Source organism: Flavobacterium sp. GSP6 (assembly GCF_003984855.1).
In the GTDB taxonomy this organism is placed as follows: Bacteria; Bacteroidota; Bacteroidia; order Flavobacteriales; family Flavobacteriaceae; genus Flavobacterium.
Genome location: NZ_RYDO01000014.1, coordinates 1 through 57671, shown reverse-complemented (window position 1 = coordinate 57671; position 57671 = coordinate 1). Strand labels below are relative to the sequence as shown.

Annotated in this window: 50 protein-coding genes, 1 other RNA gene and 2 pseudogenes (1 of these 53 running past the window's edge); 24 read left to right on the top strand and 29 right to left on the bottom strand. The window is 34.1% G+C overall.

Annotated elements, in window-relative coordinates:
- Both EKM03_RS12810 and EKM03_RS12805 read right to left on the bottom strand, forming a co-directional pair.
- Positions 1–321, bottom strand: the start of a protein-coding gene (locus tag EKM03_RS12810; RefSeq protein ID WP_126740540.1) for a TatD family hydrolase. 345 nt of this gene lie to the left of the window's left edge; the window shows 321 of its 666 coding nt (coding positions 1–321); the start codon lies at positions 319–321; the stop codon falls past the left edge of the window.
- Positions 321–923: a DUF1684 domain-containing protein gene (locus tag EKM03_RS12805; RefSeq protein ID WP_126576166.1), complete on the bottom strand. Its 603-nt coding sequence runs from the start codon at positions 921–923 to the stop codon at positions 321–323. Before EKM03_RS12805 ends, EKM03_RS12810 begins: the two co-directional genes overlap by 1 nt.
- A 94-nt stretch (positions 924–1017) precedes the next feature.
- Here EKM03_RS12805 and EKM03_RS12800 point away from each other — a divergent pair, with 94 nt between their 5' ends.
- The 4 genes from EKM03_RS12800 to EKM03_RS12785 all read left to right on the top strand — a co-directional run bounded on the left by EKM03_RS12800 (position 1018) and on the right by EKM03_RS12785 (position 4804).
- Entirely contained in the window at positions 1018–2235 is a 1218-nt protein-coding gene (locus EKM03_RS12800; RefSeq protein WP_126553389.1) for an MFS transporter, read from the top strand.
- A gap of 283 nt (positions 2236–2518) precedes the next feature.
- On the top strand, positions 2519–2887 hold the full coding sequence (locus EKM03_RS12795; RefSeq protein ID WP_126459340.1) for a BlaI/MecI/CopY family transcriptional regulator: 369 nt from the start codon (positions 2519–2521) through the stop codon (positions 2885–2887).
- 23 nt (positions 2888–2910) lie between these two features.
- The gene (locus EKM03_RS12790) at positions 2911–4584 is read left to right on the top strand and encodes a M56 family metallopeptidase (protein ID WP_126740539.1); all 1674 of its coding nucleotides are present in this window, start codon (positions 2911–2913) and stop codon (positions 4582–4584) included.
- A gap of 79 nt (positions 4585–4663) precedes the next feature.
- Positions 4664–4804 (top strand): SsrA-binding protein, encoded by a 141-nt coding sequence (locus tag EKM03_RS12785; protein WP_091170625.1) that lies wholly within the window; start codon positions 4664–4666, stop codon positions 4802–4804.
- Here the strand turns inward: EKM03_RS12785 and EKM03_RS12780 are convergent.
- Together EKM03_RS12780 and EKM03_RS12775 are read right to left on the bottom strand one after the other, a co-directional pair.
- Positions 4801–4980: pseudogene (locus EKM03_RS12780) on the bottom strand (adenine phosphoribosyltransferase); the annotation flags it as partial. The gene EKM03_RS12785 and the pseudogene EKM03_RS12780 sit on opposite strands and share 4 nt — an antisense overlap.
- A 91-nt stretch (positions 4981–5071) precedes the next feature.
- Positions 5072–6055, bottom strand: coding sequence for a phytanoyl-CoA dioxygenase family protein (locus EKM03_RS12775; protein ID WP_126740538.1), 984 nt, complete (start codon positions 6053–6055; stop codon positions 5072–5074).
- Positions 6056–6210: 155 nt separating this feature from the next.
- Between EKM03_RS12775 and EKM03_RS12770 the strand changes: the two genes are divergently transcribed.
- The gene (locus EKM03_RS12770) at positions 6211–7047 is read left to right on the top strand and encodes an AraC family transcriptional regulator (protein WP_126459331.1); all 837 of its coding nucleotides are present in this window, start codon (positions 6211–6213) and stop codon (positions 7045–7047) included.
- 44 nt (positions 7048–7091) lie between these two features.
- Here EKM03_RS12770 and EKM03_RS12765 read toward each other — a convergent pair whose 3' ends face one another.
- The 19 genes from EKM03_RS12765 to EKM03_RS12675 all read right to left on the bottom strand — a co-directional run bounded on the left by EKM03_RS12765 (position 7092) and on the right by EKM03_RS12675 (position 27066).
- On the bottom strand, positions 7092–8747 hold the full coding sequence (locus tag EKM03_RS12765) for a M1 family metallopeptidase (protein WP_126563700.1): 1656 nt from the start codon (positions 8745–8747) through the stop codon (positions 7092–7094).
- 59 nt (positions 8748–8806) lie between these two features.
- Complete coding sequence (locus EKM03_RS12760) at positions 8807–9853, bottom strand: alkaline phosphatase D family protein (protein WP_126563699.1); 1047 nt, start codon at positions 9851–9853, stop codon at positions 8807–8809.
- Between the two features lie 146 nt (positions 9854–9999).
- The gene (locus EKM03_RS12755) at positions 10000–11214 is read right to left on the bottom strand and encodes an acetyl-CoA carboxylase biotin carboxylase subunit family protein (RefSeq protein ID WP_126740537.1); all 1215 of its coding nucleotides are present in this window, start codon (positions 11212–11214) and stop codon (positions 10000–10002) included.
- 3 nt (positions 11215–11217) lie between these two features.
- The gene (locus tag EKM03_RS12750; protein ID WP_126740536.1) at positions 11218–12651 is read right to left on the bottom strand and encodes a M17 family metallopeptidase; all 1434 of its coding nucleotides are present in this window, start codon (positions 12649–12651) and stop codon (positions 11218–11220) included.
- Positions 12652–12746: 95 nt separating this feature from the next.
- Entirely contained in the window at positions 12747–13892 is a 1146-nt protein-coding gene (locus tag EKM03_RS12745; protein ID WP_233584091.1) for an alpha/beta hydrolase, read from the bottom strand.
- A 121-nt stretch (positions 13893–14013) separates the two neighbouring features.
- Positions 14014–14619, bottom strand: a complete 606-nt coding sequence (gene hisIE, locus EKM03_RS12740; protein WP_126553401.1) for a bifunctional phosphoribosyl-AMP cyclohydrolase/phosphoribosyl-ATP diphosphatase HisIE — start codon at positions 14617–14619, stop codon at positions 14014–14016.
- Positions 14620–14702: 83 nt separating this feature from the next.
- Complete coding sequence (gene hisF / locus EKM03_RS12735) at positions 14703–15458, bottom strand: imidazole glycerol phosphate synthase subunit HisF (protein WP_126553403.1); 756 nt, start codon at positions 15456–15458, stop codon at positions 14703–14705.
- 98 nt (positions 15459–15556) lie between these two features.
- The gene (locus EKM03_RS12730) at positions 15557–16339 is read right to left on the bottom strand and encodes a HisA/HisF-related TIM barrel protein (protein WP_126553405.1); all 783 of its coding nucleotides are present in this window, start codon (positions 16337–16339) and stop codon (positions 15557–15559) included.
- Positions 16340–16438: 99 nt separating this feature from the next.
- Complete coding sequence (hisH, locus tag EKM03_RS12725; protein WP_126459307.1) at positions 16439–17026, bottom strand: imidazole glycerol phosphate synthase subunit HisH; 588 nt, start codon at positions 17024–17026, stop codon at positions 16439–16441.
- An 89-nt stretch (positions 17027–17115) separates the two neighbouring features.
- A complete protein-coding gene (gene hisB / locus EKM03_RS12720; RefSeq protein WP_126740535.1) occupies positions 17116–18252 on the bottom strand; it encodes a bifunctional histidinol-phosphatase/imidazoleglycerol-phosphate dehydratase HisB in 1137 nt (378 codons plus the stop codon).
- 24 nt (positions 18253–18276) lie between these two features.
- The gene (gene hisC / locus EKM03_RS12715) at positions 18277–19326 is read right to left on the bottom strand and encodes a histidinol-phosphate transaminase (RefSeq protein ID WP_126576158.1); all 1050 of its coding nucleotides are present in this window, start codon (positions 19324–19326) and stop codon (positions 18277–18279) included.
- On the bottom strand, positions 19316–20608 hold the full coding sequence (gene hisD, locus EKM03_RS12710; RefSeq protein WP_126740534.1) for a histidinol dehydrogenase: 1293 nt from the start codon (positions 20606–20608) through the stop codon (positions 19316–19318). Before hisD ends, hisC begins: the two co-directional genes overlap by 11 nt.
- A gap of 73 nt (positions 20609–20681) precedes the next feature.
- Positions 20682–21539, bottom strand: coding sequence for an ATP phosphoribosyltransferase (gene hisG, locus EKM03_RS12705; protein WP_126553413.1), 858 nt, complete (start codon positions 21537–21539; stop codon positions 20682–20684).
- 652 nt (positions 21540–22191) lie between these two features.
- Positions 22192–23634 (bottom strand): DUF3570 domain-containing protein, encoded by a 1443-nt coding sequence (locus EKM03_RS12700; protein ID WP_126740533.1) that lies wholly within the window; start codon positions 23632–23634, stop codon positions 22192–22194.
- A gap of 43 nt (positions 23635–23677) precedes the next feature.
- On the bottom strand, positions 23678–23890 hold the full coding sequence (locus EKM03_RS12695; RefSeq protein WP_126451655.1) for a DUF4266 domain-containing protein: 213 nt from the start codon (positions 23888–23890) through the stop codon (positions 23678–23680).
- Between the two features lie 15 nt (positions 23891–23905).
- A complete protein-coding gene (locus EKM03_RS12690; protein ID WP_126563691.1) occupies positions 23906–24889 on the bottom strand; it encodes an FAD:protein FMN transferase in 984 nt (327 codons plus the stop codon).
- Complete coding sequence (locus EKM03_RS12685; protein WP_126514963.1) at positions 24889–25323, bottom strand: thioredoxin family protein; 435 nt, start codon at positions 25321–25323, stop codon at positions 24889–24891. The genes EKM03_RS12690 and EKM03_RS12685 overlap by 1 nt, the downstream gene beginning before the upstream one ends.
- Before the next feature lie 250 nt (positions 25324–25573).
- On the bottom strand, positions 25574–26017 hold the full coding sequence (locus EKM03_RS12680) for a ubiquinol-cytochrome c reductase iron-sulfur subunit (RefSeq protein WP_126740532.1): 444 nt from the start codon (positions 26015–26017) through the stop codon (positions 25574–25576).
- Between the two features lie 368 nt (positions 26018–26385).
- Positions 26386–27066, bottom strand: a complete 681-nt coding sequence (locus EKM03_RS12675; protein WP_126740530.1) for a GNAT family N-acetyltransferase — start codon at positions 27064–27066, stop codon at positions 26386–26388.
- A gap of 440 nt (positions 27067–27506) precedes the next feature.
- Between EKM03_RS12675 and EKM03_RS12670 the strand changes: the two genes are divergently transcribed.
- The 12 genes from EKM03_RS12670 (at position 27507) to EKM03_RS12615 (ending at position 41427) form a co-directional block, all read left to right on the top strand.
- Positions 27507–28394, top strand: coding sequence for a helix-turn-helix transcriptional regulator (locus tag EKM03_RS12670; protein WP_126576154.1), 888 nt, complete (start codon positions 27507–27509; stop codon positions 28392–28394).
- 282 nt (positions 28395–28676) lie between these two features.
- Positions 28677–29243 (top strand): 6-phospho-3-hexuloisomerase, encoded by a 567-nt coding sequence (gene hxlB, locus EKM03_RS12665; RefSeq protein ID WP_126740528.1) that lies wholly within the window; start codon positions 28677–28679, stop codon positions 29241–29243.
- Between the two features lie 41 nt (positions 29244–29284).
- Positions 29285–29926 (top strand): 3-hexulose-6-phosphate synthase, encoded by a 642-nt coding sequence (hxlA, locus tag EKM03_RS12660; RefSeq protein WP_126459269.1) that lies wholly within the window; start codon positions 29285–29287, stop codon positions 29924–29926.
- 77 nt (positions 29927–30003) lie between these two features.
- Complete coding sequence (gene gndA, locus EKM03_RS12655; RefSeq protein WP_126740526.1) at positions 30004–31410, top strand: NADP-dependent phosphogluconate dehydrogenase; 1407 nt, start codon at positions 30004–30006, stop codon at positions 31408–31410.
- Positions 31411–31427: 17 nt separating this feature from the next.
- The gene (gene zwf, locus EKM03_RS12650; protein WP_126740524.1) at positions 31428–33038 is read left to right on the top strand and encodes a glucose-6-phosphate dehydrogenase; all 1611 of its coding nucleotides are present in this window, start codon (positions 31428–31430) and stop codon (positions 33036–33038) included.
- Complete coding sequence (gene pgl, locus EKM03_RS12645; RefSeq protein WP_126740521.1) at positions 33022–33741, top strand: 6-phosphogluconolactonase; 720 nt, start codon at positions 33022–33024, stop codon at positions 33739–33741. The genes zwf and pgl overlap by 17 nt, the downstream gene beginning before the upstream one ends.
- A gap of 1037 nt (positions 33742–34778) precedes the next feature.
- Entirely contained in the window at positions 34779–35540 is a 762-nt protein-coding gene (locus EKM03_RS12640; protein WP_126553428.1) for a LytTR family DNA-binding domain-containing protein, read from the top strand.
- An 84-nt stretch (positions 35541–35624) separates the two neighbouring features.
- Positions 35625–36035 (top strand): response regulator, encoded by a 411-nt coding sequence (locus EKM03_RS12635; RefSeq protein WP_126459254.1) that lies wholly within the window; start codon positions 35625–35627, stop codon positions 36033–36035.
- Positions 36036–36515: 480 nt separating this feature from the next.
- Positions 36516–37055 (top strand): DUF4402 domain-containing protein, encoded by a 540-nt coding sequence (locus tag EKM03_RS12630; RefSeq protein ID WP_126553430.1) that lies wholly within the window; start codon positions 36516–36518, stop codon positions 37053–37055.
- Between the two features lie 104 nt (positions 37056–37159).
- Complete coding sequence (locus tag EKM03_RS12625) at positions 37160–38026, top strand: molecular chaperone (RefSeq protein WP_126563684.1); 867 nt, start codon at positions 37160–37162, stop codon at positions 38024–38026.
- A 302-nt stretch (positions 38027–38328) separates the two neighbouring features.
- Positions 38329–38805 (top strand): hypothetical protein, encoded by a 477-nt coding sequence (locus tag EKM03_RS12620; protein WP_126561507.1) that lies wholly within the window; start codon positions 38329–38331, stop codon positions 38803–38805.
- Positions 38806–38925: 120 nt separating this feature from the next.
- Complete coding sequence (locus EKM03_RS12615) at positions 38926–41427, top strand: hypothetical protein (RefSeq protein WP_126740519.1); 2502 nt, start codon at positions 38926–38928, stop codon at positions 41425–41427.
- Between the two features lie 186 nt (positions 41428–41613).
- Here EKM03_RS12615 and EKM03_RS12610 read toward each other — a convergent pair whose 3' ends face one another.
- Complete coding sequence (locus tag EKM03_RS12610) at positions 41614–43035, bottom strand: ATP-dependent RecD-like DNA helicase (protein WP_126459238.1); 1422 nt, start codon at positions 43033–43035, stop codon at positions 41614–41616.
- A gap of 167 nt (positions 43036–43202) precedes the next feature.
- On the opposite strand from EKM03_RS12610, the gene EKM03_RS12605 reads away from it, so the two are divergent.
- Both EKM03_RS12605 and EKM03_RS12600 read left to right on the top strand, forming a co-directional pair.
- Positions 43203–44009, top strand: coding sequence for a DUF3822 family protein (locus tag EKM03_RS12605; protein ID WP_126576147.1), 807 nt, complete (start codon positions 43203–43205; stop codon positions 44007–44009).
- Positions 44006–44599 carry an RsmD family RNA methyltransferase gene (locus EKM03_RS12600; protein WP_126451673.1) on the top strand — a complete coding sequence of 198 codons (594 nt, stop codon included), beginning with the start codon at positions 44006–44008 and terminating at the stop codon, positions 44597–44599. Before EKM03_RS12605 ends, EKM03_RS12600 begins: the two co-directional genes overlap by 4 nt.
- A gap of 14 nt (positions 44600–44613) precedes the next feature.
- On the opposite strand, the gene EKM03_RS12595 is transcribed toward EKM03_RS12600, so the two are convergent.
- Positions 44614–45531 carry a ketopantoate reductase family protein gene (locus EKM03_RS12595; protein ID WP_126459232.1) on the bottom strand — a complete coding sequence of 306 codons (918 nt, stop codon included), beginning with the start codon at positions 45529–45531 and terminating at the stop codon, positions 44614–44616.
- 125 nt (positions 45532–45656) lie between these two features.
- An RNA gene (rnpB, locus tag EKM03_RS12590) (RNase P RNA component class A) lies at positions 45657–45974 on the bottom strand.
- Positions 45975–46095: 121 nt separating this feature from the next.
- Between rnpB and EKM03_RS12585 the strand changes: the two genes are divergently transcribed.
- The 3 genes from EKM03_RS12585 to EKM03_RS12575 all read left to right on the top strand — a co-directional run bounded on the left by EKM03_RS12585 (position 46096) and on the right by EKM03_RS12575 (position 48338).
- Positions 46096–46404: a hypothetical protein gene (locus EKM03_RS12585; protein ID WP_126459229.1), complete on the top strand. Its 309-nt coding sequence runs from the start codon at positions 46096–46098 to the stop codon at positions 46402–46404.
- A 168-nt stretch (positions 46405–46572) separates the two neighbouring features.
- Positions 46573–47658 (top strand): DNA polymerase III subunit gamma/tau, encoded by a 1086-nt coding sequence (gene dnaX, locus EKM03_RS12580; RefSeq protein WP_126451676.1) that lies wholly within the window; start codon positions 46573–46575, stop codon positions 47656–47658.
- 305 nt (positions 47659–47963) lie between these two features.
- Positions 47964–48338 (top strand): DNA polymerase III, encoded by a 375-nt coding sequence (locus tag EKM03_RS12575; protein WP_231507343.1) that lies wholly within the window; start codon positions 47964–47966, stop codon positions 48336–48338.
- A 23-nt stretch (positions 48339–48361) separates the two neighbouring features.
- Here EKM03_RS12575 and EKM03_RS12570 read toward each other — a convergent pair whose 3' ends face one another.
- From EKM03_RS12570 to EKM03_RS12560, 3 genes are all read right to left on the bottom strand, one after another.
- On the bottom strand, positions 48362–49252 hold the full coding sequence (locus EKM03_RS12570) for a Ppx/GppA phosphatase family protein (RefSeq protein ID WP_126553444.1): 891 nt from the start codon (positions 49250–49252) through the stop codon (positions 48362–48364).
- A gap of 81 nt (positions 49253–49333) precedes the next feature.
- Positions 49334–51409 carry a polyphosphate kinase 1 gene (gene ppk1 / locus EKM03_RS12565; protein WP_126459224.1) on the bottom strand — a complete coding sequence of 692 codons (2076 nt, stop codon included), beginning with the start codon at positions 51407–51409 and terminating at the stop codon, positions 49334–49336.
- Positions 51406–51891 (bottom strand): histidine phosphatase family protein, encoded by a 486-nt coding sequence (locus EKM03_RS12560; RefSeq protein ID WP_126576145.1) that lies wholly within the window; start codon positions 51889–51891, stop codon positions 51406–51408. The genes ppk1 and EKM03_RS12560 overlap by 4 nt, the downstream gene beginning before the upstream one ends.
- A 729-nt stretch (positions 51892–52620) precedes the next feature.
- Here EKM03_RS12560 and EKM03_RS12555 point away from each other — a divergent pair.
- Together EKM03_RS12555 and EKM03_RS12550 are read left to right on the top strand one after the other, a co-directional pair.
- On the top strand, positions 52621–52986 hold the full coding sequence (locus tag EKM03_RS12555; RefSeq protein WP_126459218.1) for a hypothetical protein: 366 nt from the start codon (positions 52621–52623) through the stop codon (positions 52984–52986).
- 95 nt (positions 52987–53081) lie between these two features.
- Positions 53082–57671 (top strand): annotated as a pseudogene (locus EKM03_RS12550) (hypothetical protein); the annotation flags it as partial.

Below are 57671 nucleotides of genomic sequence, written 5' to 3'. Positions count from 1 at the left end.
GACACAGTGTATTACCACTGGTTTTTGATAGTGCTGCGCCAAAAGCAATTGCTTTTCGAAAACCAACTGTTGCAATTCCATTGAAACTTCGATGCGTTTGTCCAACCCACATTCGCCCACAGCGAGACAATTTGCTTCTTGTAATTTACTTTCGATAATTGCCAAGTCAGCTTCTATTTGCTCTTCAATAATAAACCACGGATGAATCCCGATGGAATAATACGGAATTGTTGCATCAAATTCCTGTGGATATTGATTCACTAATTCCAACACATTTGGTTGATTCGTATCTTTATGTGTATGCAGATTAAAGAAATCCATTAGTTGTGAAATTTTTTAACTCCCGCTTTTATCTCGATATTCAAATCATTTTCCAATGGTACTATTGGACAGGAATATGTAAAATTATACGCGCAATACGGATTGTATGACGTGTTAAAGTCAATCACAATAGCATCTCCTTTTGGGATTTTCAAATCAATGTATTTCCCGCCAATGTAACTTTCGTTTCCTGAAGTCAGATCTGAAAACGGTAAAAATAAATAGTCTTTATATTCCTCTTTTTTTGAGAGCTCCATATTCTTGTACACATTCAGTTTCAAATCCCGACCGTCAATTGTAAAAGAAAGCTCCCCATATTTTACATACAATGGTTTCCTGTCCGTTGACGTTTTCATTTCAAAAGGCTTCTCTTTTTTTGTTCTTACTAACTTAGCGACCACATAAAAAGTTTCGTTTGCAGGATAAAAATCAAGTGTTTTGAATTCCGCTAAATCTTTCGGAGTCAACGGACTTGTCTTTGCATCGGCATATTCTGAATTTAATTCCTTTTGAAATTTGGCTACAGCCGAAACGTCAAATTTATATTGGCCAAAGCCTAAATTCAATTGAACCAAAAGAAATAAAGTAAATAGCGTTCTCATGTTCTTATTTTTATGCAAAAATAGTTTAAAAGTTACTAGGACACAAAGGCGCATCGGTACAAAGTTTTCTACCTTTGCAAAATATAACAAATACATGTTTCAAACTGCTTTTCAACGCTACATTAATAATTTCAAAGGCTTTACCAGAGAAATTTGGATTCTAACGCTCGTCACTTTTATAAATCGCGCCGGTACGATGGTTTTGCCTTTTTTATCTAAGTATTTAAAAGAAGATTTGAATTTATCCTACGCACAAGTGGGATGGATTATGGTTGCTTTTGGTTTTGGTTCTATGCTGGGATCTTGGCTTGGTGGCAAATTATCCGATAAAATAGGCTTTTATAAAATCATGGTTTTCAGTTTATTCACCAGCGGAATCCTTTTGTTTTTTGTACAATACATTCGGACCTTCTGGGGATTGTGCATTGGAATGTTTGTCATAATGACCGTTGCTGATATGTTTCGTCCCGCCATGTTTGTCTCCTTGGCGACTTATGCTAAACCTGAAAATCGTACCAGAGCACTGACTTTAGTTCGGTTAGCGGTAAATTTAGGCTTCACAGCTGGACCCGCTTTAGGTGGTTTAATCATTATGAATTTAGGTTACAGCGGATTATTCTGGGTGGATGGAAGTTCGTGTATTGTATCTATTTTAATTTTCACCCTACTGGTAAAAGAACGCAAAAAACCTATCGATTTAGCCTCCGCCAATATCGAAACTGAGATACCAGCCTCTGTTTTCAAAGACAGAATATTCTGGATCTTCCTTTTTGTTTGTTTCATAACAGCCATGCTTTTCTTTCAACTTTTCACCACTTTACCCTTATATCATAATGAAAAATTTGGATTAACCGAGTTTCAAAGTGGACTTTTATTGTCTTTAAACGGACTGTTAATTTTCTTTCTGGAAATGCCAATTGTAAGTTTCACTCAAAGAAAAGGCATCAGTATACTCAAAATTATTCTTTGGGGCGCACTGCTAATGTCATTGAGTTTTTATGTTTTACTCATCAATATGTGGGCTGGAATACTAATTGTTAGTATTCTTTTTATCACTTTTGGTGAAATGTTCATCTTCCCTTTCTCCAATTCATTTGCGTTGAGCCGGGCTCCAAAAGGGCATGAAGGCCGCTACATGGCTTTGTTTACCATGAGCTTCAGCTTAGCACACATTGCGAGTTCTAAAACTGGACTAGAAATCATAGCCGCTTTTGGCTACCAAGCTAACTGGTTTGTCATGGGAAGTTTAGGTATTTTAGCAGTGGTAGGTTGTATCTGGCTGCAAAAACTCGTTCAAAAAGAACACAATTAATTCCATTATCATTCTTTGGGCGTGACCCTATAAAAAAAAGGGGCTTATCAACAAAATCGTTATTAGCCCCTTTTCTTTATAGCGTCGGGTTATACGCGCTACTTCGGTAGCTAGCTTCTACCCCTCACGCAGTCTCCTTATGATGATAACATTTTTGATTAAAAGGATAATTAATTTCCAAAAAACTGCAAAAACACGTTAAAACTAAAAAAATAGTTAAAAAACTACATTTATAGTTTGATAACTAAAAAAATAGTTGTATGTTTGGTTTAAATAAAAAATTATGCAAAAATTAACCAACAAAGAAGAGGAAATCATGCACATTTTATGGAAGCTCAAAAAAGCATTCGTAAAAGAAGTCCTTGCAGAAATCACAGAAGATCAACCCCATTATAACACACTTTCAACCATTGTGCGCAATCTGGAAGAAAAAGGATTTGTGTCACACAATGCCTTTGGAAACACACACCAATACTTTCCTATTATAAGTTTAGAAGATTATAGAAAACGATTCATGAATACTGCTATTGATAATTATTTCAACAGCTCATATAAAAATATGGTATCGCATTTTGCCAAAGAAGAGAAAATATCTGCAGCTGAATTACGGGAAATTTTGGCTATGATTGAAAGTCATAAAGAGGAAATATAAACTTTAGATTAACAATATTAATTATGGAAGTATTTTATATTTATCTCATCAAATCCAGCGGATTAATTGCCTTGTTTTATTTGGCGTATCATTTTATGTTGCGAAAAGAAACCTTTTTCACAAGCAATCGTTGGTTTTTGTTATTGGGATTATTCACTTCCATTCTTTTGCCGTTAGTTGTTTTTACTAAAACAATATGGGTAGAACCTACTCCTATAAATTATGATTGGTCATCATTGCCCATAAGTACAATTATTGATGAAGACCACACGCAAGAATATATTTTTCTGGCATTAGCAGTGCTGTACTGCATTGGCACATTATGCCTTTTCACTAAATTTGGTTTTGAATTTTACAGTTTACAAAAAATAGTAAAAGGAAAAACCATAAAACGTCAAGCGAATTTTAAATTTATAGACTTAAAAGACAACCTCGCTCCTTTCTCTTTTTTTAATACTATCGTTTACAATTCGTCCTTGTACAGCAGCTCTGAACTAGAAAACATTTTAGAACACGAAAAAGTTCATAGTGAGCAAAATCATACTGTTGATGTATTAATTTCAAGATTGTTTTGTATTGTGTTTTGGTTTAATCCATTCATTTGGTTTTATAAAAAAGCAATTATCCAAAACTTGGAATTCATTGCTGACAGCGAAGCCACGAAAAAGATATCCGACAAAAAAGCGTATCAGTTGACGCTTTTAAAAATAACAACACATGAGAATTGTGTTGCCATTACCAATCATTTTTATCAATCATTAATCAAAAAACGAATCGTTATGTTAAACAAAAATCAATCAAAAAAATCGAATTCCTGGAAGTACGCAGTCGTTATTCCTGCTTTAGTTGCATTTGTGATGCTTTTCCAAGTAAATGTGATAGCTCAGGAGAAAAAAATTAAGATAGATGAAATTATCGAAATGTCAAAATTTAATACTGACAAATCAACTACAGATATTGAAATTAGAGAAAATTGTGAAATTGTTCAAAAAACACATAATGTTACTTTAATATTCTCAAATATCAAAAGGAATTCGTTAGGAGAAATTGTAAATATTAGTGCTTCTTATGATGATCACAAAGGGAATAAAGAAGAATATACACAGGAAGGAAACACTCCTATTAATCGATTTGTATTTTTTTATAAGAAAGATAAATTGAATAATGTCAATATTGGTTTTTTCAATGCTGATCTAAAGAAAAAAGCTAAAAAAATAGATATAGTTACTGACACAGCTAAAAGAAGAGCGTCTATACTGACTATAAAAACAGAAGAAATATTGAAAAATGATAGTCCTGAAAAACCAATTATTTTTATCAATGGCAAAAAAACAAACCTCGTAATGGAAGTTATAAACAAAATGGATCAAAATTCAATTGAAACTATGACTGTTTTAAAAGGATCAGCTGCCGAAGAAAAATATGGAGATGAAGGAAAAAATGGAGCTATTGAGATAACAACCAAAAACTTGAAAAGAGAATTGAAAAACCCAATTATATTCATCAATGGTAAAAGAACAAATACCACTCTGGATGATTTAAACAAAACAGATCAAAATTTAATTGAAAGTATGACTGTTTTAAAAAAGATAAATGCTGAAGAGAAATATGGTAATGGTGGGGAAAATGGTGCAATTGAAATTATCACTAAAGGAAATGTAGATTTATTAAAATCCTCCAATAAAAAATCAAAATAGAATTAAACATTTAAAAACCCAGAAAGACGGTCCAGATCAAGACCGTCTTTTTTTATATCTTTACATTAAACAAAATGATATGTATAAAATCCTAGCCCAAATTAACAAAGTTATTTTACCTAGTTTCACCAAACAGCGATTGGATTTGGCTAAAGCCAAAAAATGGCAAATGGCGATTATTGGTTTTAGATATTACGTAACCACACGTGCGCTGGATTAATACGTAATTGCGGCAAAAATTTCATTTCCTTTGATTTTTGCCCTTCCATTCAAGAAAGCTAATTCCATTAGGAAATTGCATTGTACAATTTCTCTATCCAATCTTTTGACCAATTCGCAAACTACTTTTGCCGTTCCTTCGGTGGCCAAAACATCATCGTGAATCAGAATTCGGTCTTCTGAAATTGGAAATTATGTCAGCCAATAATAAAATTATTTATAGCAAGAGACTTTTTAAATTACGATAAAAACATAGTCTACTTTATTGTTACCACTTCTCTGCTCCCAATAATTTTTTTCCCAATTCACTAAGCGCTGCCGTTTTATATTTGGTTTGTTCCCATTTACGGGGATCTCCAGGAAAGGCATATCCTTCAGGTGCAATTCTGTCTTTCCAGGAATTCACTCTCCATTGACGTAGTTCTTCATTTTCTTCTTCCGATGGCATCATAGAAATATATTGTGCCATTCTCACTTTATCTTTTGTAATATTGGGGCGAATGCCATGCGGTTGTAAACTGTTAAAAATCAATAAATCTCCCGCTTCCATTTTTACTTTAACAAATTTGCCTTCAAATTCGGAGGTATCCGGTTGAAATCGATTTCTATCTTCCGGTTGTGTCAGTTTCCAAGTATCATAATTTCGATATAAATCAGGAATACATTGAAATCCTCCCATATTTTCATCCATTTGGTCTGCCAAAGCGAGAACTCCTTGTACGTTTTGAGGTTTTGTTTCAGGATCATAATCCCAATGTATGAATCCTTTGAAATCAAAATCCGGACGGACTGGTAAATTTAGATTTGCTCGGTCAATGGTTACCCATAATTTTTCAGTTCCCCAAATATCTACAAATGCATCGTATACTTTTTTCATTTGTCGATTATCCCATTGGTATTGATGATTGTACACTTCAACCATACCGCTATTGGTAAGTTCTTTCATTTGCATTTCGGCTCTTGGTGGCGCATACCAAGTTTCTGGGTCATTTTGATTTTTCTCTTCAAATTCCCACAGGAAATCGGCCATTTTTTTAGCGTTTTCTTTCGGAACAGCATTTTTTATTACAATATACCCGTTTTCAATCCAAAACTTCCAATCGGCTTCAGTAAGCAAACGCAGAGGTTTACCATTAGAGCGATCATTTAATTTTGTTGTGCTGGATTTTGCTGTCGATGGATTTCCCGGAATATCTTTGTGGGCATTGTTATGTGCCATTGTGGGAACCATTGATTGCTTATTCTTTTCCATAGTTATCTATTTCGTGTTATTACTATTCCAAAATTAGAAAAAGTGAACCTTAATTACTTTCACAAAATGTACTGCTATTTGTACAATATTGATTTATTTTAGTAACTTTAGACAAGTATATGTATTATATTGAACAATTATAGCAGTAACGAGGTATGAAAATAGTTTTTGAGGATATAAAAAGATTAGCCGGTAGTTCCTTTAGAATATTGGTCAATCCAAAATTGAATAATTTTTATTATTGGCATTTTCATCCTGAATTTGAATTGACTTTCATTGTAGCACCAAATGGAACACGACGCGTAGGTGACCATATTGGGGATTTTGAAGGAAGTGATTTGGTTTTTATAGGTTCTAATATTCCGCATTTGAATTTTGATTATGGAATTAAAACCGAATATGAAAAAGTAGTTTTACAGATAAAAGAAGATTTTTTCAAAAATGACTTTATCACCACTCCTGAACTAGCTTTCATTAATCAATTATTTGAGAACTCTAAAAAGGTGGTTTGTTTTCATGGAGCTGTAAAAGATGAAATTGGCAAAAGGCTTCAAAAAATTCATCTTTTATCACATTTTGAACAATTTATAGAAGTACTGTCCATATTTCAGATTTTAGCAACAGCAAATGAAAAGACACTATTACACGATAAACCATTTGAGAATCTGTACAATAACAAAGAACAAGTGCGATTAAAAGTAGTATATAAATTTATAGAAGAAAACTACCAAAGGGCTGTTTCTATTGAAGAAATCTCTCGTTTGACTCATTTATCCAAAGCCGCTTTTTGTCGTTATTTTAAAAAAATGACCCGATTGACTTTTACTGAATTTTTAAATCAGTATCGAATAGAACAAGCTAAAATACTTTTAAAAACTGATAAAAATGCAACAGAAACGTGCTTTGAGTGTGGTTTTGAAAGTCTGTCATATTTTAATAGAATTTTCAAAAAAGTAGTGGGTGAAAATCCGATACAGTTTAAGAAAAGATAAAAAAAGGTATGTTTCCTAAATTTCAGAAACATACCTTTTGTAATTTATTCCGTAATATTAAAACTGGCTACATAAAAGTTTTTATCTATTTCCAATTTTGAATTTTCAGTATTTACAGAAACACGTTGCCATTCTGTCTCTGGTTGTAGCAATTCTTCATTGCCATTCAGCGTTACTTTAACAGGCATGTTAAAACCTGACACACAATTTGTCCAGCGATATCCTAATTGATTATCCTTGAAAAAATATTCTACTGTAGGAATTCTGGTATCTCTTAAATACTGATTAAAAAAGGTAGCTAAATCGATTCCAACTTGCTGACTTAAATAATCTTCAATTTGTTTAGTCGATACCGTTTGATGGTAAAAAGTACTGTTCAAACCTCTTAATATTTTTCTCCATTTTTCATCATCATTTACAATTTGGCGTAAAGTATGTAGCATATTCCCTCCTTTTGGATACATATCACCAGATCCTTCTTTGTTTACACCATAGTTTCCTATAATCGGCTTATCATTGTTTATTCCCTTTCTGGTCCCTCGGATATATTCAAATCCAGCTTCTTTCCCATAATAATATTCTACAAAAAGGCTTTCAGAATAGTTTGTAAAACTCTCATGAATCCACATATCAGCAATATCTTTGTACGTAATATTATTGGCGAACCATTCATGTCCGGATTCATGGATAATGATAAAATCAAATTTTAATCCCCAACCCGTTCCGCTTAAATCCCTTCCTAAATAACCATTTTGAAATTTATTTCCGTAGGTCACTGAACTTTGATGTTCCATTCCTAAATACGGAGCTTCAACTAACTTGTAACTGTCTTCATAAAAAGGATATGGTCCAAACCAGTGCTCAAAAGCTTTCAACATCTTTGGAACATCCTGAAATTGTTTTTTGGCTTTCGCCAAATTGTCTCTCAAAACATAATAGGTACAGTCTAAATCGCCTTTTTCTCCCTTATATTTTTCTGAAAACGAAACATAATCTCCTATATTTATGTTTACACCATAATTATTGATAGGATTTGAGACATACCAATTATAGGTTTTGGTTCCGTCCTTTAATTGCTTAACACTGATCAGACGACCGTTAGATACATTTGTCAAATTTTCAGGAACATTTACACTGATCAGCATATTTTCCACTTCGTCATACATGTGGTCTTTGTTTGGCCACCAAACACTCGCACCCAATCCCTGACAAGAAGAAGCAATAAAAGAATTCCCATTAGCATCTTTTTTCCAAGTAATTCCTCCATCCCATGGCGGATTTACAGCAACTTTAGGTTTGCCTCCGTAAAAAACAGTCAACTTTTTTATGGCTCCTTTTGTTTGAGATGCAATCAATTCAATAAAAAATGCATTTCCTTCTCTTCTATATTTTAAAGCTACTCCATCCTGAATGACTTTATAAATTTCCATAGGATTTTGCAAATCAATTTGCATACTATTGTATTCCTGAACGACTTGATATTTTATTGTATTGGAACCTGAAATAGTACTGTCAGCAGGATTTACTTTAATATCAAGATGGTACTGTTTTACATCCCACCACGCTCTTTCTTTGGTGATGCTGCCGCGCAAAGTATCTTGTCTGGTAAATATTTCCTCTTTTTTTTCCAAAAGTCCTTGCGCATTTACACCATTAAAAATAAGGAAAGAGATCAAAATAAGACTGAATTGTTTTTGCATGGTGAATTTACTTTAGACAAAAATAAACTTTAAAACTCTATAATTAAACTTCCTGGAATTTATTTTCCAGGATAGATTTGGACATATTCTTGCAACAGCGTATTTTCTTTTCCACGAATTTCCATGATCACCTTATTGTTTTCAAAATCAAACTTCAGCAACCCAAAATTAATATCTTTGATCACTTCTCCTTTTACATAAGGATTTTCTTCGCCAGAAAAAGAAGCATAGGTATGGGTTAGTCCACTCGAAGTAAAATCGACTAAAGGATACGACAATCCGCGAACTTTTTTGGAAGAAAAAGTAGCAATATGGCGGTCACCAGAAATTATAAAGGTACCTTTTGCTTTCGTTGAAACAATCAATTGCTCTAGTTTTTCAATTTCATGGGGAAAATTTCCCCAAGCTTCAAAACCGTGTTTATTTGATAAAAATTGAATGCTGCTGACAATAACATTAAATTGTGCCTCAGAAGTTTGAAGTTCATTTTCCAACCATTTCCATTGTGCATTTCCTAACACCGTTCCTTCACCTGCTGTATTAGGTTGAAAACGTTTTTTTAAATCGGTGGCTTTAGTCAGTGCCGTTCTAAAAAAGCGAGAGTCCAATACAATGACTTTTATTTTATTTTCATTTACCTCAATAGTTTTAGCAGTATAAACTCCGTCTCTTTTTCGCTCAGAAGCGTTCTTTGAAGTGCCTAAAAAATCCAATAATAACTGTTGGCTTTTTCTTTTAAAGGGATATTCTTCCCCAGCGTCATTTGCTCCATAATCGTGATCATCCCAAGTTCCTAAAACTATTTTATCTTTAATAAAAGTTAGATAATCCGCGTCTTGTTTTTGAATTTCATAATTATTTTTAAGAAACTGCATATCTTCTGTATCCGAGTACACATTATCACCTCCCCAAATCCAAACGGAAGGATGATTTTTGTCTATCGCTGGCCAAAGTTCATTTTTAATCTTTTGATTGTCGCAGGAACCAAAAGCAATCGTAAAGTAAGTGTTTTGAGTAGGTTTATTAGTTTCAAGTACCTGTTGTGTATTCTGAATTTTACAACTAATAAGGGCAAAAAAGCTAAAAATAAAAAGTATTTTTTTCATGTGAAGGTATTATAAAATCTATTTAATTTAAAAAAATTTGTTGCTAAGGTATACTAATATGCTCAATTGAACTTTAAGTAAAGTTTAATAAAAAAGCGACTATCCAATTAAAATAGTCGCTTTTTTATTAGATTAAAACACAAAAACTAATGCAGGTGGGTTACTTTGCTTTGTTCTACTACAGCAGTAAAATCATTGGCTAAACGTTTGCCATACTCCTCTAGCAATTCTAAAATTCTTTCTTGATTATCTGATTTGACAATAAGTCCTGCATGATATTCTAAGGGTATTCTAAAGCAAACTTCCGGATCTGAAAACGAAGATAAATTAGGATGCTGGAATTTTGTTAAAGTCAAAACGATTCCGGCATATCCTTTTTTTACTTTTGGTAAACTGTACTTCGTTCCTTTGACCAAAGCGTCTTCAATTGCCGCCCACTCTTTCCATAAATTAATATTCGAAGCTTCAGCAACCATTTCGGCCAAATGCGCTCCTCCTACTCGTGAAGAAGTTTCCAAGAAATAAATCTGTCCATCTTCATTACTTTTGATGAACTCTGTATGAGCGGCTCCATGTTTCAACCCAAAACCTTTCATCACTTGTTCATTTATTTTTTTTATCGCGATATCATCCTCTGATTTGTATTTACTATTTGCCGAACGGAAAACGCCGCCACCTTGAGATATTTCCATTGGTGTAGCTAAATATCTAGAAGTCAAACTGAAGATTACTTTGCTATCCGAAATCAAACTGTCACAATGATACACATCACCAGGTTTGAATTGTTCCAATAGATATTTGAATCTGTTATTCCCCATTTCATTAATATGGATCCACAAACGCTCTTTGTCCTCTATTTTTATAATTCCTGTTGCAGAAGCTTCGGAACGTGGTTTCAAAACCCATGGAGCAGGAATAGCATTTGCAAAAGTATTGATGTCATGGTCATTAAACAAAGAACAAAAAGCAGGAATAGAAATTCCACAACTTTTGGCTCTCATTCGCATCGCTAATTTATCTCTAAAATAACGTCCCGTAGTTTGTCCCATCCCATCAATACGGAGGTTTTCCCTTAGATACGTGGCTTTTTCTACATCATAATCGTCTAACGCAACAATGGCATCTACTTTAGTAGTTTTCATAAAATTACCAACACCTAATAACAGATGTTCTAAATTCCAATCGACATCTTGGCCTTTCATATAAAAAATCTCATCAATATGTTGGTGTGGCCATGGCTTGTCTCTGAGTTTTTCGCTTGTCACTAAATAGACTTTGTTGCCTAATTTTTTTAAATTAATTAAAAAATCGGCACCTTTGAAATAATTTGAAATACAAAGAAAGGTTTTAGCGTTTTCCATAGGTTATAAATTTTCTATGAATTTAGTTAATAAATGAACACCATACGCTGTTGCATGCTTACTTTTAGCAAATTCATCCTCACCAAATGCCACTCCAGCTACATCAAGATGCGCCCAAGCGTTGTGTTCTTGGGTGAAATATTCTAAAAATTTGGCGGCACTTATGGCTCCGGCAACTGGTTTTCCGCTATAATTTTTCACATCGGCAATATCACTTTCTATGTCTGATTTATAAACATCCCAAAGCGGTAAAGGCCACAAACGCTCTCCTATTGCATCTCCGTTTTCTTGCAATTTCTTAGCCATTTCTGCATTGTTGGTAAACAAAGCACCACATTCATACCCAAAAGTACCCACGCTGCTTCCAGTAAGTGTGGCGATATCCACAATATATTCCGGTTTGAAATTTTTAATCAAATACGATAATCCATCGGCTAAAATGAGTCTGCCTTCTGCATCAGTATCAATTATTTCTATTGAATGTCCACTGTAACTGTGAATTACATCACTAGGTAAAAAGGACTTGCTGTCAACCGAGTTTTCGGCACAAGGAACAATAGCAGTTACTTTGACTGGCAATTGTAAATCGGCTATAAGTTGCATCGCCCCAAATACTGCCGCACCACCAGCCATATCACACTTCATGTGGACCATTCCTGCCGTTTTTATATTTAATCCACCAGTATCAAAGGTGATTCCTTTCCCCACCAATCCAACATGTTTTAGGTGTTTTACTTCAACAACAGGAGTATACATCATAATGATAAATTGAGGTTCATTCTCGCTTCCTTTTCCTACGGCTAAAAAAGCGCCAAGACCTGCAATTTTAGAAGCTTCATAACCGAGAACTTCTACGTCAAACCCATATTTCTGCCCAGTCTCTTTAGCCCAATTCGACAAGTATTTTGGATTAATTGTATTCGGAGGCAAATCGACTAAATCATAGGTTGCTAGTTGCGCTTTGGCAATTTTAATTCCTTTTTTGGCTGTAGCCAAATGCTCTTTTTCAGATAATAAACTCAAGCTAAAATCTGGTTCTAAAAAAGGATGTACGCTTTTCTCCGATTTAAAATGACCTAAATCATACGTTCCCAAAAACAATCCTGAAATCATAGCTTCAACCTGATCCTCAGTAAATTGTTCTGGTATAACTAAAGCTACACTCAAACTTAAATTTTCTTTTTGTTTCGATGAAATACGGCGAAAAATAGTTTTTAACGATTTATAATCTATCGTTTTTCCCAAGCCAATAAAAACATACGTATTATCATTTTTTTCGGCCAAATAGTGTGTGCCTTTTTTACCAAAAAAAACTTTGGAAGCAATTTCCAATCCATTAAATGTAATGGGAACAATACTTTTTGAATAGGTTTCAAAAACCGGAATTAAAATTGTACCTGAAAAATCATCTGAATTTGTTATTGTACTTGTTCTCATTTATTCTTTTTTTATGGCTGTTGTTATTGGATGAAATTCAACATTAATGTCGTTTTTTTAGCTATACTCTGTAATAGACGCGATAAATCGCATCTCTACACTTCTTTTTCATTAAAAAACAACCATTCAATTGCTTTTGGAAACTCGTCACTCCAGTAGGTTTCGCTATGTTTTCCCTGCTTGTTAATACTTAAATTAATATTCGATTTTTCTTTTACAAATTCACTTGAAATCAAACTATCTTTAAAACTTTTGATATGTTCAATCATCGTTATACTTTCATCGTCACCGGCATATAAATAGATTTTTGTATCTGCTGAATTAGCTTTTTCAGTATTGATTTTTAATTCAGGAACGACCCAAAGCGAGGGCGAAAAAATCATTAATTTCCCATACACTTCAGGATTTCTTAATCCACTAAAAATACTAACTAATCCACCCATTGAGCTTCCTCCAATTCCGGTGAATTCCCGTTCTTTTTTGGTTCTAAAATTGCGATCTATGTAGGGTTTTAATGTATCAGTCACAAAGCGAATGTATTTCTTGCCTTGTCCCTTTCCTAGAACAGTTTTCCCTACATTGTATTCTTTGATGCGATCTTCTTCGGCGTGTTCAATAGCAATAATTATAATTTTTCCAATTTTGTATTCTGACATAACTGCCAGTTTTTTATCAATTTCCCAATTGCCAAATTCAGCTGATTCATTGAATAAATTTTGAGCATCCTGCAAATACATAACCGGATAACTTTCACTCGATTTGTCATAATCATGGGGTAATAACGCCCATATTTTCCTGGTTTTATTGAGTTGGGGAATTTCAAATTCATCCGAAATCAATTGCACTTGAGGTAAAAAAGATTGTTTAAAAGGCAACCAGTTTTTTCTCCATCTCTCAACGTGTTCTTTTTGAATGCCAGTATGTGCTAATGTAGAGCGATTTTCGGTACGATTCCCATGACTGTTAATCTCAACATCGCTCCAATCTCCTTTCGTAAATTTATACAAAAGCATCTCTGGATAATCAAAATCATGTGGGAATTTGTAATGATACGAACGGTTCCCTATCTTCTCCATCAGAAATTCGTTGTCCTGTGTGCGCCAATTATTAAAATTCCCTGAAATATAAACCGGCCGAGCATCATCTTCATCAGTAGTTAGAATTATGTGTAGTCCAGTATTTAGTATAAAATTGTTTGCATCAGGATTAAAGGTGGTATTGTCTGAATTCATTACTTGCATGTGCTGCTTTAATTTTAAAATAAAAGTAAATATAGTGGATTGCTATTGGAAATAAAAGAAAAAAGAAAACCCAATAGCAAATGAATTTTCTATTGGGTTTTATGTATAAAAAGTAAGTATGCTAATTTTTCTTCTGACGGCTTTTTAAAACTGTTACCACATCATCTAACTCAAACCCTTTGGCTTGCAATAAGATAAGATAATGAAAAAGTAAATCAGCACTTTCACTCAAAAACAAATCATCATTGTCATCTTTGGCTTCAATAACCACTTCAATCGCTTCCTCACCTACTTTTTGGGCAATTTTGTTCATCCCTAATTTGAATAAAGAAGCAACGTAACTTTTTTCTGAATCTGCATTTTCTCTTCGAAGTTGGATTGTATCTTCTAAATCCGAAATAAAGCCATAATCTGCTTTGTTTTCGTCAGCCCAGCATGTATCTGTACCTTTATGACATGTTGGCCCTTCTGGTTTTACCTGAATCAATAGCGTATCATTATCACAGTCGTTTTTGATGTCGATCAGATTTAGAAAATTGCCACTTTCCTCGCCTTTTGTCCAAAGCCTTTGCTTACTTCGACTGTAAAAGGTTACTTTTTTAGTGTCTATCGTTTTTTGATACGCTTCGGCATTCATATAACCCAACATCAAAACCGTTTTGGTTTCACTGTCTTGAATGATTGCTGGAATTAATCCGTCTGTGTTTTTTGAGAAATCTATGTTCATGTTTTTAATTTAAAGATTGAAAAATTAAAGATTGAAAGATTATCTAATCCGATTTTCTTTTCTCTTTATTCTATTATCTGTTTCTATATCCTAACTTCGATATTATTATTTTTAAGGGCTGTTTTTAATGTTTTGATTTCAATTTCTTTAAAATGAAATACACTTGCGGCCAATGCTGCGTCTGCTTTTCCTCCCAGAAAAGTGTCCACAAAATGCTGTATGTTTCCCGCACCACCAGAAGCAATTATAGGGATATTAACTAATTCCGAAAGTGTTGCCAAAGCTTCGTTTGCAAAACCGTTTTTAGTTCCGTCATTGTCCATTGACGTGAATAAGATTTCACCTGCACCACGTTCTTCCACTTCTTTGGCCCAATCAAACAAATTCAATTCGGTAGGCACTTTTCCTCCTACTAAATGAACAATCCATTGCCCGTCAATTTGTTTGGCATCAATTGCAACCACTACACATTGACTGCCAAATTTTTGTGCCAAATCATTAATCAACTGCGGGTTTTTGACCGCTGAAGAATTAATAGAAACTTTATCCGCCCCGTTTTGCAACAAAATTTCAACATCTTCAACGGAGGAAATTCCACCACCAACAGTAAATGGAATATTAATCGTGGAAGCGACTTTACGAACCAAATCAACTAAGGTTTTTCTTCTTTCTTCCGTGGCAGAAATATCTAGAAAGACCAATTCATCCGCACCTTCATCTGAATATATTTTAGCTAATTCCACTGGATCTCCTGCGTCACGCAAGTCCACAAAATTAATACCTTTTACGGTTCTTCCGTTTTTAATGTCGAGACAGGGAATAATTCTTTTTGTAAGCATTATTGTTTTTATTACACAGAGATTCACGAAGTTTCACTAAGATTCACAAAATTCTTGGTGAATCTTAGTGTCATCTTTGTGTGTCTTTGTGAAACAATCTATTTTATTATATATTTTTCTAATTGTTTCAAGGAAATTCGTCCTTCATAAATTGCCTTACCAATTATTGTTCCTTCACAGCCTAATTCGGCTAGTTTTGGTAATTCGTCAAAAGTAGAAATTCCTCCCGAAGCAATTAATTTTATGCCATTGGATTCCGCCAACTTCTCGCCTCTCGACTGCGCTCGAGATGACGCGCTCGAAGTGACAGTGCATTGATTAATAATTTTTTTATATAAATCAAAGGATGGTCCTTCAAGCATACCGTCTTTGGCAATATCGGTACAAATTACATACTGAATTCCCTTATTTTGATACTCTTGTATAAAGGGAATCAATTCTTCATTAGAATCTTCTAACCAACCCGAAACGGCTACTTTTTCATTGTTGGCATCTGCTCCCAAAATAATTTTATCAGCACCGTATTCTGCAATCCATTTTTCGAATAGTTCTCTATTTTTAACGGCTATACTTCCGCCGGTAATTTGATTGGCACCACTTTCAAAAGCAATTTTCAAATCAGAATCGGATTTTAATCCACCACCAAAATCAATTTTCAATTTGGTTTTAGAAGCTATTTGCTCTAATATTTTATAATTCACAATTTGGCTTGACTTTGCTCCGTCTAAATCAACCAGGTGCAGGTATTCTATACCGTGAGCTTCAAATGATTTGGCCACTTCAAGCGGATTTTCATTGTATATAATTTTGGTATTGTAATCGCCTTTTGACAAGCGAACACATTTTCCATCAATGATGTCTATTGCAGGTATTATTCTCATTTATTTTTAATTTAAAGATTTAAAAATTGAATTATTTAAAGATTGGGAATGTTAATTAAAGAACTATTTGATTCTCTAATTTTTCAATCTTTGAATTTTTCAATCCTTTAATTTTAAGAAATTACCCAAAATTTGTTCTCCAACATCACCACTTTTTTCAGGATGAAATTGAGTTCCATAAAAATTTTCATTTTCCAATGCTGAGGAATATTCTAGCTCGTAATTAGTTGTGGCAATGGTTTCTGTACAAATAGGAGCATAAAAACTATGGACCAAGTACATGTATTCGTTCTCTGCAATTCCTTTGAATAAATCTGATTTCAAGTTGTAAATTTGGTTCCACCCCATTTGTGGTACTTTTACTTTTGGCGTAAACTTAATCACATCAATATCAAAAATTCCCAAACCTTTGGTATTCCCTTCCTCCGATTTGTTGCACATCAGTTGCATTCCCAAACATATTCCCAAAACAGGTTGTTTCAAGGTTGGAATCAAAGTGTCTAAACCACTTTCTAAAAGCATTTTCATTGCGGAACTTGCTTCTCCAACGCCTGGAAAGATCACTTTGTCTGCTACTTTAATTTCTTCTGGATTATTACTCAAAATGGCTTTGAATCCCAATCTTTCGATGGCAAACATAATACTTTGAATATTGCCTGCACCGTAATTTATGATTACTGTTTTCATTTATATTGGTCTTAATGTTGTAAAGTCAAAAGTCATAAAGTCAATGCCGGAGCACTTTAAGACTTTAAGACTTTTGTCTTTCGACTAAATTAAAGCTTCCCCTTTGTACTTGGCAAAATCATTTTTTCTGTATCCCGCTTTACGGCTACTTTTATTGCTTTGGCAAAAGCTTTAAAAATGGCTTCAATCTTGTGATGTTCGTTCGTTCCTTCTGCCTTTATATTGATGTTGGCTTTCGCTCCATCGGAGAAAGATTTGAAGAAATGATAAAACATCTCCGTTGGCATTTTTCCGACCATCTCCCGTTTGAATTCGGATTCCCAAACCAGCCAGTTTCTGCCTCCAAAATCAATAGCCACTTGCGCTAAACAGTCGTCCATTGGCAAACAAAAACCGTAACGTTCTATTCCTAATTTATTTCCTAATGCTTTCGCAAAAACTTCTCCAAGTGCAATTGCTGTATCTTCAATTGTGTGGTGTTCGTCTACTTCCAAATCACCTTTTACAAGAATTTCTAGATCCATTTGTCCGTGACGCGCAATTTGGTCGAGCATGTGATCAAAAAAAGCAATTCCAGTTTCAATTTGACTTTTTCCAGTTCCATCAAGGTTTACGTTGATGTAAATATCCGTTTCATTTGTTTTTCTTTTTATTGAAGCGGAGCGTTCTTCTAATTTCAAAAACTCATAAATTACTTTCCAATCGGTAGTTTGCAAAGCAATAACGGAATCTAATTCCTCTCTTTTTGAAGCAATTTCGTCGCCTCCCAATTCTTCATCGGTATTAATAAAAATCGCTTTTGAACCTAAATTTTTGGCTAATTCCACATCTGTTATTCTGTCTCCTATTACGAATGAATTTGCTAAATCATACTCCGGATTATCAATGTATTTTGTCAACAAACCTAATGCAGGTTTGCGCGTTGGAGCATTTTCGTGCGGAAATGTTTTATCAATTAATACCTCTTTGAAAATAACGCCTTCATTTTCAAACGCTTTCATAATTAAATTATGCACGGGCCAAAAGTTAATTTCCGGATGCGAATCCGTACCCAAACCATCTTGATTGGTCACCATTACGAGTTCAAAATCTAGTTCCAAAGCAATTTTCCCAAGGTATTGAAATGCTTTTGGATAGAATTCCAGTTTTTCAAAACTGTCTAATTGATAATCATTTGGTTCCAAAACCATTGTTCCGTCACGATCTATAAAAAGTATTTTTTTCATTAAAAAAAGTTTAAGGTTTAAGGTTTAAAGTTGTTTTAACACCTCAATTAATTTCATGTTTTCTTGTGTTGTTCCAACAGTTAAACGCAATGTATTTTCACAAAGTGGTTGGGTGGTTCGGTTCCGAATTACAATTCCTTTTGCAATCAACTCTGCGTATCTTTTATTGGCATCATCCACTTTTACCAAAATAAAATTGGCTTCTGTAGGATAAATTTTTTCGACAAAATTAACATCAAGTAACGCTTTAAGTAACTCCTCTCTTTGTGCTATAATAGATTCAATTTCAGATTTTATCTTTTCCGGCTTGTCTAATCGTTCCAAAGCTCTTTTCTGAGTCAGTTCATTCACATTATATGGTGGTTTTATTTTATTCAAAACCGAAATTACTTCCGCAGATGCATAACAAATTCCCAATCTGATTCCTGCCAAACCGTACGCTTTTGATAGTGTTTGAGTAATGACCAAATTTGGATATTCGTCTAATTCATTAATCCAACTTTCTTTTTTTGAAAAGTCAATATACGCTTCATCAATTACTACCAACCCCTTAAAATTTTGAAGAATATACGCCACACTTTCATCCGAAAAAGAATTTCCGGTTGGATTATTTGGTGAACATAAAAAGATGATTTTAGTGGTTGCATCAACAGCTTCCATGATTTTCTCCATTTGCGGCTGAAAATCTTCTGAAAGCAACACTTCTTTGTTCTCTACTGCATTGATATTCGCCAAAACACCATACATTCCGTATGTTGGTGGCAAAGTGATTACGTTATCTGTTTTTGGTTCACAAAAAGCTCTGAATAACAAATCCAACACTTCATCACTTCCGTTACCAAGTAAGATTTGATTTGTTTTGACATTTCTTAGTTTAGCCAAAACCTCTTTTACACTAACTTGTTGTGGATCTGGATACCGATTTACACCATTTTCAAACGGATTTTCATTGGCATCAAGAAAAATCATATCTGCAGTATCAAAACCTTCAAATTCATCACGAGCTGAAGAATACGGTTTCAATTGCTTTACGTTTTCTCTAACCAAATTATTTATATCGAAATTATTTTTCATTTTCAATCGCTTTTAATCGTAATGTAACTGCATTTTTGTGCGCTTGCAATCCCTCCGCTTCTGCCATGATTTCAATAGCTTTTCCGATATTTTGTATGCCTTTTTGGGATATTTTTTGAAAAGTCATTGCTTTAGTAAAACTATCCAGATTTACACCGCTATAATTCTTGGCGTAACCGTTGGTTGGCAAGGTGTGATTCGTTCCTGAAGCATAATCACCGGCACTTTCAGGTGTATAATTTCCTATGAATACAGAACCCGCATTTTGAACGCCATTACTGTAAAAATCATCAAATTCTGAACAAATGATAAAGTGTTCTGGTCCATATTCATTGATTAAATCCAAAGCAATTTTATCATTTTCGACAAAAATTAATTTAGAATTAGCAATCGCTTTTTCAGCAATCGCTTTTCTTGGCAACGCTTTTATTTGGATTTGGATTTCAGCCTCAACAGCCTCAATTAACTTTCTGGAAGTAGAAACTAAAATTACCTGACTGTCCGCTCCGTGTTCCGCTTGAGATAATAAATCTGATGCTACAAAAGCTGGAACTGCTGTATCATCAGCCACAATCAATAATTCTGATGGACCGGCCGGCATATCAATTGCTACGCCAAACTGAGTTGCGAGTTGCTTGGCTACCGTTACATATTGATTTCCTGGTCCAAAAATTTTATACACTTTAGGGATCGTTTCCGTACCAAAAGTCATTCCAGCAATTGCTTGAATACCTCCTACTTTTAATATTTTAGTCACACCACATAAATTTGCAGCATACAATATTGCGGGATTTATAGCTCCATTTTTATCGGGAGGGGAACACAAAACAATTTCGTTACAGCCTGCAATTTCTGCAGGAACAGCAAGCATTAAGACTGTGGAAAATAAAGGTGCAGTTCCTCCTGGAATATACAATCCAATTTTTTGAATGGGTCTTTTTTCCTGCCAACAATTTACTCCTTCAATAATTTCTACAGTTACTCTTTCTGTTTTTTGAGCAGTATGGAATTTTTTAATGTTTGACTTCGCAAGTGAAATTGCTTCTTTTAAGTCGGCAGAAATGGAAGCAATAGCCTCGTCAATTTCTGCTTTAGAAACTGCTAAATTTTCGATAATTGCACCATCAAAAAGCGAAGTGTATTTTGCAACAGCAAGATCACCTTTCTTTTGTACTTCCTTAAAAATTTCTTTTACTGTTGCTTCTATATCATCAACCGTTTTTGTAGGTCTTTCTAAAATGGAAGCCCAGCTTTCGGGTTTTGGATTGAATATTTTATTCATTTTTAATTTTATTCAAAGATTAAATGATTTAAAAATTGAAAGATTTTACTTTTAAATCATATCATTCATAATTCTACAAAACCATTTTCTCAATTGGACAAACTAAAATTCCTTCAGCTCCAGCTTCTTTCAATTGATCAATCACATCCCAGAAAGTATCTTTGTCGATTACCGAGTGTACGCTGCTCCATCCTTCTTGTGCCAAAGGCAAAACGGTTAAACTTCGTAATACCGGAAGAATTTTTCCAACAGCATCAATTTTGTCATTTGGCACATTCATCAAGATATACTTCGATTTTCTTGCTCTTAAAACAGATTCAATTCTGAATTTTAAAGTGTCTATTATTTTTTGAGATTCAGGACTTACTTTTGGAGAAACAGCCAACACCGCTTCACTTTTAAAAATAACTTCAACCTCTTTTAGATTATTTTTAAATAATGTACTTCCACTGGAAACAATATCAACAATAGCATCAGCTAAACCAATGTTTGGAGCTATTTCAACCGAACCTGAGATCTGGTGAATATCGACATTTACACCTTTAGAACTAAAAAAATCAAGTACTGTTTTAGGGTAGGAAGTGGCAATACGCATACCATCTAAATCCTGAACGGATTTGTAATCAAATGCTTTTGGTACAGCAACAGATACTTTACATTTTGAAAAACCTAATTTTTGAATTACTTCAATATCTCCGCCTTTTTCAACTAATAAATTATCGCCCACAATAGCAATATCCACAACTCCATCAATCAGATATTGAGGAATATCCGAATTTCTTAAATACAAAACTTCTAAAGGAAAATTGGATGCTTCTGCTTTTAATTGGTCGATTCCGTTATCAATTGAAATGCCTGCATCTTTTAGAATTTGAATGCTGTCTTCGTTTAAACGCCCTGATTTTTGAATTGCAATTTTTAATGTACTCATTTTGTTTTTTGTTTTTTTGTTTAAAATATTTTGATTGAGTACAAATATGGGGTAATAAAAAACCCGTTTGATGTACTCAAACGGGTTTTTAGAATATGATGATTTACACACATACCATTAACACATCGCTTGAGAGCAATAATGAAAATGATGATGATGCAATTGATTTGTAAACATTTTTGTCTGCTTTATTTTAAATCTTTTGCAAATATACGAGTTAAATTCTTTAGAAAGCAATTTTTATTTTAACTTAAATACTAATTTTTGTTAAATGAATATTATTCTTGTTTTTTATTATATTCTTTTTTCACAGCTGTATTCTCATTCACGGGTGCAGAAACAGCGTTGTCTTCACTAATTTCTGTATGACGAATTTCATCCCCAGAATTCCCTACTTTTATTGACAAAAATTGACACTATCACAAACAAAATATACGCCGTATTTTTTAACGAATCTTTCTTTAAAAACACTCCAGCTATCAAAATTCCAATTCCGAAAAAGGTTCCGATAATTAGAATTTTGTTTTCAACCATTTACAAATGAGTGTAATATGTATTTTGGTCTTGATTCCGTTTTCGGTCTCTGAATAAAAATAGTGCAGTTGAAAAGAATTAATATATGCATCTTTATTATTTTTTGTAAATTTAGGGTTTATTGCATTACAAATTTGAAAGCAATGGTAGCAATATTAGCCGTCAAATTATCACTTCGTTTGTAATGATTGAATCTAAAATCAATATTTTTTAAGCCAAATTTCCAAATTTTCCCTGCAGAAAAAATATCTGTATAATTAACGCCAAAACCGTATTGATTCGCATCAAATGTGGCTAAATCAGCATCTGAAGTATAAAATTTTTCTGTTGACAAATGCGTTTCATAAGGCGCATAATATTTAGAACCCGCTTGTGTATAATAGCGGTACATGGGAAAAACAGTAAACTTATCGGACAATTTCACAGGAAGTTCAATACTGGCGGTATGCGATTGTAAATCCCAATTATCTGAATAAAAACGATAATAAGTTCGTAATATAAATCTGTCATTGATGTAATAATTCAAACGCGCTCCAACGGGAAGTTTAAACCGTGAATCCGGTAATCTTTCGATATCATCTGCTAATTTGTAAACTCCGGTGTTGCTTGGACTTTCGTAATTGCTTATGTATTGCGCTTGTCCAATGTAAAAATTGGCTTTGTCTGCAAAATAAATTCGGTGGTAAGGAGAAGACAATAATCCTTGTTGTTGCAATACATCAAAGAAAACGGAAACTTGTAATTTCTTAGTCAAAACCTGAGAAAACCCTACAGAAGCTGAAAATGAATTTCTGTTAACAGTAGTAACCTGTTTAAATGCAGACGGCAAGTAATCTGTTGAGGATACACCGTTCTGATCCAAAACTGATACACCAAAAAAATAGCCTTGATTTAAAAAATTTGAACCATACAATGAATATTCGTGCAGCTCCGTTGGATATATAGGTCTCCATTGATCTATATATGCATTTACTTTCAAACTCAATTCTGTATTTTTTTCATTAAAAAGACCAGTGATTCCACCACCAAAACCAACAGAATTGTAATCATATTCATTTGAAAAAGAAACATCTGTATTCCAAATAAAATTCCTGGAATCGCTACTATGACTGTAATTAGCAACAACGGATACTAACTCATCACTTCTTGAAGCACCAGATGAAGCTTGCCAAGGCGTTCCACTGGGTCCCGTAGCCGCCGCTTTACTGCCTGCTGTTGGATCATTAGCGCCTCTGCTGCCAGAAGCACCCGTAGAATTAAATGGATTTATATTACTGGACGAAGCTGATGAATAGGCTGATATTCCTAAATCAATAGTCAAGACATCATCCTCATTCAACGGCATTGCCACCACAATATTAGAAGCGACATCTGTTAGTTTCTCTGAACCAATACCCCCAGAAACAGCTGATCTTGATCCATCTTGCTCGTAATAACTCGCTAGAAAGTCCACTTCTGTACTTTCTAACACTCTTTTTTTAAAAACGGGTTCTTTACTATTTTCTTGAGAAAAAGCAGTTACAGTGATTAAAATAAAAAGAGATAAAATTTTTATTTTCATTTTCTAATGGATTGGAATTTACAATCTGAATTGTTGCTTTAAATTAATTGCACCCGCAACCGCCACCTGATTTTCCACCATTGGCTCCGCCAGCAGCTTCACGATATACTTGAAAAGACGTTTCATACCGTTCCGCTGTTCGGGCAGAAAGCTTCATATCAGGATCAGTTATTTTCTCTTTTTCGTATTCTTTTATGGAACTGCACGATTGCAAAATCAAAAGTGTAAAAAATACAAAGGCTATTTTATGTTTCATGAGTGCATTTTGTTATTAATTATATTTTTTGATATCAATTCCATTTGAAGAGTGAATTTTGCCTTTATCGTCAACAATAATACATTCAATACCTTTAATTTGATTTACTAGATCCAAGCCTACTTCTACTCCAAGTACAAAAATTCCTGTGGCCAACGCATCAGCGATTTCAGTCTGCTTGGAAAAAACAGATACACTGACCACACCATTTGCCGGATACCCCGTTCTGGGATCAATAATATGCGAATAACGAATACCGTTAAAAATCACATATTTTTCATAACTGCCGGAAGTTTCCACCGCACTGTCTTCTATCGGGAACGTGGCAAAAATTTTATTCTTGTTCAAAGGGTTTACTATTCCTACAGTCCAAGGTTTTCCGTCCGGTTGTTTCCCCCAGGCATTAATATCTCCCGAAACGTTTATAATTCCGGAAAGACAGCCTTTAGAAAACAATAAATCTTTTACTTTATCAGCAATATAGCCTTGTCCAATGCCGCCCAAACCTAATTTCATTCCTTCTAATTTTAGAAAAATAGTCTGTTCTTTCTGGTTTAGAATAATATTTTTATACCCAATTTTCGCGACTGATTTTTTTATGGCTTCATCGGTTGGCATTACTTTCATGGAACCATCAAATTTCCATATTTTGTCCATGGAAGCATACGAAATATCAAAAGCACCATTGGTAATTTGGGAGATTTTAATGGCTCTTTCGACCAATTCAAAAACTTCAGCATCCACTTTTACCGGCTGTATTCCTGCATTGCGATTGATTTCGGAGATTTGCGTTGTTGGAATCCAATCGGAGATTAAATACTCAATTCGTTTTACTTCAGCGACAGCCAAATCAATATATTCGTTGGCCTTAATAGTATCACTTGCAACAGCGGTAACCTCAAAAGGACTCCCTAACATAAACAACTTTCTCTTATGCGTAATTTGCGAAGTCGCTAATGCCGTTGTGAATATAAAACTGAGTACGAGTATTTTTTTCATTATTTCTCAAAGGAATGAATGATTTGAATGTATTCTTGCGGAGTCACATTTTTGTAACCAGTAATTCCTAATACGGTCCCTGTTTTATCCAGTAACAGCACTAAAGGAAAATTACCAGATTTGTTGTACCGCTCAGCTAATTTTTTATTGCTAGCTGTTAAATTAGCAGCCAGTAAATTTGCTTTTTTCTTAGGAAAATCAGCTTTGTATATGACCCATTTTTGTTCTGCCTCATTTTTAAAATCTTCTGACTTCCAGATTGTATTTTCTAGTTTAATACAAGGCGCACACCAATCAGATCCTGAAAACACAAGAAGGATATTTTTGTTTTCTTTGATTGCTTGTGTTTTTGCATCATTAAAATCAGATTCCCAATTTTGAGAATAACCAAATGTTCCTAAGAAAAGAAACAAAATCAGCGTGTATTTTTTCATTTTAGGGTTGTTTTTATTTCTATAAAAGTATTTGTTTTCCCTAAACAACAATTTAGCAGAGAACAAAATTAAGACAGAATTAATTTAACAATAAGAGACTTAAGTAATAACCATGGTATAATGTCGTATTTTAAAATCAGGATAAAATCATGTAAAAATCTGATTTAAAGCTGTTTTACTTAAAGTTAATTCTTTTGACTTTACGACTTTTAAACTTTCGACTTACTTATAGCTCTTTGTTTTAATTTTATTACACAAAAACAGTCAGTGCTGTTCCTGCTAATGAAGTCTTGTACTCTTTTAAATTAGACGCTGCAGGCCCAATTGTAACTACTCCCTTACTGGTAAATTGAGAATTATGTCTTGGACAAACAAATTTGTTACCTGCTTCATCATAATTAACAATAACTCCCTCATGAGGGCATGCAGCAGAGACTGCTAGAAAATCACCTGCGTTGGTTCTAGCGATAATTATTCCTTGGGTTACTAAAAAACCTCCGTTTTTAGCTAAAGTCCCCATGCTTACATCAACTGTGAAATTTGAACTTGCTGAAGGTGTCGGGGTGGTGGTACCTGATGAACCTGAATTTGTATCATCAGAGCTACAACTCACGGCCATGCCAGCAATACAAGCAGGTAGTAAAACTGTTGCTGCTCCAAATCCTACTCTGGAAAAAAATTCTTTTCTAGTCATAATTATTGATATTAGTTTCTAATAATAATAGTTACGTAAAAAACTCAAGTTTAGTTTTTTATTGAAAAATATTGTTTTAAGTACTTAGTTTTTAGTCCTTTTTTAATAAACTACCTCGAAGCAAAGTCCCAGAGGTAATAACTAAATAACTGCCACAGATTCCCAGATTTTTAAAAATCTTTTTAATCCTTACAATCTGTGGCAAAAAATCTTTTTAATAATTGCGACAATATATCTTTCTTACTACTTCTAATCATTTAAAAAAAACTCTTTTATGATGATTTTTTTAAGTTATTGTTGCCCAGATTTTGAGTTGGACTCAGCTAGTGCGTTTTCAGGATTTACAAAATTGTTCTCAATCCACAAGTTTACCTGGTAATATACCAAAAACTAATTTTTTGCCTGATTGTAAAACCCAGTTTTTGATAGAGTGTTATGGCTGTGCTATTGTCTTCAATTACATGTAAATAAGGTATTTTATTTTGGTTAAAAATTTCATTTACTGTATGGGCAACTAATTGTTTGGCGTATCCTTTTCCGGTATGATTGGGATGTGTTACTACTGCGCTGACTTCGATAAAATCATTCATTTGCATGCGCTCACCACTCACGGCAACAAGTTTATTGTTTTTGAAAATACCATAATAATTGCCTAATAAAGCGGTTTTCTTTTTAAAATACCCTGGTTGCACCAAATTTACCAACGCATATAAAGCATCAATATGTTCGTCAGTCAGTTGTATGATTCGATCATTAATTAGAATGTCGATTGGATTGTAAACAATCATTTGAAGGCAAACCAATTCTTTATTAATCTTCAATAGATTTGAAAGTTCTGGTTTTTCTCCAACAATAAAGAAATTATCAACCATTGCAGCATATTTATAGATAGACTTAGCAATAGCATCGCTTTTTTCAAAACCACCAAACGGGCAATAATCCGGCGGATAGAATTTTATATTGCCAAAATTCATTGCAAAATTTTGATGCGTTTCTAATAACGAAAACCAAACTGGATTATCTAAATTTTTATCGTTTTGTGTTTTCATAATAATTTAGTTTTTGAAAGTTGATCATCAATTTTACGTACTTTTTCATCCGTTAAAATTAAGGTATTTATGTTTTACTCTTTTTGCGGGTAATGTTAGTTCCTTCAATATAAAAATTAAAATTCATTATTAGTGCTCTAAGAACCGTACTGAATCTAGTTTTGAGCCTAATTTCAAGCTGAATCAATATCTTAAGATAAGAAAAGAGTATATTTGTCCTTGATCTTTAATGTTTAAAATTACTGACACTACCTTTTATAATTAAAATCCCTTGATTATTAAGCTATTATTGAAAAGCTACTAATAAAAATTGTATTAAAGAAGTGTTTTAAATTTAATAAATTAGGTTTACAAGCATCATTTAAAATGACTCTATAATAAACTTGATGCATTAAAGTCGTTTATTAGAGCGCACTCGGCACTTATATAAAAAATATCCTATGTACTTAGAGAGGTTTGAGATTAAAAAAAACATTCAAAAAACGGATGATAAAAATTTGTCTTTCCGGGTTTTTGACCTTGGGACAGCAAGTGCTGAAGATTATTTGAAACCACATAAAAAAGATCATTTTTGTATCATACTTGTGGAATCAGGAAGTATTAAAGTACATATCGAAGACAAAATTCATTTATTAAATTCAGGAAAAATTTCTATTCTGTTTCCGGATCAAATCCACTTTTTGTCAAATTTGTCAACTGATTTATCTGGCAAAATTATATTATTTGAAGAAGTATTGTTCTGTTCAGATATATTGAAAAATGAGCTCAGTGCCTATAATGTAAACTTATCGGCCCACCTTAATTGTACCGCACTTTCTAGCCTAGAATTTGAACAAGTCCTACCTATTATAAAGAACATACAGGATATTTATAATGCCCCTAGCCTAGTTAAAAAAGAGCAGGCCCGTTTTTATATCAAAATCTTCCTTTTGGGACTCATTGAATCAATCCATGGCCAACATCCTGTTTTACATCAGGACACTCAAGGTCCTGACCAGAATACCTATATAGCCTTTAAAAAACTTTTGAACCATCAATATAAAATGGAGCGCACTGTACAATACTATGCCTTAAAACTGGCTATCAGCACTAAAAAGTTAAATGCACTAAATAAAAAATATTCTGGCGAAACCGCAATAAATGCAATCCACAACCGGATCCTTACCGAAATTAAAAGACAATTACTGTTTACGGATCGCTCTCACAAAGAAATCGCATTTGACCTTGGGTTTAGCTCTCCATCAGCTCTTAATAAATTTGTAAGAGCTAAGCTAAAGGAAACGCCAACGGACCTTCAGAATGGCCTGGCGCAAATTTATACCGCATAGTCTTGTATATATAACATCCCTCCTTTCCTTCTGATCTATCTTTGCATCAGTAATTAATACTATTCAAAATAGAGATTAATTACTGTTGCAAAAAATCGATTACAGCTTTATTATTCTATTTAATTCTGAATAGAAAAAATTAAAATTATAAAGGCATCCTGTAATTTCAATCACGCAATACCTCACACACTCGAAAAAAAATCGATCAAAATTACCCAATTTCATTGGTGTACTAATTTGAATGATAGTAGGAGCGTATCGCTTATTTAAAAATAAAACAAAATGAATAGTAACACTTTGACAAACAAAAATCTGCATGTTATTTTGGAGGAAAACCTAAAATTAGCAAATGAGATTAATCCTCAAGAGATAAAGGTTTTGGTTAACGAAATTAAAGTAGCCAAACGAATTTTTGTAATGGCAGCAGGGAGAAGCGGACTTGCATTAAAAATGGCAGCCATGAGATTTATGCATTTAGGCTATACGGTATTCATAGTAGGAGAAACGAATACACCCGCCATTCTTGAAGGTGATTTGTTACTGCTAGCATCAGGATCCGGCACTACTTCTTCAGTACTCTCATCAGCGGTGAAAGCGAAGGCTCAAAAAGCAACAGTTATTGCGCTGACTGCCGATGCAGAAAGTAAATTAGCAGAAGTGGCAGACCATATCATATTCATAAAAGCGGCAACAAAAACTGACTTTGGGACTTCGGTCTCCGAGCAGTATGCAGGCAGCCTTTTTGAACAGTTTATATTATTTATCCTGGAGAGCGTTTTTATGTCGCTTTGGCAAGAATCAAAGTTGACCAAAGAAGACCTATGGCCCAAACACGCCAACCTGGAATAACGATTTTTTTAATATTATTAATTTTTTTAAACATTTTAGACATGACAAAATTACAAGTCGCAATTGATTTACTTACTACAGAAGCAGCATTAGAACTAGCACACAAAGTAGCACCTTACGTAGATATTATAGAATTAGGTACTCCGCTTATTAAATCGGAAGGACTTAGTGTGGTAACAGCAATGAAAACTGCTTTCCCTGACAAATTAATTTTTGCAGACATGAAAATTGCAGATACCGGTTTTCTAGAAGCTGAGATTGCATTTAAAGCTGGAGCAGATCTAGTAACCGTTATGGGTGCTGTAGATGATGCAACTGTAAAAGGCGCGGTAGAAGCTGCAGCAAAATATGGTAAAAAAGTAGTAGTTGATACTATTGGAGTTAAAGATAGAGTACAAAGAGCAAAAGAAGTAACTGCTTTTGGAGTTGCTTTTGTTGAACTACACGCTGGTCTTGACGAACAAACATTAGCAGGATATTCTGTACAAACACTGATTAGTGAAGGTAAACTAGCAAAAGTTCCTTTCTCTGTAGCAGGTGGTGTGAATATTAGTACAATAAAGGATGTTGTAGCTGCTGGTGCAGATGTAGCTGTTGCTGGTGGTGCCATTTATGGTGCTGAAGATCCGGCTGCTGCGGCAAAAGCATTAAAAGAAGCTATAAATAGTGTTACTGTAGCCTAATAATTGATTAATTTTGGCTGGACTTTATAAATAAAGTCCAGCCTTTTTTTTTCTAATAATAAATTTACATACTAATTATGAATACATTCGATTTTGGTATAGTGGGCCTAGGAGTTATGGGGCGTAATCTACTTTTAAATATGGCCGACCAAGGTTATGCTGTAGCTGGCTTAGACTTAGATGATGATAAAGTTCTTTCTCTCACAGAAGAAGCGAATTCCCAACACCGAATTAAAGCCACAACAGCCGTCGAAGATTTTGTTGCACTTATCAGACAGCCAAGAGCTATCCTGATATTAGTACCAGCAGGAAAACCTGTTGATGCTGTCATTCAAAACCTACTGCCCCACCTGGATAAAGGAGATATTCTTATCGACGGCGGAAATACATATTTTACTGATACTGACCGTAGATATACAGAATTATCGGCCAAGGGAATCCACTTCTTTGGAATGGGAATCTCAGGAGGCGAAAAAGGAGCCCGTTTTGGCCCTAGCCTTATGCCCGGAGGTAATAAAGAAGCCTATGAAAGGCTACGTCCTATTTTTGAATCCATTGCTGCTAAAGTAAATGGAGAACCTTGCGTAGAATACTTAGGCAACGGATCTGCAGGAAACTACGTGAAAATGGCGCATAACGGAATTGAATATGGGATTATGCAGCTTATTTCAGAGGCATACGATCTTATGAAACGCGGATACGAACTAGACGACACTACAATTCAAAAAGTATTTGAAGACTGGAATAACACCGAACTCGAATCCTACCTGATTGAAATAACAGGACACATCCTGAAGAAAAAAGATACCGACGGCCAGATATTAATAAATCTAATCTCCGACTGGGCTAAATCCAAAGGAACAGGAAAATGGACTTCTCAAAATGCCATGGACTTAGAAGTTCCCCTTTCAACCGTAGATGCTGCCGTTGCAATGAGGGAAATGTCTAAAAATAAACCGGAAAGAATTGAGGCTTCCTCAAAATTAATTTGGAATGCAGAACAAACCAATACTGACTTGCCTGCAGCCATAGAAACACTTAAAGGGGCTTTATATTTTTCCATATTAATTACTTATGCCCAAGGATTAGCCTTGCTAACAAAAGCTTCAAAAGAATATAATTACGAATTGAACTTGGAGACAATCGCTAAAATTTGGCGTGGTGGATGTATTATTCGTTCGGTAGTATTGGAAGATTTCCGAAAGGCTTACGCCAAAAATAGTGAACTGAAAAACATACTGCTCGATGATAGCATAGCAAAGACCTTAAATGAGAATCAATCCAGCATAAGGAATACCGTTCAATTTGCCGTTCAAAAAGGGATACCTATTGCCGGTCTAATGAACTCCTTAGCGTATTTTGATGCTTATCGATCAGAAAACCTTCCTACTAATCTGATACAGGCATTACGCGACTACTTCGGGGCTCATACTTATGAGCGTACTGATACTAACGGTATATTTCACACCGAGTGGAATGACTAAATTTTAAATGGAACATAATGGATAATCTCAATACTATAAACCCAACCATCATTCTTGTTTTTGGGGCTACCGGTGACTTAGCTAAAAGAAAGCTTTTCCCCGCTTTTTATAATCTTTATCTTGATGGTCGTATGCCGGAAAAGTTTGAGATCATTGCCTTAGGAAGGGCCGAAAACAGTGATGCGCATTACCGAAACCATGTCAGTGAAAACCTAAATGAGTTTTCGAGAAATAAAATAGCCTCCGAAAAAGAGTTCGAACAATTTGCTTCTCATATTTCTTATTTGCAAAATGATATCGACAAAGAAGAATCATACGTGTTGATGAAACAAAAGTTGGACGCCATAGATGTGTCTTTTGGGGTACGTGCCAACCGACTTTTTTACCTCTCAATAGCACCTTCTTTCATTGAAACCATATCTAATAATATTAAGAAATTAGATCTTGCCGCGAATCCGGAACAGGATCGTATTATTATTGAAAAACCGTTTGGTTATGATAAAAGTTCTGCCGAGCTCTTAAATAAGCTATTGGCAAAAACCTTCGAAGAGGAACAAATCTACCGCATAGACCACTATTTAGGCAAGGAAACTGTACAGAACATCCTAGCTTTCCGCTTTGGAAATTCAATGTTTGAGCCGCTCTGGAACCGTAACTTTATTGATTCGGTACAGATTACGGTTGCCGAAGAAGTGGGTGTTGAAGACCGTGGTGGTTTTTACGAAGGTGCCGGAGCATTAAGGGATATGATACAAAATCACCTGATGCAAATTTTAACGATGGTTGCCATGGAAGCCCCCACTTCCTTACAAGCTGATGAGGTCAGAAACCGTAAAGCTGACGTTTTAAAAGCAATACGCCGTATAACTCCTGATGAAGTAGAACACTACACAGTGAGAGGCCAGTACGAAAAAGCTTCGATAAAAGGAAAACCGATAGCTGGATACCTGCAAGAAAAAGGGGTGAAGGATAATTCCATCACAGAAACATTTGTAGCAATGAAATTTTATTTGGATAACTGGCGTTGGCAAGGTGTTCCCTTTTACGTTCGAACAGGTAAAAGAATGAAGGAAAAACAATCCTCTATCGTTATACAATTCAAACCGGTACCCCATTCTACTTTTTCTTTTGGAAAAGAAGGAATGATGCCAAACCGATTAATCATAAACATTCAGCCCGCAATGGATATTAGGCTGCAGTTTATGACTAAAAAACAAGGCTTGTCTCTTTCGTTAAAACCAGCTGAAATGGTTTTTGACTATTTTTCATGCTCTACCCAAGCAACCGAAGCCTATGAAACCCTTTTATTAGATGCTTTACAGGGAGATCCAACTTTATTCATGCGCTCCGATCAGGTCGAAGAAGCCTGGGATGTGGTAACATCCATTCAGGATGCTTGGGAAAACGATAAATTTTCAAGTCTACACAAATACGAAGCTGGAAGCTGGGGTCCTGAAGCGGCAAATGAATTACTTGCTCGTCAGGGACATTCTTGGGCATCAAATACACTAGATGCCGAAGAAGAAAAGCTACGAAAGAAAGCAGAGAAAGCGGACAAGGCAGAAAAAGATAAGAAAGCAGTACAAACAAAACAAGTAGAAGTAGCAGCTGATGGTAAGAATTTTTAATACTAAGGAAGACATAACAAGCCAGGCTGCCAATATATTTGTAGCTGCTGCAGAAAAAGCAATACAGAAACGCGGTCGCTTTGTCGTAGCGCTTACCGGCGGTTCCTCACCTGTAGCTATCTATGCCCTTTTGGCAACAGCTTCCTACAAGACAAAAATAGATTGGGAAAAGATTTTTATTTTTTGGGGTGACGAACGCTGGGTACCGCTTGATGATGTACTTAGCAATGCAAAAATGGCTAACGATACGCTACTAAGTCTTGTAAATATACCAAAAAACAATATATTTCCAATGTATAGAGAAGGTGTTACTCCTGAGGATTACGCGTTGGAATATGAAAAATCTATTAAAAATATAACAGGCGAGGACGGACAATTTGACCTTATTTTATTAGGAATGGGCGATGATGGCCATACTGCTTCTCTTTTTCCAGGGCAAGCCGTATTGCAAGAACAGGATAAGTGGGTAGGAGCTTATTATCTTGAGTCTCAAACTATGTTTCGAATAACTCTAACTGCACCTCTTATTAATAGAGCGAAGCAGATTGTAGTAGTGACTTTTGGAGAAAATAAAGCCTATGCCTTAAACGAAGTTTTATATGGAGCGTATAATCCCGAAAAATATCCTATGCAATTAATTAAACCATCGGATGGCGAATTATTGTTCTTGACCGATAAAGCTGCTACAAGTAAGGAAAAATAATTTAGTGCTAAATTACATTGCATTATTAAGTTAGCGGTCTTGTTTAATTATCTTTAGCTTACCACAATGCAAAAATATTTTTTTAATTTTATGACTATCCGTTACTAATACCATTTCGTTTTATTTTGTCATTTCGACGGACGAGAAATCACATCAGTTGCTCTCGTTATGTGATTTCTCCCTTTGGTCGAAATAACAAAAGAGCTAAATTTCATTTGTAAAATGTAGTTTGGTACAGGTAACGGATAACCATATTTAATTTTATGTCTTTCTGTAATTACTCCTATTAAAAGAAAACTGGCACGGATTCCCGGGTTATACATAGATTTTTTAAAATGGAAAAGCGTGAAATCTGTAGTAAAAAAATATACTTTAGGTATCAGATAAACATATATATATTTAAAATATGTTTATCGGCTTATTCATCATTATATTTTTAGTTTTGAACCAAACAAAACACTTCAATAAAAAGCCAAATTCAAAATCCATTTTTCATTCAAATTGTTTATTTTTTGAGAAGGATGGTGTAGCGCTCTTACACGGTTAGATAAAATAAAATAATCTCAGATCATAACTAACTTACTCTACTGTTAGGACTCTAAGGAAAATATATACTTTAAAATTTTTTTTTATCAAAAATAAACACTAACTTTCTTAAAATCAATAAAATATATAATTCTAAAATTACCATTAAAAGTATCAAAAGACTACTATTTGATTGTAAATTCTCAATCCTTTTACAATAAAAAATAGGAAATTCCATTGTGTTAGTGGAAACACCAAATTAAATTAACTAAAAGATACCCTTTTTAGCAAAAACACACTGTTTAACAACACTTAATACAGGAAACGTAACGATTATTACTTTTGTTTTTATTTAAAGAACTGCTGAGTGCTATTGCTGTTTATTGTTTTATTTTCGATACACAAAAATATTATTTTATTTTTTTTATAACATTCTAAAAATGAACACTGTAGATTAATATCTAATGGTATTCATCAGTTTTAAAGATCAATTACCCCTTAAGTCCACACCTATGATACCTATTAATGCCGTAATTATTACGAAAGAAAAAGACACTTTACAAATTATTAAAAAATTTGAAAAAGAAAACTTTATAATTCTTAAAATAGTAAACGAAACGAGCTCTATAATTGAAGGAATCAATAGTATACAATTACAAAAACCAGATCTCGTATTTTTAGATATTTCCTTTACAGATGATACTTTTTTTGATATGCTCAATGAATTAGAACAGAGTATTCCTAAACTGGTATTCATTTCTGCCGATAAACAAAATGCTGTAATCGCATTTAAACAAAATGCGATTGATTTTATTTTAAAACCTGTCGATTTTAATTCTCTTCTTTTAGCTGTATACAAAGCTATTAAAAGAATTAAAATGGAGCGATCCTATCAAAATCAGGTAATCAAGGCACTTGAGCTATTAAACTCATTAAATCAGCCAAACGACTATGTTGCGGTTTCCTCCTTGGATAAAATTGAACTCATTCCTATGTCGGAAATAATTTACTGTAAGGCCGAAGGAAGGTGCACTACTTTTTTTCTACAAAATGGTAAAAAAATCGTATCGAGTAAAAATTTAGGAGAATACAGTACAATTCTCGATCCCAACTATTTTTTTAGAATTCACCACTCGTATATTATTAATCTGCGTCACATAGTGAAAATTTCTAAAAAAGAAGGCTATTTCTGCGAATTTCCTAATGGTGTACTTTTAGCTGTTGCCAAAAGACGGCAAGATGATTTTAATAAATTTATTAAACTTAAAGAATAACAATTTCACACAAAATTATAGGAGTTCTTTTTCGTTGTAAACTAATAAATATTTCCTGTATGACTGCACTTAAATACTAAAACCATGAAAACCGAGTTGAAAGCAAAATTCGAAAAAGTGCTATTAATTGATGATAATCCAATTGAACGCTACATTAATTCTCGAATAATTCTCCATAATAATTTTGGAAAAAAGGTTGTCGAGTTTTCACTTGCAAGGGAAGCACTGATATATTTAGAAGAAAATCAAGAAAGACATGGTCAGCTGCCTGAGATAATTTTTATAGATTTATATATGCCCCATTTTTCGGGTTTTGAATTTCTGGAAGCTTATGATAAATTTCCGCTTACTTTAAAAAATAAGGTTAAAGTATTTATTGTTTCAAACACGATTGATAATCATGATATTATTCGTGTTTGCAGGGACCCAAATGTAGTTTCCTTTCAGCAAAAACCTATTACACAAGAATTTCTGGATCGAATTATACTCAAATGATGCTAATTTTGAAACGTTTAAAAACAACTTGTTTTAAACCGCAAAGACACTCTTTTTTAATTTTCGAAACTAGTTCCATTCGTTTATAAATTATCTTTTTAAACCTTTTAAGAAAATACAATAAATGAACGCATAACTGTAGCAATAATACATTTTTATAAGAATTTTAATTATTAAAAATTCAAGTCCTTTTAGTTAATTTTAACTTTTTAATGTTTTTTTAAAGCCTTTAAAAAGCATGAACACAATAAAAACCAAGATTTTATTAAATTTTTATCAAATAATTCTTACTTCGGCTCCTTTTCACTTATGACTTAGTAGCCATCATTTATTACTTCTCGTTTTACATATATTAACGGACTAAATACATTTGCTCCGGAATTGGCACTTTTGCTAATACAAAACAAATTATTTAAACTGATTAAGGACCAGAGCAAAACCTGCACTTGCTTCTTAATTTTAACCCCAAATTATTTTACAATGAAAAAAATTACATCACTTTTATCTATTATGGCTTTGACTGCTGTGTTTAGTACAAGTGCTTTGGCACAAAATGCACCATCTTCAGTAAATTCAACTGGTACCACTACAACTATTGTAGCTCCAATTCAAATTACTACTTCGACCGCATTAAATTTTGGTTCCTTTGCAACTTTATCTACTGAAGGGGGTACACTTGTTATGACTCCTGCAGCTGTTAGATCATCTACTGGAGGAGTTAAATTGACTTCTGCTACTGGATCTCCTGCTGCTGCTGCATTTGCAGTATCAGGTGAAGGAGCTTATGCTTATACAATTACATTGCCTACTAGTGCTCTTGAACTTACAACTGCAGCTACAGGTACAGGATTAAAAACTATGTCAGTTGCTTCTTTTGTAAGTTCAATTGGAACTTCCGGAACTTTAACTGCTGGATCACAAGCCTTTACTGTTGGAGCTACGTTAACCGTTGGACTTGCACAAGTGGTCGGTACCTATGTAAATTCGGGTGGTTTTGCTGTTACGGTAAATTACAACTAAATTGAATAAAAAGGGTGCTTAGAAATAAACACCCTTTTTAATTAAATTTTAAGGAGCTTAATTCATTAAATAGAAAAACAAAATACCACAAAATTAAAACCCTCATGACTAAAAAAAGTATTCTTATTCTGGTTCTTTTTTTAAATTTTTCATTTCCTTTACTGGCCCAAGGAGATTTAATGGTATTCCCAAAACGCATTGTCTTTGACGGAATTCAAAGCCGGGTACAAAATGTTAATTTATCCAATACCGGGAAAGATACTACAACCTACAGATTATCCTACAGTCAGATTAAAATGGATGAAGATGGTAAATTCAATACGATAGAAGAACCAGAAGAAAATCAAAATTTTGCCTCACCTTATCTCCGTTATTATCCCAGAACTATCACTCTGGCACCTAATGAATCGCAAACCGTAAAAATCCAACTCATCAAAACCAGCGAATTAAAAGAGGGTGAATACCGCTCTCATCTGTATTTTCGAGGTGTTCCTAAAACGAAACTTTTAGAAAACGAAACCACTGCAACAGATACGATCAAGCCAAAAAGTATAGACATTCAATTAACACCTGTTTATGGGATTTTAATCGCCAATATTATTACGATAGGACAAGCAAATACGGCAGTGACCTTATCTAATTTGGCATTGCTGCCATCACAGGATTTATACTTGGATATTCACCGCACAGGCAATCAATCTGCTTATGGGGAACTGAATGTCAATTATATTTATCCTGAGGGAATTAGTACTAATGTGGGACTAATAAAAGGCTTTGCAGTATATGCTCCTGGAAATTTGCGCAAAACCAAAATTAAACTCAATACTATTCCAGGTATTGATTACAGCAAGGGAAAATTACAGGTGATCTATTCTACCCCAAATCAAGAAACTACTTATGCTGAAGCCTTCCTTAATTTGTCAGACAACGAAGAATATTCACTTGAAACGGAAATTAATAGTAATAAATAAGAATCATCTGTTTGTTAATTTTGTTTGTTTTTTGAAAACATTACGATAAAAAATACAATACCAAAACATCAAAATATTTTCAGATAAATTACGCCGTGAAAGACATCGTTTTTTTTCTAAAACAAAGCATGATAATGAGATAAGTGCAATCGCAAAAGAATTATATTACAGATAAACCTTTTGATTTATATATTATTTAATAGAACAGAAAATTAATAATGCCAAAAATTCTTATAACAAGTATCGTTCTAATTATATTCATATTAGACTTAAAAGTACCTCTAGGAGTAGCAATAGCTGTTTTGTATATAATTCCTTTAGTTATTTCATATACTTTAGACAAAGATAAAATAATAAGGCTTGCCATAATATGCACTATTTTAACACTTATTGATACCATTGATTACTACCATATCGAAATGTATTATAGTGTTTTTACTAACAAATTCTTATCCATTCTTTCTATCTGGATATCGTGCTTTATTATTCTACGATACAAAGAAATCTTGTTACAAAAAGATACAGAAAAACAGAAATACCTAAAATCCATTACTGAAATGCTTTTTCAAGTTTCCCATCAAGTTCGAAGTCCTATTTCTAGAATGCAAGGTTTGACAAATCATATTGATTCTAAAGCTATATCAAAAGAAGAGTTAGAAAGTTTAAGTATCTATTTAAAAGATTCTGTTACTGAACTTGACATCTTCACAAGAACTTTGACAGCTAGTTTAGAAAAAATCCGAATTCAAAACACTACTGATCAAACAAATTCTAATTAATATTCATAGACGCAACTCAGGCAGTTCTCTAAAAAAATAATTCCCTTTAGCAAAAGTACTTGCTACTCTTCGTTCTTTATGACTAAATTGTACAACATCATATCTCTATTCCTTTTCTCCATGATAGCCTTTTCTGCTACTGCACAAGAGGAAGATTGCGATGAAGTTTTAGTGCTGCTTCAGGTAAAATACATTGGTGCCACCGAAATTTCCTCGGTAATATGCGGATCTAAAGTCTATCTTTCGGTATCCGAAGTTTTGGATTATATTAAAATACGAAATATACCCAATTCTAATTTTACTACTATTGAAGGTTTTTTTATTAATCAAAATAACACCTTCAAAATTGACCAAAACACCAACACCATTAGCTACAAAGAGGAAGTTTACACCCTGAAACCAAGCGATTTTATTCGTACCAAAACAAATTTATTTTTAAACGCTTCTTATTTCAATCAAATATTTGGGCTAGAAAATAATTTTAGCTTTAGGAGTTTATCCGTTGAAATGGTCTCAAAACTCGAACTTCCCGCCATTAGAGAAGCCCGATTGCTAGAAATGCGCGATAACATCAACAAAATGAAAATGGAATTTAAAGCGGACACAACTATCGTACGTGACAAACCACTACTTCATTTTGGAACAGCTAATTGGGCTGTTAATACCATACAACAATCTGAAGGAAGTCATTCAGAACGATTACTCCTCAATTTAGGCGGCATTGTAGCTGGAGGTGAATTGACCACTTTGCTAAATTACACCAGCAACCAACCCATAGTGGCCAAAAACCAGTTTTATCGATGGCGCTATGTGAACAATGAAAACAAATATATTAAGCAGTTCACTTTAGGAAAAATTTCAGCTCCTTCCAAAGCGACAATTTTGTTTCCCATTATCGGAGCTCAGATCACGAATGCCTCTACCCAAATCAGAAAATCTTTTGGCACGTATATCTTGAGCGATCATACCCAGGCCAATTGGACGGTGGAACTCTACATCAACAATGTATTAATCGATTATCTCCAGGCAGATGCCAACGGTTTCTTTTCGTTCAACGTTCCTTTAATGTACGGTCGTACCGAAGTTACACTCCGATATTATGGACCTTGGGGCGAAGAGCAGTTATTTAGCAATCAATTTGTAGTTCCTGCTCTTTTCCTTCCAAAAAAGGAGGTAGAATACACGATGAGTTCTGGGATTATTGAGGATGGCAGAGGCAGTATTTTTACCAGTGCAAAAGTAAATTATGGACTTTCTAATCACGTCACTTTGGGAGGTGGAATAGAATATATTTCCTCTTTAGAATCGAATAAAAGTATTCCGTTTTTGAATTCATCCTTTCGACTCTCGTCTCAATTATTTCTTACGGCAAGCTATTATTCAAAAGTGCTGTATGATCTCAATTTGAATTATACGACACCCAAAAACCTTCGTTTTGACTTTGATTATAGTAAATACGATAAGAACCAACAAGCCGTTCGATTCAATTATTCCGAAATGCGGAAAGCAAGTATTTCCATGCCACATCGCAGTTCTTTTTTTTCGGGAACTTCCCGATTTACCATTCAAGAAAACCTATTTAGTACCACTAAATTTACCACTTCTGAATTTTTACTCTCGGGAAATTCATTTGGATTTAATTTTAATTTTACCACCAATGCCTTTTTTACCAAAAACCAAAAACCATCGGTATACAGCAATATTTCTACCTCATTCCAACTTCCTAAAAGATTTGTCCTTGTTCCCCAATTGCGCTATGGATATGATGCCAATGCCATGACGACATTGCAAACACAATTGAGAAAGCCAATTTTTAAAAAAGGCTATATTCAAGCCTCTTTAGATTATAATTTTAAGAATCAAAACAGTAGTTTTCAAATTAGTTTTACACATAATTTCGATCATATCAATACTGGATTTTCAAGTGTTTTTTATAAAAATAGTGCTTCTTTTTCGCAATCTGCCAGCGGAAGCTTAATCTTTGAACCCCAAGCTAATTTTGTACGTTTTAATAACCAAATAAGTGTGGGCAGAGCGAGTGTAAAATTCGTTCCGTTTTTAGACATCAATGGAAATGGAAAAAAAGAGGCCAAAGAACCTCTGGTAAAAGGAGTCCAGATCATAGTAATGGGCGGTGACCGTCAGCTCGTTAATCCCGATGGAACCACCATTATAACCGGATTAGAACCCTATATTAATAATTATGTGGAACTTAATACCGCCAAAGTTAATTCTATTGCTTGGCGCATAAATAACAAAACTTTAAATTGTATACTAAATCCCAATCAATTAAAAATAATTGAAATTCCGGTTGTGGTTGTGGGAGAAGTTTCCGGAATGGTGTATCGAAAAGAAAATGAGCAACTTCTGGGAACTGGAGGCTTAAAAGTCGCTATCTATGATTTACACGATACATTAATCGCCAGTATTCTTTCGGAACCCGATGGTTATTTTAGTTATTTGGGTTTAAAATCGGGACAATATGTTGCGAAAATGGATTCACTTCAATTGGAAAATTTACAGATGAAGGCAAGTCCCTCCTACCAGAATTTTGAAATCGATAATGGTATCGATGGTGCTTTTGTAGATACTTTGGAATTTGTACTCGAAAAAACAAAATAAGTAGATCTACATAATCTTTACCGGCGTCATACGAGAAGAATCCCCAATAACTCGTATTCAAAAAAGAGCCTGAAATTTTAAGCAAGTCGTTTAGTGTGTTCATAGCTATTTTTTTTACCGCAAATCCGCAAATTATATATTAAAAATTAAATAGAAAAATTTGCGAATTTGCGGTTATTTTTAGATTTACTCCACAAAATTTTCATCTTTAAATCCGATCAAATATAATTTGTTTTTGGCTCGGGTCATTGCGGTATACAACCACCGAATATAATCTCTATTGATGCCGTCCGGCAAATACGGTTGTTCTATAAAAACGGTATTCCATTGCCCGCCTTGTGATTTATGACAGGTTATGGCATACGAGAATTTTACTTGTAAGCCGTTGAAATATTCGTTGGCTTTTACTTTTTGGAACTGATTGAATTTTGTTTGACCTTCGTAATCTTTCAGCACTTCCTGATACAATCGGTTGGACTCTTCATAGGTTAATGATGGCGATTCGCTTTTTATGGTGTCCAATAACAATACTGTTTCAAACGGAATCTGATTGGGATAATCAATCATTCTGATTTTTACTTTGGCAAACTTAAAACCATACAATTCTTTGATATTGAAAATTTCCAAGACTTCGATAATATCACCATTGGCAATAAAACCTGCTTCATCAGAATCTTTTAACCAGAAATAATTATTTTTCACCACCATCAGGAAATCACCTGTAGAAAGTTCACTTTCTTTATCGAGGATTTTGGTTCGGATTTGTTCATTATATTGATTCGCTCTTTTATTGGAACGAACAATAAAAGCAGTATCTTCAATGCTATAATTACTGTAGGCAGAATTAATGGCGTCCTGAATATCATAGCCATCAGTTAGGCGCACAATATCTTTGAATTTTTTGACATCAAATTTGAATTCAGTTATAAAAGAATCCTTCAATAGTTCTCGAAGTTCCGTGGCATTGTGCAAAATTCCCGAATTTTCTTCCTGACGCATCACTTCGTCCAACTCAATATATTCGACTTCTTTATCGTAGTTAATACTTAATGTTTGAATGTCTAATGCGGGACTGATATCTAAATTTACCGGCGGCAATTGAGCCGAATCTCCCAGTAAAATCATTTTGCAATTCGTGCCTGAATACACATAGGAAATCAAATCATCCAGTAGAGAACCATTTTCATAAAGCTTAGAATCGGAATTGGTGTCCGAAATCATCGAAGCTTCATCAACAATAAAAATCGTGTTGGTGTGTTTGTTTTGTTGCAAAGTAAATGAGACGCCACCTCCGGAAGATTTCTTAGGAAAATAGATTTTTTTATGAATTGTAAAAGCCGGTTTATCGGAATAATTAGCAATCACTTTTGCCGCACGCCCTGTTGGCGCTAATAAAACATACTTTTTATTGATTTCTACTAAACTATTTACAATCGTAGCTATTACGGTAGTTTTTCCGGTTCCCGCATATCCTTTTAAAACAAAAATGGTATCGTTATGCGTGTCCGTTAAAAAAATAGCTATTTTTTGAAAAAAAATATCCTGTTTGTGTGTCGGTTGAAAAGGAAATTTTTTTTGTAAAAGACTATAAAAAGAGGAGGAATTCATTTGGTATAATTTACATGCAAGGTAGAGAATGTTTTTTCAATTTCAATGTCAATAGCAATTTCAATTTTCAATTATTACTATTGATTTTGGCTATTGACATTGCAATTGATATTGTTATTGATTTTAAAATTTGTAAGTTTGCGTTGTTTAGAAAAAGTAATCTTATTATGAACATAGTCGAAAAAAATTATAAAAAACTTTCCATTCAAGTTTCATTGAAGGGACTTTCTTTTTGTACATTTGATATGCTGAACAACACTGTTATTTCATTCAATGAGATACATTTTGATCCATTTGACACCACTACCAAAATTGAAGATTTGTTTGCCAATGCCTTTCAGAATTATCCAGAATTAAAGGATACCTATGACGCCGTTCTGGTGATCCACAACAACAATCTTTCTACGTTTGTACCTACAGCACTTTTTGATGAAAACTTTATAGGAAGTTACTTACAATATAATACAAAGGTTTTTGAAACTGATTTTTTTGCGTTTGATGAAATACCAAATAATCAAATGAATGCCGTCTATATTCCGTACGTGAATATCAATAATTTTTTTATTGATCAGTTTGGCTCTTTTGATTATAAACACGCCAATAGTATTTTAGTTTCGAAACTTTTGGTTGCCTCCAAAAACATTGACCAAAAAAAGATGTTTATTCATTTCAATTCAGGTCATTTTGAAATCATTGTGGTTCAAAACCAAAAATTATTGCTTTTCAATTCTTTTGAATACAGCACACCTGAAGATTTTATGTATTACATCTTATTTACAGCCGAACAATTGAATTTAAATCCAGAGAACTTTCAACTGGAAATGATAGGGAAAATTGAAACCGAGAGTGCTTTTTTCAAAATAGCTTACCAATACATTCGCAATGTTTCCCTAATTGATGTGGAAGATTTGCGATGGAACAATTATTTTTCTGAGGCCGAAAACAGAAATCATTTTATACTTTTCAACTCATGAGAATCATTTCAGGAAAATACAAAGGAAGACGCATTTTTCCGCCAAAAGGACTCCCAGTTCGTCCCACTACCGATATGTCTAAAGAAGCATTATTCAATGTTTTGAACAACCATTTCAGTTTTGAAGGACTAAAAATATTAGATTTATTCTCTGGAACCGGGAATATCAGTTTCGAGTTTGCCTCTCGTGGCAGCACCCCAATTACCTCTGTCGATGCGGATTTTGGTTGTGTAAAATTCATCAAACAAGTGGCAACCGAATATGATTTTAATATAGCTGCTACAAAAAGTGATGTTTTTACCTATTTAGAACGGTGTAAAACTTCGTACGATATCATTTTTGCAGATCCACCTTATGCATTAGACCAGAATACTTTTGAAAAAATTGTTTCATTGATTTTTGAAAAAGAACTGCTCAATGAAGAGGGAATGATGGTAATTGAACATTCTAAATATACCAAACTGGATCACATGATTCACTTTTCATTTAAAAAAAGTTATGGTGGTTCCATTTTTAGTTTCTTCGAAATTGGCTCTGGCGAGGAAGATTCTGAAAATGAATCAGACCAAAACGATAGTGACGAAGAATAATTCCGGAAACAATTTTAAGACAATTGCTCCAATATTTGCTTATATATTGGAGTATCAACCCCGAATTTCAAACCTTCATTAACTACATATTCTGTCAAGGAACCCACTTCCGTTTTATTACCTGCTAATAGATCTCTGTGCATGGATGATGTATTGTCTTGTGGGGACTTCTCTAATTTAGCAATAGTTTGAGCAACAATGTCAATTGGCATCGCTAATCCTTTTGCTAAAGCAACAGCAGAAATCTCGTTTAATAATGAGCTATAAACTGCCTTATTTTCAGGATTATTTAAAATTCCTCCAATGTTTTGGTTCAAACATGAAGTTGCTGAAGCCAGAGCTGAAATAAAAATAAACTTTTCCCAAATCGTTTCTTCTATATTTTCAACAAGATAACTTTCGATATTTGCTTTTTCGAAGATAGATTGTAATTCTATTAACTTAGAAACCGGAGCATTTTTTGAACCAAAGAATAATTTTTCATAAGCACCAATTTTTTTGATCGCACCGGGAGCAACAATCATCGAAACAATATACACACAACCCTGTAATACATTATTTTCAGGAAATAGTATTTGTATGCGTGCCGTGGCATCAACGCCATTATATAAAGGAAGAATTATCGTATCTGGAGTGATACAGTTTTTTATAGATTCAAAACTTTTTTCGATATCATAGGTTTTAGTGGCGCAAATAAGGTAATCCAGCTCCCCAATTTCTTCTGGATCGTTAGAAACTAAACTAGGAAAAACAATGGTTTCACTCTCCTCTAAAATAATTTTCAATCCTTTTTGGGCTATTGCTTTTTGGGTTTCGCCACGAGCAATAAAGACAATTTCGATTGCATCCGACTCAGAATAAGCTTTGGCTAATAATCCTCCGAAATAACCGCCTACTCCACCTAATCCTAAAATTCCAATTCGTGTTATCATAAGCACTATTTAAAAAAGTAAACCATTAAGGAATTTAGAAAATTAAGCCGTGGAACTTAATGAAAACTAATATCTTAATGGTTTCCTTTTAGATTTCACAATCCTAAATTTTATCAAATCTTTTAAAAAAATGCAGACCTATAAGCCGGATTCTGTCTCTAATCAAGTAGAGCCTTATCATTTATCTAGATCCCGCATTACTGCGGGACTCAAGCTATCTACCCTTCAACAACGGACGAGAAGCCCTTAAATGCTGATATACTTGATATTTCACCGCATAGAGTTTACCTGGTTTCACTACAGCATTACCTGTACATACTTTCTGTTGCACTTGTCCTAATCCAATTACTTGAACCGACGGGTGTTACCCGCTATGCTTCCCTTTGGTGTCCGGACTTTCCTCTCTTTTGATTGCTCAAAACAGCGATAAGGCGGTCTGCGGTGCAAAATTACAATATTTTTTCATGTATCGCCATTTTAGATTATTTACTTTAACATCCTTTTCGCAATGACTTAATAATGAATTAGTTACCTTTATAAATAACAATAAATCTTTCATTAATCATGAAACCAATGTACCATTATACCACCGTAATAGAAGCCTTAGAAGATCTAAAAGAAAAAGGTTTTACCTATGATTTTAATATTCATCAAGATGATATTAAATCTAATCCACATAAATTTGAAGTAAATCACGTCTACCGCTACGAAGGGGATACTGATCCTGACGAAGAATCAGTAGTATATGGAATCAGCTCTGATTCTGGTAAAAAAGGAGTTTTTGTAGCTGGTTTTTCGGCAAATTCAAATAATGACGCCGCAGTTGTTTTAGAAAAATTATGCATCGAAACCGGTGGACAATCCAAACTTTAGGTAACACATAATACCGTTAAAAAAAAACACTTAAAAATCTGATTTTCTCTTCTATCTGGGCTAGGGAATTTGGGAAATAAAAACCATTTGAAAAATTATAAAATCTTTCAATACTTAAATTTTTCCATCTTTAAATTAAAACCTATATTTGCTTTCGAATAAAATTCTATGGAACAATTTGTAGTATCGGCCCGTAAATATCGTCCTCAAACATTTAAAGATGTTGTAGGACAAAAAGCCATTACCAATACTTTATTGAATGCCATAGAAAGCAATCACTTGGCTTCTGCCCTATTATTCACAGGGCCTCGCGGCGTTGGCAAAACGACATGCGCTCGTATTTTGGCTCGAAAAATAAATCAGCCCGGATACGATGATCCAAATGAAGATTTCGCTTTTAATGTTTTTGAATTGGATGCCGCATCAAACAACTCTGTTGATGATATCCGTAATTTGATTGACCAAGTTCGGATCCCGCCACAAACGGGACAATACAAAGTGTATATTATTGATGAGGTTCACATGTTGTCTTCCGCAGCTTTTAATGCTTTCTTGAAAACATTGGAAGAACCGCCAAAACACGCCATTTTTATTTTAGCAACGACCGAAAAACATAAAATTATTCCAACGATACTTTCTCGTTGTCAGATATTTGATTTCAAAAGAATTACCGTAAAGGATGCCAAAGAACATCTTGCTGAAGTTGCTGCCAGTCAAGGCGTAAATTTTGAAGATGACGCTTTGCATATCATTGCTCAAAAAGCTGATGGTGCCATGCGAGATGCGTTGTCTATTTTTGACCGAGTAGTTTCTTTTTGTGGAAAAGAGTTGACACGTCAGGCCGTTACGGAAAACTTGAATGTGTTGGATTACGAAACCTATATTAATGTAACAGATTTGATTTTGGAAAACAAAATTCCGGAATTATTAATCGCTTTCAACGAAATTCTTGCCAAAGGATTTGATGCACACCATTTTGTATCCGGATTAGCCTCTCATTTTAGAGATTTACTGGTTTCTAAAACACCTGCAACTTTATCTTTATTAGAAGTTGGAGAACAAGCACAACAAATGTATGGCGTGCAATCACAAAATTGCAGTCAAGATTTTCTCTTGAAAGGAATCGAAATAGCAAATGATTGTGATTTAAAGTACAAACTGAGTCAAAATCAACGACTTCTTGTTGAGCTTTGCCTTATGCAACTGGCCTCTATCACTTTTGATGGAGAAAAAAAAAAGTTGACCAATTTATAATTCCACCTACTTATTACAGGAAGAATGATTACGCTATAGTAGAAATTCAAAAAAACAATGGCAATAGCAATGAAAATGGCAATGTCAAAAATCAAGTTCCAGTTTCCAAATCCGAAACTGTTTCCCAGAACTCAGCTGAAGAGTTTAAACTTGAAGTTGTTCAACCTGAAACTCAAAGCCCAAAACCCATAACCCATAACCCATCAGGAAACGAGCCTAAGATTTCAGCTTTTTCGTTATCCAGTATTCGGGCAAAAAAAGCTTTAGAAGAAAGCAATAAAGGAATAATAAAAGAAGTTCTTAATTTGCCTACAGAAACTTTTAGCGAGACTGAAATGTTGCTGTATTGGAATAAATATGCACAACGCTTAGGAGAGAAAGGGTTTCGAATTATGGAATCACTCCTGCTTATTAATGATCCGGTATTAAGTGGAACTGCCATCACAATTGAGTTGCCCAATGAAGGATCAAAACTTGATTTTGAAAAAGAATTAAATGGGCTTTTGGGATATTTAAAAGGGCATTTACACAATCACGACATTACAATTGAAGTGATTGTAAATGAAAGTATTCAAAGCAGAAAAAATTTTAATGACCAAGACCGTTACAACAGACTTCATGAAATAAATCCAAATATTGATCTGTTACGAACAACATTTGGATTAGATTTAGATGCATAATACACATAATTTAGATTGGAAACTTAAATTTTATTGTAGTACATGGCTTTTACAATACCATCTGAAAGTCCAATTTTAGGAACATAAATATTTCTGGCACCACTCCATTTCATAGCATTCAGATAGATTCTGGTTGCAGGAATAATTACATCGGCACGATCCGGATTTAATCCCAGCTCAGATATTCTTTGCTCGTAACTAAGGGAATTCAGGAAAGCGTATTGTGAATTCATATAAATATACGACAAGGGCTTTTCTTGTATTTTTCCGGACATTTTAAAAAGCTTATTAATATTTCCGCCAGAACCTATTAAGGTAACTTCATCGTATTCCTGCGTATTTGTTTTAATCCATTTTTCTATTTCATCCCAGACTACATCGCAAACCATGTCATTTAATAAACGTACGGTTCCGGCTTTGAAGGATCTTGAATTTTTCATTTTTCCATTCGAAAACAATGTAAACTCCGTACTTCCGCCACCAACATCTACAAAAAGATAGGTTTGATCCGTCTTTAATAAATGATGTAAATCAGTAGAAGCAATTATGGCTGCTTCTTTTTTACCATCAATAATTTCAATTTTTATATCGGCTTTTTTCTTTATTATTGCCACAACTTCTTTACCGTTATAGGCTTCGCGCATGGCTGAAGTAGCAAAAGCCTTATAGGATTCTACTTTGTGAACTTTCATCAAAAGATTAAAAGCTTTCATGGCATCACACATTCTTTCAATATTTTCTTCTGAAATTTCACCAACGGTAAAGGCATCTTGCCCAAGACGAATAGGAACACGAACCAAGGAACTTTTGTTAAACTGTGGCTCTTTGCCTTCTTGTTCTACTATATTTGTAATTAGCAAGCGCATGGCATTAGATCCAATATCGATTGCTGCATATTTTTTTATTTTAATCATTTTGCTTGGATTCGTTATTCCTTATAAAAAATCATTATTCAATTTAATGTATCAAACAAATGATTACCGGGATGATACTACTTACTTTTTGGATGCTAGTTCTAACTTATTTTGGTAATATTTATAGGTCTCTAGTTGTGCCCTAAAAACAGGATTATGATTTCGTCCTCTGTATTTATTATCTAATTTATAGGAATGAAAACGAGCTTTTACGTTGCCTTTCCATCCGATATCAAAATTATCGATTAATTCATTTTTTATTTCCTGATCATAAATAGGACAGGTTACTTCGACACGGTCATCTAAGTTTCTAGTCATGAAATCTGCGGATGAAATATAAACTTCGGTTTGTCCGGCATTTCCAAAAATATAAACTCTGGAATGTTCTAAATAATTATCCACAATGCTTATGGCCTCTATGTTATTGCTCATTCCAGCAATACCGGGTATTAAGGAACAAATTCCTCTCACTTCAAGTTGAATTTTCACTCCTGCCCTGCTGGCTTCATATAACTTATCTATCATTGCAAAATCAGACAAACTATTCATTTTTAGTTTCATATGTGTTTTCCTTCCGGCTAATGCATGTGTAATTTCACGGTCTATTAATTTTACAAATCGAGTTCTTGTATAGTGAGGCGAAACAATCAGATGTTTGTAACGATTCACCCTGTAGTTAATGTCAAAAAACTCAAAGATCTTCATGATATCTTTCAAAATTTGTTGGTGACTCGTAAAAAGAGTCACATCAGTATAGACTTTGGCGGTAGATTCGTTGAAATTTCCTGTTGAAATAAAACCATATCGTTTTATCTTATCATTTTCATTTCTTTCGATGACACATATTTTACTGTGGACTTTTAGCCCTTTTATTCCAAAAATAAGTTCAATACCTTCTAATTGCATTTGTTCAGCATAGGAAATATTTGAAGCTTCATCGAAACGAGCTTGTAATTCGATTTGAACCGTTACTTTTTTTCCATTTTTAGCAGCATTAATCAGAGAGCTAATAATTTGAGAATTTTTAGCTAAACGATACAATGTGATTTTAATGGAAGTCACTTTTGGGTCTAATGCCGCTTCACGCAAAAATCGTGTGAGATAGGAGAAAGACTGATAAGGAGCATTTAATAAATAATCTCTTTGGCTAATTTTTTCTAAGATACTTCCTTCGAGACTTAGCCCAGGAATGGGTAAAGGATCATTCGTTTTGTACAATAAATCAAATCGCCCAAGATTAGGAAAATTCATATAATCCCTTCTGTTATGATATCTCCCTCCTGGAATAATACTATCTGTTGATTCAATTTTCATTTCATCAAGAAAAAACTGTAAGGTATCTTTTTCAATCAATTGGTCGTAAATAAAGCGAACTGGTTCTCCAATTCTTCGGTCTTTTACACTCAAGGATATCTTTTCGATCATGCTTTTACTTAAGTCACTATCGATATCCAATTGCGCATCTCTGGTAATTTTGATCATGTGTGCCGAAACACTTTTATAATCAAAAATATTAAAGATGCTGCTTAAATTATGTCTAATCACGTCATCAATAAGAATTACATATTGTTTTTCATTATCAGAGGGCAAAACCACAAAACGGTTAATTGTTTTAGGAATTTCGATAACGGCATAGCGAATCTCTGAGGTGTGATTCATCACCAACTTCACTGCCAGGTATCCGGATGTATCTTTTAGCAATGGAAATTCTGCTAAATCATTTAATATAATAGTGACTAATTCAGGACTTAATTTTTGGATAAAAAAGTCCTTCAAAAAAATTTCTTGTTGTGTGGAGATATCATTTTCTGTAATGATAAATATATTTTTTTTCTCGAGTTCCGATTCAATTACACTCAAAATTCGCAAACTTTCGGATTGCTGCTGGATAACAATTTCAGTGATATCTTTGACTAATTGTTGTGCTGAAATACCCCCAAGATATTTTTCTCCGGTTATCCCTGTTAAACTTAATCGTCTGATGGCGGCAAAACGAACTCTAAAAAACTCATCTAAATTATTGGAAAAAATACCTAAAAACCGCAATCTGTCTAGTAACGGAACTGAATTATCTCCAGCTTCCTGAAGCACTCTGGCATTGAATGCCAACCAACTTTTTTCTCTATCAATATATTTATGTGCTACTACTTTATTCATCTTAAATCTTTGGGGAATATAATTTTTTTTATTTTACCTTTTTTTATTTTTTTCCAATTTTTAGTATCAAATTCTAAGGATACAAATCCGGTTGTAGGAATGTTTTCAACGAAAACATCTCCAAATTTATTCACGAAATTTGTAACTGCCCCGTTATGTCCAAAAAGAATAATATTTTCAAAACTGTTACTGCAGGATTTAATAGCTTTCTCAAGCTTTTTTTCATCAAAGGTATAAAGGTCGTCTTTGTAAATGATACAGTCAATAGGATATGCTAAATTTTGAGCAAAAATTAACGCAGTGTCTGTTGCTCTTTTGGCTGTACTCGTCCAGATTAGATATGTTTTGGGTATAAAATGGCTAATATCCGAAGAAACAAGATGCGCATCTTGTATGCCTCTCTTTGTTAAAGCACGATCCTTATCGTGTAACGATACCTCCCAACTTGATTTTGCATGACGTACTATAATTAAATTTTTCATAATGTAAAATAATTTTGGGGTCTCTAAACATAAGAAATTAAATAATCAGATACAATTTACAAAAACTAAGTTTATTATTTAATTTTTTTTATTAAAAACTATGTTATTAGTATCAAAAAGAATCATTACAAGGTGCTTTTTAGTTGGTAAAAATGTTTTTAGTAAACAGTCTAAAAAATAAGTTACCTTAAATCAGTCTATTAGTAAATAGATGGTTAAATTATAAACAAAAATTACAAAACCTCTTTTTATGGCAAATAATTATATCCCTATATTATAAAAAATTAACTTTCTTTTCCGTTTTTTATCTTTTTTTTTAAAAAAATTTTACCTTTCATCGACTTTTTAAGTAGTTTATAGAAAAAAGAAACAAACCTGCTGTATTACCTATAATTTAGCTCTTTTAAACATTGCCCTGTTTAAAAAAACCTGAATATAATCACTCATACCTACATGAAAAAAAATACTTTACCCCAAAAAATATCTTCTCAGATTTATCAAATTTTTTTGAAAAGTCCTTCACTCTAAATATATCATTCATCTTCATTAATGAATAGTCAGACTGACTTTGTAAATACTATTCAGTGTATTAACAGAACAAAGGACTAGAAAAATTTCATTTAAATACAATACAAATAATTGCTAGCAAAACATCATTCAAAAACAGAATGTATGTTATTTAAAAGTTCTGAAGGATAAAACAAAAATTAGGAATTTAAAAAACAAAAAATGAAAATAATTTTACTTTATACAATTACTATCGTGTTCATTTCATCAAATTTAAGCTCGAACAAATGTTCAGATTGGATTTCTTTTGGTCAAAGCAAAACGGAATCCTTACTATTTCTTAGAACTTGTGAAAATGAAAATGGCGATTCTGGATATTTTGAAATTAAGAATGAAAATGAAAAAGATGTAAAACTTACTTATGTCATTACTTTCAAAAATGGGGATCTTTTTACGGCTAACATTATGATACCTCTAGATGACAAAACAGCACAAATAGTTTGTTGGAATTGTTTAGAGTCTAAAGATAGTGGAATTGCTTCCTGGAAATTTGAAAACATTGTTTTTGAAGACCAAGCCGGCTACTAATATCATTTTGTTTTTCAACATTATTATGCTTTAAGACTTGAATTTGATTTTTAAAATTCAAAATAATACTCCTCAATTAATTAAAATTTGATTGTATGAAAACTAAAATTACTCTTTTTTTATTGGCTTTCTTTATGTCTGAAAGTCCTATACATTCTCAAACTAATCCCAACAAAACATTCGATGCAGGCTCTTATATTATTGATATGGGGCAAAACACTACAGTTGCCAAAGGTTTAAAGCCTTATGGCTTAGTTTACACTTTGATTCGCGATAAAAATGTACCAGTATACTGGTCAATAAACTCCTCAAAAGTTAAAGATGGTGCTGATTTTTCAATTGGATCTAAAGCCTATAAAGGGGGAACTTTTATAATTGCTGCTGAGGATGCCGCTATTTTAGGAACCCTTATTGCCACTTGGAGATCAAATGGGGTTGTTATTGATGGCCCGATTGCAGCACCCTTCACTGCACCCATATTTAATAAACTTACCAGCTGGCCAAGGGCACTACTAGATACCGAAAATGGTAGCCTAATAACTCCATATTATCTTAATGCCGGAATTCCATCAAGTTCTTATGTAACACAAAGTAACCCAACTCAACTTACAAGTTGTGGTGATATTTACGTACTGCCACATGCTGATCCACAGAATTGGTCTTCGGCGTATGTTATCGCACTAAGAAATTATATGCATAATGGCGGCTATCTTTGGGTAGGCTGTCATGCAGTAAGCGCATTAGACATAGTGAGTGCGGGGAATACAACTCCATTTAATTTTCTTACGGAAAAAGGTCTAGAGCCATGGGCAAATCACAATAAGCCAATCGTTGTTGGAACTTATAATCCATCCGCTAATGCTGATCCGGTGATGCAGTTTATTGGGAAAATGGATGCTTCACTACAAAATGGATCAGAACGAATCTATCTTCCAAAAGCAGAATCTTTATGGAGAAGTACTACTAAAGTAGCCATTTATCAAAACAATTATACGGACTCTGGTAGAAATTACACTTTCCCTGAAAATCCGGCTGCTCTTCTAGCTTATGGACCAACTTATGGTGATGCTACCAAGGGTATGGTAATGTATCAAGCGGCTCATGAATATAACAGTGGAACTACTGAATCTATGATTGCGGCTCAAAGATCATTTTTTAACTTTGTACTATTGGCTGGAATTAAACAACAAATTAATGTAAACCTTAACAGCTCTTTTCCAACTGCATTAACTCCTAGTCAAACGTATCCATTAATAGCAACTGTGACTGGAAATCTGGGGGCGGTTACCTATGAATGGTCCGCTATTGGAGGTGGGACTTTTTCAAGCACTTCAACAAACCCAACAACCTACATCGCTCCTTCTGTAATTGGGAACGTAGCACTCCAACTAAAAGTTACAGATGCCTGTGGTAGATCTAATTTTGTTTCCGCTTTTATGAATGGTGGTTCAATAGTAAGTTGTGCAGCAGAAGCTATTCTACCTTCAACTCCTACTTTTAAAAACAATTGCGGTAATGATATCATATTTACAGGTCTAACTATTAAAGAGCCTAATTCATCTTCAATTTGTAATACTACAAAAACTTACACGTGGTCTTATGTAGATTATACAACATGTAATCCAAGTGAAACTCCATATACCCGCAACTGGTCTTATACATATACAATAAAAGATTTAGTAGCCCCAATAATAAGTGCTGCCGGTCAAAATATTACAATTAATTCTCCGACAACACCTGTTTTTAGTCCGCCAACTGCAACTGATACTTGTGGAATAACCACAGTTAATATACTTTCTACCACTCAAACACCTGGCAGTCGACCTGGATTATACAGTACAACCAGAACTTGGGATGCATCCGACAACTGTGGGAATCGCAGTGATTCAGTAAGCCAGACTATAACAACAAATATTGTCTCAGCTCAATGTAATTCAGATACTCCACTTCCTTTTATTGATAGCACTTACGGTAACCTATTAGCAACAGCAAGTATCAACGGTGTGTGTGTGCTTTGTGCGGTTCCTAATGCTTCTAGGTTAATAGATACAGACTTGAATAATTTTGCAACTGCATTTGTAACTATTGGTGCAGCAGGTTCAGCAAATTATAGAGTGACAGACACAGATACGGATTATTCTGCTGGTACTTATGTAGGGTACAGGATTGATACTGGTAATTTATTGAGCTTAAATTTACTGGGCTCAATTACAATTAGAACATATCTGAACGGTACATTAAAAGAAATAGCTTCGGGTTCTTCTCTTTTGGGTGTAGGATTGCTTAACGGTTCAGGAAATAATTATGTAGTAGGTTTTAATACAACTCAAGATTTTGATGCGATTGAAATTTCTGTAGAAGGTTTGGCTAGTTTGTTAAATACTATTGATGTTTATTACCCGGTTATCCAAAACTATTGTACAGGTCCGGCTTTAAGTTGTAATACCGCATCGGCAATGAATCTTCCAGCTTATCCAGTAAGTTTAGAACCGTCACATACTGGCATTTCAGGCATAAGTTTAGGTACTATTTACGATGCTTTGAATGTCATTAGCGCTAATACAAATGATTATGCTACAATAACTTTAACAGCTGGTGTCGCTGCTTCGGGAAGTATTGCTGTAAAAGATCAACTAACGGATTATTCCGCGGGTACTTATGCTGGCTTTGAAATAGAAAACTCTAATTTGCTGAATGTTTCAGCCTTAGGGAATATTTCAATAATTACATACCTTAATGGAGTTCAGCAAGAATCTTTTTTGGGTAATAATTTGGTAGTCAATGGCTCTTTATTAAACAATCCTGGTCGGTATAAAGTGGGTTTTGTTTCAACAAAATCATTTGATGAAGTTCAGCTTTCCATTAACCAGACATTGTCTCTGAATTTAGGTTCAACAAGAGTTTATAGTGCTGTTTTTGAAAATTTCTGTGCTGGGCCTGATTTGGTTTGTAATACACAAACAGCGATGTTAGCTCCTACTTATCCAGTTTATATTAATGGTATAAATACAGGTATTGATGGTTTAGTTTGTGCACTTTGTTCAATAAACAATGTAGACAATTTGATAGATCAGAATACTTCAAATTTTGCTCAAATAAATTTAACGATAAGTGTTGGAAACAGCGGTAGTATTTCTGTAAAAGATCAGGTAAAAGATTATCCTATAGGTTCTTTTGTAGGTTTTACAATAGAGAATCCTTTATTGTTGAATGTAAATGCACTCGACGCAGTCACTATAAGAACGTATCTTAATGGAGTTCTTCAGGAAACTAAAGTTGGAAATGCTGCTTTAGTTACGGTAGGAACCAATCTTTTGGTGGGAAGTAGTTTACAGACAATTGGTTTTGTTACAACTAAATCTTTTGATGAAGCTCGTATTACTATTACTAATACAGCAACAGTGAGTCTGGGAGTTGTGAATGTTTACAGTGCTATTTTCCAAAAATTGTGTCCGGTAATCTTAGAATGCAATAAAACATACGCATTGACGAATCCAATTTTTCCTGTAATCATTGATAGTGGAAAAACCGGTGTTGATGGATTGGCTTGTGTGGCCTGCGCAGTTAACAATACAAATAATGTATTAACAGCAAACACTACTGATTTTGCTTCGGTTTTAGTTACCGCAGGAGTAATTGCTCCAGCTTCTATAGCTGTTTTAGATCAGTTGTCTACTTATCCTGCGGGTAGTTATGCAGGATTTACAATAAAAGATTTGAATAGTTTGATCCAGTTAGATTTGTTCAATTCGTTAACTATTTCTACTTATTTAGACGGTGTATTTAGAGAGTCTAAAAGTGCATCCCTATTGTTAAATCTATCTTTGACGATACCTCCGTATGACTCTGGTCCTGGAATCTATAATGTGGGTTTTCAGAGTACTCAATCTTTTGACGAAATCAGAATTAGTGTAGGGTCACTTGCGAGTGTAATAAATGATATTAATGTATACGGAGCATTTATCAATACAGCAAGTACTAGTGGCGGAACTTTGCAATGCGCTGCTATTGTCGCTAATGATGATGCTGGAACTGCTGTAAATGGTGCCAACGGAGGAACAGCTTTCTCCAATGTTTTAATAAATGATACCTTAAATGGAGTCGCTGTTTTGGCTTCGCAAGTGGTCTTGACTACGGTTTCATCTTCGAATGCTGGTGTGACTTTATCCGGTACTGATGTGGTAGTGGCTGCGGGTACGCCTGCCGGTTCTTACACTTTGGTTTACCAAATCTGTGAAATACTAAATCCAACCAATTGTGATACGGCTACCGTTAGCGTTAGCGTTACCGCTCCTGCTATCGTTGCTAATGATGATGCCGGAACTCCTGTAAACGGTGCCAACGGCGGAACAGCTTTCACTAATGTATTGGTTAACGATACTTTGAACGGGGTCGCTGTTTTGGCTTCGCAAGTTGTCTTGACTACGGTTTCATCTTCGAATGCTGGAATCACGCTTTCTGGTGCGGATGTGCTTGTGGCTGCCGGTACGCCTGCTGGTAACTATACATTGGTATATCAAATCTGTGAAATTATAAATCCAAACAATTGTGATACTGCCACCGTTAGCGTTACCGTTACTGCGCCTGCTATTGTCGCTAATGATGATGCTGGAACTGCTGTAAATGGTGCCAACGGAGGAACAGCTTTCTCCAATGTTTTAATAAATGATACCTTAAATGGAGTC

What these genes read in the sequence shown, in the direction of transcription:
- EKM03_RS12805 (WP_126576166.1), bottom strand. Translation starts at nt 923, where the DNA reads ATGAGAACGCTATTTACTTTATTTCTTTTGGTTCAATTGAATTTAGGC.
- EKM03_RS12800 (WP_126553389.1), top strand. Translation starts at nt 1,018, where the DNA reads ATGTTTCAAACTGCTTTTCAACGCTACATTAATAATTTCAAAGGCTTT.
- EKM03_RS12795 (WP_126459340.1), top strand. Translation starts at nt 2,519, where the DNA reads ATGCAAAAATTAACCAACAAAGAAGAGGAAATCATGCACATTTTATGG.
- EKM03_RS12790 (WP_126740539.1), top strand. Translation starts at nt 2,911, where the DNA reads ATGGAAGTATTTTATATTTATCTCATCAAATCCAGCGGATTAATTGCC.
- EKM03_RS12785 (WP_091170625.1), top strand. Translation starts at nt 4,664, where the DNA reads ATGTATAAAATCCTAGCCCAAATTAACAAAGTTATTTTACCTAGTTTC.
- EKM03_RS12775 (WP_126740538.1), bottom strand. Translation starts at nt 6,055, where the DNA reads ATGGAAAAGAATAAGCAATCAATGGTTCCCACAATGGCACATAACAAT.
- EKM03_RS12770 (WP_126459331.1), top strand. Translation starts at nt 6,211, where the DNA reads ATGAAAATAGTTTTTGAGGATATAAAAAGATTAGCCGGTAGTTCCTTT.
- EKM03_RS12765 (WP_126563700.1), bottom strand. Translation starts at nt 8,747, where the DNA reads ATGCAAAAACAATTCAGTCTTATTTTGATCTCTTTCCTTATTTTTAAT.
- EKM03_RS12760 (WP_126563699.1), bottom strand. Translation starts at nt 9,853, where the DNA reads ATGAAAAAAATACTTTTTATTTTTAGCTTTTTTGCCCTTATTAGTTGT.
- EKM03_RS12755 (WP_126740537.1), bottom strand. Translation starts at nt 11,214, where the DNA reads ATGGAAAACGCTAAAACCTTTCTTTGTATTTCAAATTATTTCAAAGGT.
- EKM03_RS12750 (WP_126740536.1), bottom strand. Translation starts at nt 12,651, where the DNA reads ATGAGAACAAGTACAATAACAAATTCAGATGATTTTTCAGGTACAATT.
- EKM03_RS12745 (WP_233584091.1), bottom strand. Translation starts at nt 13,892, where the DNA reads ATGCAAGTAATGAATTCAGACAATACCACCTTTAATCCTGATGCAAAC.
- hisIE (WP_126553401.1), bottom strand. Translation starts at nt 14,619, where the DNA reads ATGAACATAGATTTCTCAAAAAACACAGACGGATTAATTCCAGCAATC.
- hisF (WP_126553403.1), bottom strand. Translation starts at nt 15,458, where the DNA reads ATGCTTACAAAAAGAATTATTCCCTGTCTCGACATTAAAAACGGAAGA.
- EKM03_RS12730 (WP_126553405.1), bottom strand. Translation starts at nt 16,339, where the DNA reads ATGAGAATAATACCTGCAATAGACATCATTGATGGAAAATGTGTTCGC.
- hisH (WP_126459307.1), bottom strand. Translation starts at nt 17,026, where the DNA reads ATGAAAACAGTAATCATAAATTACGGTGCAGGCAATATTCAAAGTATT.
- hisB (WP_126740535.1), bottom strand. Translation starts at nt 18,252, where the DNA reads ATGAAAAAAATACTTTTTATAGATCGTGACGGAACAATGGTTTTGGAA.
- hisC (WP_126576158.1), bottom strand. Translation starts at nt 19,326, where the DNA reads ATGAAAAATAATTTCGATATAAATAATTTGGTTAGAGAAAACGTAAAG.
- hisD (WP_126740534.1), bottom strand. Translation starts at nt 20,608, where the DNA reads ATGAATAAAATATTCAATCCAAAACCCGAAAGCTGGGCTTCCATTTTA.
- hisG (WP_126553413.1), bottom strand. Translation starts at nt 21,539, where the DNA reads ATGAGTACATTAAAAATTGCAATTCAAAAATCAGGGCGTTTAAACGAA.
- EKM03_RS12700 (WP_126740533.1), bottom strand. Translation starts at nt 23,634, where the DNA reads ATGAAAATAAAAATTTTATCTCTTTTTATTTTAATCACTGTAACTGCT.
- EKM03_RS12695 (WP_126451655.1), bottom strand. Translation starts at nt 23,890, where the DNA reads ATGAAACATAAAATAGCCTTTGTATTTTTTACACTTTTGATTTTGCAA.
- EKM03_RS12690 (WP_126563691.1), bottom strand. Translation starts at nt 24,889, where the DNA reads ATGAAAAAAATACTCGTACTCAGTTTTATATTCACAACGGCATTAGCG.
- EKM03_RS12685 (WP_126514963.1), bottom strand. Translation starts at nt 25,323, where the DNA reads ATGAAAAAATACACGCTGATTTTGTTTCTTTTCTTAGGAACATTTGGT.
- EKM03_RS12680 (WP_126740532.1), bottom strand. Translation starts at nt 26,017, where the DNA reads ATGACTAGAAAAGAATTTTTTTCCAGAGTAGGATTTGGAGCAGCAACA.
- EKM03_RS12675 (WP_126740530.1), bottom strand. Translation starts at nt 27,066, where the DNA reads ATGAAAACACAAAACGATAAAAATTTAGATAATCCAGTTTGGTTTTCG.
- EKM03_RS12670 (WP_126576154.1), top strand. Translation starts at nt 27,507, where the DNA reads ATGTACTTAGAGAGGTTTGAGATTAAAAAAAACATTCAAAAAACGGAT.
- hxlB (WP_126740528.1), top strand. Translation starts at nt 28,677, where the DNA reads ATGAATAGTAACACTTTGACAAACAAAAATCTGCATGTTATTTTGGAG.
- hxlA (WP_126459269.1), top strand. Translation starts at nt 29,285, where the DNA reads ATGACAAAATTACAAGTCGCAATTGATTTACTTACTACAGAAGCAGCA.
- gndA (WP_126740526.1), top strand. Translation starts at nt 30,004, where the DNA reads ATGAATACATTCGATTTTGGTATAGTGGGCCTAGGAGTTATGGGGCGT.
- zwf (WP_126740524.1), top strand. Translation starts at nt 31,428, where the DNA reads ATGGATAATCTCAATACTATAAACCCAACCATCATTCTTGTTTTTGGG.
- pgl (WP_126740521.1), top strand. Translation starts at nt 33,022, where the DNA reads ATGGTAAGAATTTTTAATACTAAGGAAGACATAACAAGCCAGGCTGCC.
- EKM03_RS12640 (WP_126553428.1), top strand. Translation starts at nt 34,779, where the DNA reads ATGATACCTATTAATGCCGTAATTATTACGAAAGAAAAAGACACTTTA.
- EKM03_RS12635 (WP_126459254.1), top strand. Translation starts at nt 35,625, where the DNA reads ATGAAAACCGAGTTGAAAGCAAAATTCGAAAAAGTGCTATTAATTGAT.
- EKM03_RS12630 (WP_126553430.1), top strand. Translation starts at nt 36,516, where the DNA reads ATGAAAAAAATTACATCACTTTTATCTATTATGGCTTTGACTGCTGTG.
- EKM03_RS12625 (WP_126563684.1), top strand. Translation starts at nt 37,160, where the DNA reads ATGACTAAAAAAAGTATTCTTATTCTGGTTCTTTTTTTAAATTTTTCA.
- EKM03_RS12615 (WP_126740519.1), top strand. Translation starts at nt 38,926, where the DNA reads ATGATAGCCTTTTCTGCTACTGCACAAGAGGAAGATTGCGATGAAGTT.
- EKM03_RS12610 (WP_126459238.1), bottom strand. Translation starts at nt 43,035, where the DNA reads ATGAATTCCTCCTCTTTTTATAGTCTTTTACAAAAAAAATTTCCTTTT.
- EKM03_RS12605 (WP_126576147.1), top strand. Translation starts at nt 43,203, where the DNA reads ATGAACATAGTCGAAAAAAATTATAAAAAACTTTCCATTCAAGTTTCA.
- EKM03_RS12600 (WP_126451673.1), top strand. Translation starts at nt 44,006, where the DNA reads ATGAGAATCATTTCAGGAAAATACAAAGGAAGACGCATTTTTCCGCCA.
- EKM03_RS12595 (WP_126459232.1), bottom strand. Translation starts at nt 45,531, where the DNA reads ATGATAACACGAATTGGAATTTTAGGATTAGGTGGAGTAGGCGGTTAT.
- EKM03_RS12585 (WP_126459229.1), top strand. Translation starts at nt 46,096, where the DNA reads ATGAAACCAATGTACCATTATACCACCGTAATAGAAGCCTTAGAAGAT.
- dnaX (WP_126451676.1), top strand. Translation starts at nt 46,573, where the DNA reads ATGGAACAATTTGTAGTATCGGCCCGTAAATATCGTCCTCAAACATTT.
- EKM03_RS12570 (WP_126553444.1), bottom strand. Translation starts at nt 49,252, where the DNA reads ATGATTAAAATAAAAAAATATGCAGCAATCGATATTGGATCTAATGCC.
- ppk1 (WP_126459224.1), bottom strand. Translation starts at nt 51,409, where the DNA reads ATGAATAAAGTAGTAGCACATAAATATATTGATAGAGAAAAAAGTTGG.
- EKM03_RS12560 (WP_126576145.1), bottom strand. Translation starts at nt 51,891, where the DNA reads ATGAAAAATTTAATTATAGTACGTCATGCAAAATCAAGTTGGGAGGTA.
- EKM03_RS12555 (WP_126459218.1), top strand. Translation starts at nt 52,621, where the DNA reads ATGAAAATAATTTTACTTTATACAATTACTATCGTGTTCATTTCATCA.